A 55,624-nucleotide genomic window follows, 5' to 3' on the forward strand; every position below is an offset into this window, starting at 1 on the left:
AGGCGACGGTGTGGTACTACGTCCGCGCGCCGACCCGCGAGGAGGTCGAACGCAACACCGACTGGCTCCGCGACATCGCCGAGGCGGCCGCGAAGATGACGCAGACGACCGTCTCGGAACGGTTCCTCACCGGGTGCTACGACTACCGCGCCAACGACGTCGTCTCGAACGTCGTCTGGGAGAACGTGCGGGCGGTCGGTCCCATCGACTACGACGACGCCGACCGCGCGTTCGCCGCCGAGTTGCAGGCGACGGTGGCAGACGAGCGAATCGAGTCGCGCCTCTCGGACCTCCCGGACGAACTCGCCGACCGGGTTCGAGACGAACCCCTGTACGCCGACCCGGTCGAACCGTTCGACCACGACCAGCAGACGCACGGGTCGACCGAAGTCGGCGACGTCAGTTGGATAACGCCGACCGGCCAGTTCCGCGGTGCGACGTGGCCCGTCGGCGTCCCCGGCCACTCGTGGCAGGTGGTCGCGGCGAACGGCGACTTCGGACTGAAGGGCGTCGCCTTCGCGGCCAAAGTGCTCGCGGGCGCGACGTACGACCTGTTGGCCGACGAGGAACGACTGGCGGCCGCGCGCGAGGAGTTCGAGGCCGAAATCGGCTCGGACGCCTACGAGACGCCGCTTCCCGACGACGCGGAACCGCCGTTCGACGTGACCGCGATGGGCGGTGAGTGAGGGTTCGAACCGGTCGCGAGACTCCCGGTCCGACGGCACGGTCGTTCTCGATTCGTGGTTCTCGGGGGGCGGATAGATACGCTCGGCCGACGTAGTTCTCGGCATGAACACCTTCGCCCGAATCGCAATCGCTCTCGTCGTCGGGAGTCTCGGCTTCGCCGTCGTCGCCGTCGGCATCACCGCGGCCCTCGAACCCTGGGCCGCCTTCTCGCTGATAGTCGGTCTTCCAGTCGGACTGTCCGCCGGACTGACCGCGGCGTTCGCGACGTACGCCGGGTTGCGTTACCGCGACCAGGTGAGGCGCGGGTCGGTGTCCAACTCGGCGGTTCGGACGCTCTGGGCCGGTATCACGGCCGTCTTGGACTTCGTCACCGTCACCGCTCTCGGTCTGACCGTCTACTTCCTCGTGGACGGAAGCCTCGGCATCGGACTTCTGGTCGTCGGCCTACCGGTGACGCTGCTCCTCGCCGCGGTTGCCGGCTATCTGAGCGCCGATACCGCTCGTGAAGCCGACGATGGGTCTCGATTCTCCGCCCGGTGACGCCCAACCGCTCCGACTGTATTGCACGAACGCGGATTATAACCGAGTAATTATTAGTTCTCGGAAAACGGGTAGAAAATATATCGAAATGATAAAATAACCCGCAACGCGGGTTGATTTGACAAGGTACGACGGAGTATCTGCGTACCACTCGGTGGTGCATCGAACCGGAAATCAGCTCCAGCAACCCGATTACTCGTCAGCTTCTCGACCGAGCGTAATCGAGACCGAACGACTCGGTAGTGGGAGGATGTCGAAATATCGTCGAATCGGGGTACCGGTTCGAGAGCGGACGACGACCGACCGGTGACGACCGCCGGCCCGAACACGCGACGGTCCTCGAAGCGCTGGTGCGGGGGTTACTGCGACAGCGCGTGCGCGAGCAACTCGACGGGCGTCGGCGGTTCGTCGCGGTCCAGCGCCGTTCCCGCGATGGCGCTCGTCGCCGGCACCGGGTCGATTCGACCGTCGCCGAGTTGCGTCCGGCAGGACGCGCCCGGGGCGGTGACGACGTCCGCGGCGCTCTCCTCCACTTGGTCGAACAGGATGTCGCCGACGGCCTTCGACAGCGAGTAGTGTTCGGCCTCGTAGCCGAAGCTCCCGGCCATCCCGCAGCAGCCCGAATCCAGCGGGTCGACGTCGTACCCCGCCCGGCGGAGGACGCCGACGGCGTGGTGGTCCCGCTTCGTCGCCTTCTGGTGGCAGTGGCCGTGGTAGGTCAGCGACACGTCCGGGTCCGTCCACTCCACGTTCGCGTCGAGGCGGAACGCGTCGAGGTACTCGCAGGCGCCGTACGCGTTCGCGGCGACGGCTTCGACGTCCTCGCCGGACAGCAGGTCCAGCGCGTCCGACTGGAACATCACTGCGTCGGAGGGTTCCGCCAGGACGACGTCCCAGCCCTCGGCGACGCGCGGCGCGAGTTCGGCGACGTTCTTCTCCATCGCCTCCCGCGCCTTCCCGACGAATCCCTTCGACAGCGGGGGCCGACCGCTGTTCGTCCGCGTCGCCACGTCCACGTGGACGCCCGCGGCTTCGAGGACGCGCACGGCGGCTTTCCCGACCTCGGGGTGGCTGAAGTTCGTGTACGTGTCCGCGAAGAACACCGCCTTTCGTGTCGCGTCGTCCTCCGAGACGCGCGCGCCGCCCCGGCTCTCGAACCAGTCTCTGACCGTCTCGCGCCGGAACTCCGGCAGCGAGCGCTCGCGTGCGATACCGACGAACCGCTCTGTGAGCGTCCGCGCCCCCGGGAGCGACTGTGCGACGTTCGAGAGGGGAGCGAGCGCGCTCCCGACTTTCGAGAGCGTATCGACGTTCGCGAACAGTTTGTCACGGAGGCTCGACCCGTGCTCTCGGTGCCGCGCGTGCATGACTTCGGTCTTGAGTTTCGCCATGTCCACCTCGCTCGGGCAGTCGCGGGCACAGCCCTTGCAGCCGATACAGAGGTCGAGTACCTCCTCGGCGAACTCGTCGTCCGTCGGGTCGTCGGGCAAGTCGCCGCTCATCGCCTGTCGGAGCAGGTTCGCCCGGCCGCGCGTCGCGGTAATCTCCTCGTCGGCGGCGCGATAGGTGGGGCACATCACGCCCCCGGTGGTGTCCTGTCCGCTGCGGCAGCCACCGCATCCGTGGCAGAGTTCGACCATCCCCTGCATCCCGTTCTCGTTGTCCCAGTTCAGCGACGGCTCGAACCCCGCGTCGAAGTCGTACTCGTCGTCGTATCGGAGGTGTTCGGTCATGCCGTGGCGTTCGACCGCGCTCGTCCCCGTCGCGGACGCTCCCTCCTCCAGGCCGCAGACGTTCCCGGGGTTGAGGAGCCAGTCCGGGTCGAACGCGGTCTTCAGGTCGCGGAACGCCTCCCACAACCGGTCGCCGTACAGCTTGTGGTTCCACTGCGTGCGCGCGCGGCCGTCGCCGTGTTCGCCGGAGACGCTCCCGCCGAACTCGACGACCATGTCCGTCACTTCGTCGGCGATTTCGACCATGTCCGCGCGGTCCTCCGCCGCCTTCGTGTTGACGAGGGGGCGGACGTGCAGCACGCCCGGACCCGCGTGGGCGTAGAACGCGGCGTCGACGTCCCGGTCTTTCGCCGCGAGGAGCGACTGGAACCGCTCGACGAACTCCGGCAGGTGCTCCGGCGGGACGGCGCAGTCCTCCATGAAGCTGATGTGCTTCTCGTCGGAGGTGCGCGAGAGGAGGATTGGGAGCCCGGCCTTCCGGAGCGTCCAGAACTGCGTCCGGTCGGACTCGTCGTGGGCCTCCAACCCCTCGAACGCGAGCGTCGGCCCGGACGCGGCCCCCTCGGCCGCCGTCCCCGCCTCCGTCGCGTCGCTGTCGGCGTCCCGCACCCTGTCGGCCAACAGGTCGGCCGTCTGCGCCCGTCCCGCCTCGTCGTCGTCGGCGTAGAACTCGACCAGCAACGCGGCCCGCGCGTCCCCGGGGACGAGTGCGGCCACGTCCTCGAACTCGGCCGTGTTCCGCGCCAACCCGAGGAGGACGTCGTCGACGAGTTCGACGGCGGCCGGGTCGTGTTCGAGGACGTACTGCACGTCGGTCACCGCGTCGAGGACGCTCTCGTAGAACAGTAGCGACACCGCCTTCGTCTCGGGGACGGGTTCGAGCGACACCTCCGCTTCGGTGACGACTGCCAGCGTGCCCTCGCTCCCGGCGAGGAGTCGCGCGAGGTTGACGGTGCCCGTCTCCGCCTCCGCGACCAGCACGTCGAGATTGTAGCCCGAGACGTTGCGCTTCAGGTCCGGGAAACGCGCGTTGACCGCTTCGGCTTCCTCGTCGAGGATGCGGACGACTTCGGCGTACACCCGTTCGAGGAGGGTCCCGGTCGGGTCGGCCTCCGCCCGCAGGTCGGCGACGGCCGTCTCGCCCAGCGTGGTGACGGTGCCGTCGGCGAGGACGACTTCGCAGGACTCGACGTAGGCGTCGGTCTTGCCGTAGACGAGCGAGTGTGCGCCCGTGGAGTTGTTTCCGATGGCGCCGCCGACGGCGCTCCGGTTACCCGCGGCCGGGTCGGGCGCGAACTTCAGTTCGTGCGGGGCGAGCGCGTCGTTCAGGTCCGCGAGGACGACGCCCGACTGAACGCGGGCGACTCTGTCCTCCGGGGCGAGTTCCACCACGTCGTCCATGTGCCGGGTGAAGTCGAGGACGACGGCTTCGTTGACGGCCTGCCCGGCGAGACTCGTCCCCCCACCCCTCGGCAGGACCGGAATCTCGTTTTCGGCGCAGTGCGAGACGACGGCGGCCACGTCGTCGGTCGAATCGGGGTAGACGACACCGATTGGGGTACTCTCGTAGGCGCTCGCGTCGGTCGCGTACAACTGCCGCGTGTAGGTGTCGAACCGGACGTCGCCGTCGACTCGGCCTCGGAGCGCGTCGAGGAGGTCCGGCCGTTCGACGTCGTCGGAGACGTAGTCGTAGTCGGCGCGTCGGTCCGCGTCTGGTCCGGTCCGAATTGGTATCTGCGTGCGGTCAGACATCTGTGCGGGGCGAGAGAGTCTCGACTCCGTTCGACGGTGCTCCGCCGGCGCGACTCGTGACGGCTTCGCTCACGCGGATCCTCCGGTGAGTCTCCCGCGACGGAAACGCACACCTCGTCTGCTGACGATGGGTGACATGACTGGTCGTGCGTATCGCACACACGCCGATAAGTCTGACCGTCCGGTCCGTTCCCGGATGCGGACGCGCCGGTAAGTCGACGGGCGTCGGCGACGTGGACCGCTTTCCCGGAGGAATCCGGTACTACCGAACACGCGCCCTCGGGTCTCGTTGACGTATCGGAATCACGTGACACATCCGTGGACGCGAACACGTCACAGATACGACTAGGCGGCCGCATCGGACAATCGTTCCAAGAGAGCGTACGGCGTCCGACTCTCCCGAACTCTCTACGTAATCACAATCTGAACGTCGCGTTACACATCTGCTCTCTTCGCTCACGAATCGCTCACTACGTGGTGGATGGTGCCCCGACATTCGCCTTCAGGCACTCGGTTCTCGGTCGTTCCGCTACCCGGTAGGTCGTTCCGACCGTCTCCCTCCAGACTCCCTCTCTCCTCCGCCGTTGGGTACTATGCTTATCATGTTACGTCTCGTACAACAAATAATTATGTTAGCCGAGTTGCGGCGGGCGAACCGGGACACACGCGTCCAGTACGGTCTCATGCTCCTCTTCGGGACGCTGTGTATCGCCGCCGCGTTCGCACCGCTCGAAGCGTCGCTCCGAGCGACCGCCGTGGGAACGCTGTTCGGCTTCACCGCCGGTCTCTGGGTCTCACATCTCGTTCAGGTCCTCCGACGGGCCGCCGACGCGCGGCGAGACGACATCACCGGAGCGCCCTCCCGATGAGCGATCGCACGCCTCTGGTCGAACGACCGGACGCCTCCACCGACGTGGAAGCGGAGCCGACGTTCCTGAAGGCCATCGAGTTCGTCACCGGTGAGGACGCCAACCTGGGGTCGTTCCTCCTCGTCGTGGCCATCGTGACCGCCGTGTTCATCGCGCTGTTCCAGTTCACGCTGCCGGCCCCGGCCTCCAACCTCCTCACGGTCGGAGTGCTGTTCGTCACCGCTCTCAGCGCCGTCTTCGCGGCGCTCTTGGACCGCCTCGGCTACTTCGGGCGATCCGTCGCTCCGACGACCGACGAACCGGACGCCGAACCGGCGGCGACGCCGTGGGTTCCCGTCGGGAAGGCGTCCGCGCCGCTCCCCCCGTTGATAAACTTCGACGCCGAACTCAGGGCGTACGCCGAACTGTACGACGGCGAACTTCCGGCGGCGTTCGACGCGTTCGTCAGCGACTACGTGCGTCTGAAGACCAACACGCGGAACCGCCGCACCATCGCCAGCGACCTGCGCGCCGACCTCAACGCCGTCGGCGCGCTCTTCGAACGAGGGTCCGAGGGGGACAGACTCTACGAGGACATCTCCCGGCGACTGTTCCGGTACATCGGTAACAGGGACGGCCACGTCACCGTGGACCGCGTCGCGTTCTACGACGTGACCGGCACCCAGACGGACGTGGGTGCCGCCACGAACGAACTCGTTCGGGTCGAACTGACAGTCTCCAACGAGGGAGAGGCGGCCGACGTCTCGGTGGTCGTCGACCTGTACGACGCCGACGGCGTCCCGGTCGCACGCCGCGTCTGTCCCGCGGGCGTCGTCAGCCCCGGCGCCACGAAGACGCTCGAAACCGACGTCTACGTGCCGCCCGAGGTCGAACGAGCCGAAACGACCGTCCTGCTCTCGGACGCGCCCGCGCCCGTCGAACGAACCTGACGGCTCCGACGGTTCGGGAGTCAGTCACCTTGTCTCGTCTCCCCGGATGACGGCCGGACGGACTGTGCGTGATATTTTCACGCTTTGAGAACTGACGACGGAGGTTAACAGCTCTCCTCGTGTACGCGTACTCGCCATGACATTGGAAGACGTGGCGACCCCGGGAGTCGAGACTGCGGGACCGGACACGAGCGTCGAGGTACTCGCCGACACGATGGCAGAGCGCACCGTCGGGAGCGTGGTCATCACCGAGGACGGCGCGCCGGTCGGCATCGTCACCGACCGCGACCTCGCCCTCGCGACCTTCCGGGGCGACGCCGACCCCGCGACGATGACCGCGAACGACGTCATGACGCCCGACCCGCGGACGATGAACGTCAACGAGGGAATCCTCGAACTCACGAACGCGATGTGTCGAGACGAGGTGCGACGGATGCCCGTCGTCGACGCCGACGGGCACGTCGTCGGCATCGTGACGCTCGACGACCTCGTGAGACTCCTCGTCGCCGAACTCGGCAACCTCGCCGGCGTCATCGAGGCGGAGTCTCCCCCCTACTAGTCGGCGGCGGCCCACGTCGGTCGCCGTGTGCTAACTGCAACCTTTTGTTGGCGAACCGACTAGCGGGTGTATGAAGACACGTCACGCCGTTCTGTTGCTCGTCTCGGCCGTCACGGTCGTGATGGCCGTCCGAGCGGTCGTCGCCCTGCAGAACGGCGAGTTCGGAACCGTCGGTCGTCAGGTGGGCGTCGGCGCCGTCGTCCTCGTGTTCGGTGTCGCTCTGTACCGACGGTGGGAGACGCTCGGCTGACCGACCGCAGGGTCCGTGGCCGCGTCCCGCCGGTCGGTCGACCGTCTCGCCGGTGAACGCGCTGGTATCGGCCGCCTCGTTACTCCGGCGCGTGCCCGGCCGCCCGCATGTACGCGTCGAGTCGCTCTACCATCGCCTCCGCGAACGCGTCGTCGTTGATGGGAACGTCGAGTTCGAGCAGTTCCACGTCGTCGTCGAGATGTTCCCGTAGCGCGTCGAACAGGGCGGCGTCGGCGTCCGGGTCGTGGAAGTCCTCGCCCTCGACGTCGAGCATCGAAACGCCGCCGAGGGGCAGGGCGAGTGCGGTCGGACCGGTCGCGGCGTTGAGTTTCTCGGCGACGATGCGGCCGAGTTCCGCGTTCTCCTCCGGCGTCGTCCGCATCAGCGTCACCTGGGGGTTGTGGACGTGGAACCGTCGCCCCTCGAACTCGTCGGGGACGCTGTCGCGCGGCCCGAAGTTCACCATGTCGAGCGCGCCCGTCGAGACCACCTGCGGGATGCCCGCCTCGCCGGCGGCGTCGAGTCGCTCCGGGCCGGCGTTGAGGACGCCCCCCACGAGTTCGTCGGCCCACTCGGTCGTCGTCACGTCGAGGACGCCGTCGACGACGCCCTCGCGAATCAAGTCCTCCATCGCGCGTCCGCCGGTCCCCGTCGCGTGGAAGACGATGGTCTCGTACCCGCGGTCCTCGAGCATCTTCCGCGCCGTCTTCACGCACGGCGTCGTGACGCCGAACATCGTGATGCCGATGGTGGGCTTCTCTTCGACGTCGATGCCCGGGTCGTTGGCGACCATGCCCGCCACGGCGAGGGCGGCGTTCGCGATGACCGTCCGCGAGAGCTGATTCAGCCCCTCGATGTCGGCGACGGAGTACATCATCGTCACGTCCCGCGACCCGACGTACGGCTCCGTGTCGCCGGACGCCATCGTCGAGACCATGAGTTTGGGGACGCCGACGGGCAACGCCCGCATCGCCGTGGTCGCGATGGACGTGTTGCCAGACCCGCCCAGACCGAGGACGCCCTTCAGCGTCCCGTCCTCGTGGAGTCGCTCCGCGACGGCGGCCGCGCCCTCGCCCATCGCCTCCATCGCCGCGCCCCGGTCGGCGTCCGCGCGCAGGCGTTCGAGCGTCGTCCCCGCCGCCTCCGCGACGGCTTCGGCCGACGTGTCGGGCTCTATCGTCGGCTCCCCCATCACGCCGACGTCCACCACGTGTACGTCCAGTCCTTGCGACTCGACGACGTCTCGCGCGAATCTGATCTCTTCACCCTTCGTGTCTAACGTTCCGATGACGACGACGGCCATGTCAACTCACTATCACCGAGAATCGTGATAAACGTTGGCGAGAGACGGCCCGAGCGGGTCCGAGCGCGGACCGCGACCCGGTCGGTCGTCGGACGCGTCGCCGCCACGAGCGGCGGTAAATAGCACGAAAGAATATTATTATCCGGCGTCTATCGGGGTTCATGTCAGACGAGAAGCGATTCGTCTCGCCGGAGGACGTGGAGAGCCAGCGGTTCGGGTGGGGCGTGTTGAAGTGGATGTCGACGCCGGCGGAGACGGGGTCATCGCGGATGAGTTGCGGCGTCGTCCGACTGAACCCCGGAAAGGGACACGAGCGACACACCCACCCCGAGAGCGACGAGATGCTGTACGTCGTTCGTGGCGAAGGCGAACAGGAGATAGGCGAGGAGACGCGCGACATCGCCGCGGGCGACATGCTCCACGTTCCGGAGGGCGTCCCGCACGGCACGGTCAACACCGGGTGGGAACCGCTGATACTGCTGGCGGTGTACGCGCCGCCGGGGCCCGAGGAGGAACTCCGCGACCTACCCGACTGTGAGGTCATCCCACCGGGCGAACTCCCGGAGTGAGGGCCCGGCGGGCCGGCCGACGCGGCGTCAGAACTGAATCGACTTGAACTCCTTGGCCTGATTCTCGATGGCCTGTTCCGTCGGCAGTCGTTCGAGGCTGGACGCGCCGAAGAAGCCGACGACCCCCTCTGTCTCGTTGAGGACGTACTCGGCGTCGTCCGGCCACGCGATGGGGCCGCCGTGGCAGATGACCATCACGTCCTCGTTCACCGACTTCGCGGCGTCGTGGTGCGCCTGCACCCGTTCGGCGGCGGTTTCGAGGTCGAGTGCCGTCTCCGCGCCGATGTCACCGGACGTCGTCAGCCCCATGTGCGAGACGACCACGTCGGCGCCCGCTTCGGTCATCGCGCGGGCCTGTTCCTCGCTGAAGACGTACGGGCAGGTCAGCATCCCCTGCTCGGACGCCTCTCGAATCATCTCGACCTCCTTGTCGTACCCCATCCCGGTCTCTTCGAGGTTCTGCCGGAAGCCGCTGTCCTCGTCGATGAGGCCGACCGTCGGGAAGTTCTGCACGCCGGAGAACCCTCGCCGCTTCAGGTCCTCGACGAACACCTCCATCCGCCGGAACGGGTCGGTGCCGTTCACCCCCGCGAGGACGGGCGTGTCCTCGACGACCGGCAGGACCTCCCGCCCCATGTCGAGGACGATTTCGTTCGCGTCGCCGTACGGCAACAGGCCGGCGAGCGACCCGCGACCGTTCATCCGGTACCGGCCGGAGTTGTAGATGATGAGGAGGTCGACGCCGCCCCGTTCGGCGAACTTCGCGGAGATGCCCGTCCCCGCGCCCGCCCCGATGACCGGGTCGCCGTTCGCCACCGTCTCGCGGAGTCGCGAGAGCGACTCCTCTCGTGTGAACATCATGGCTCGTTCACACGTTCGTGAGACGGTCGCATCAACGTTGCCCCGCGTCGACCCCGTGGCGAACACTCAGGTCGGTGGCGGTCGAACGGCCGGTATGCCCTCGAAATCCGCTCGGTGGCTCTCCGCCGCCGCCCTCGGTGCCGTCGCCGCCGTCGCCCTGAGTCGAGTCCGCCTCAAACGCGCGACGGCGCGGCGCGTCCGCACCCTCCTCGCGGACGCCGATCCGCCTTCGAAACCGACGTACGGCCGCGACGAAGTGGCTGACCTCCCCGAACCGGTCCGGCGCTACTTCGAGACGGTCCTGCGGGACGGACAGCCTCGCGTTCGCTCGGCGCGACTGGAGCAACGCGGCGAGTTCCGCCTCGGCGACGACGAGGGCGACTGGAAGCCGCTGACGGCCACCCAGCACTACACGACGAACCCGCCGGGGTTCGTCTGGGACGCCGACATCCGGATGCTACCGTTCCTCCCGGTTCGCGTGGTCGACGCGTACGAACGCGGCCGCGGGTCGCTGCGCGCGATGGCCCTCTCGACGGTTCCGGTCGCGACGGCCGACCCCTCCCCGGAGATGGACGAGGGGGAACTGCTCCGCTACCTCGCGGAGGCGGTCTGGTTCCCGACCGCACTCCTCCCCGGCGAGGGCGTCGAGTGGGAGGCCAGAGACGACCGGTCGGCCCGGGCGACGCTCACGGACCGGGGAACCACCGCGTCGGTCGTCTTCCACTTCCGCGAGGACGGCCGCGTCGAACGAGTCTCCGCGGACGAACGCTATCGGCAGGCGGACGACGACTTCGAACGGTGGACCGGTCACTTCGACGACTACGAACGCCGCGAGGGGATGTCGGTGCCGACGACGGCGTCCGTCGAGTGGAACCTCCCCGACGGCGACGCGCCGTACTGGCGGGCGACCATCACGGGGTTCGACGTACGGACGCGGTGACTGTCAGGGCACGTCGCCTCTCCGTCGGGGCACCGGCGACCCTCCGAGTGTGGCATGTTTTAACAAGGCACGATCGAAATATCGTCGGAGGGGACTCGACATGACGTTAGCCACGGTTCCGCGGTACGACCCGAGGCGGACCGTCGAACGAGAGGGGAGTGCGGTCGTCGTGGGGGCGGGCATGGCCGGCCTGTTCGCCGCCCGCGTGTTGGCCGACGAGTTTCGGACGGTGACCGTCGTCGAACGGGACTCGCTCCCGGCGGACGCGACTGCTCGCGGCGGCGCCCCGCAGGGCCGACACGTTCACATCCTGCTGTCGGCCGGGCGTGCCACGCTGTCTGACCTCTTTCCGGGTTTCGGTGAGGACGTGGTCGCCGCGGGCGGACTGATAATCGACGGCGCGAGGGACCTGAAGCACTACGACGAAGGCGACTTCCTCGCCGACGGTACGGGTCGGATTCCGATATACACCGCCTCCCGACCCGTGTTCGAGCGAATCGTGCGCCGGCGAGTCGCCGACGTCGACGGGGTCGAACTCCGACCGAACTGCCGGTGGACGGACTACCTCACCGACGGCGACGGCGTCGCCGGAGTTGCGGTCGCGCCGGCCGACGGCGAGACGAGGACACTCGCGGCCGACCTGGTCGTGGACGCGACCGGCCGGACCTCCCGCACCCCGGCGTGGTTGGCGGACCACGGCTTCGAACGCCCCGAAACCGACGAGGTGCGCGTCGACATCGCGTACAGTACGGCCCGCCTCGAACGCGACGCCGGTGAACGTCGCATGCTGTTCGTCCCCCCGTCTCCGCCCCGCACCCGCGGCGGCGCGGCGTTCCCCATCGAGGACGACCGCTGGCAAGTCACTCTGTTCGGCCTGCACGGCGACCACCCGCCCGCCGACGTCGACGGCCTGACCGACTTCGCCGCGAGCCTCCCGATACCCCACCTCGAACGACTCCTCGATGCGCGACCCCTCGCGAGCGAGGACGTGGCTCACTACCCGTTTCCGACCAGCCTCAGGCGCCACTACGAGGACCTCGACGAGTTCCCGGACGGTCTGCTCGTCGTCGGCGACGCCGTCTCGAGCTTCAACCCCATCTACGGACAGGGGATGACGGTCGCCGCCCTCGAAGCGCTGACGCTGCACCACACGCTCGCCGGCGGCCGCGAGAACCTCGCCGCTCGCTTCTTCGAGGACGCGACGGCAGTCGTCGACACGGCGTGGACGCTCGCGGTCGGTGCGGACTTCGCGTTCGAGGAGACCGACGGGCCGAGACCCCGCGGGACCGGCCTGACGAACCGCTACCTCGCCCGACTGATTCGGGCGGCGCACACCGACAGCGCCCTCCGTGACGCGTTCAGCCGCGTGCTCATGATGGAACGGCCGCCGGAGACGCTGTTCCGTCCCGGCGTCCTCTGGCGCGTGTTCGGCCCGACCGGGTGAGTCGCCGACCGCGGGCCGTCCACTCGTCGCCGTCGTCGACCCTGTCCGCAGTCGGGGACCCCCCACCGCTTCGTCCCCGGCGACCGCCGATTCTCAGCGTCGGGGAAGCGCCCGCACTATCTAACTCGACAGCGGTCGTACGCTTGCACATGAGCACAGAAAACACACTCAAGAACGCGGTCATCGGCGCAGTCGTCACCGTCGCGCTCTCCTTTACGGCCGTCTCCCCGGTGCTCGGCGGAGGCGTCGCCGGCTACCTCCAGCGCGAGTCTCCCAAGCGCGGCGCGAGAATCGGCGCCATCTCCGGCGCAATCGCGAGTCTCCCGTTCTTCCTCGTCCTCGTCCTCGGTCTGGTCACGCTGTTCGGGACCGCGATGGGGGGGTTCGGCGTCCCCGGCGGGGTGGAACTGGTCATCATCTTCCTCGTCGTCCTCCCGCTCCTGTTCGCCTGGAACGTCGGACTGAGCGCCCTCGGCGGCTACCTCGGCGCGTATCTCCGCTCGGAACGGCAGTCGGCCAGCGGTGAGACGGTGCCGCCGGACTCCGGCTACTGAGCGGGCCCGCTGTCCCGCTTCGAACCGTCCGTCACCGCCTGAGCAATCGGCCGACTCGCCCGCTCACGTTCCAGGGCGGCGTCGACGGCGTCGAGGAGTCGGTCGCGACAGACCGGTTTTGTGAGGTAACACGAGACGTCTTCCGCTCCGAGGTCAGCGTCCGGTTCGTTCCCGCTCACGACGACGACCGCCCCGGCAAAGCCGTCTTTCGAGAGCGCGCGGACGACTTCGCCCCCCGAGACGAGGGGCATCTCGCGGTCCAGAACGACGGCGTCGGCGGCGGGCGTGACCAGTTCCAACGCCTCCCGCCCGTCGGCCGCCGCGCGAACGTCCCACGCCGACCGCGCCGACAACCACAGTTCGAACGTCTCGCGGAGGTCCTCGTCGTCGTCGGCGACCACGACGGTCGTCTCTCGGCCCGCGGGGGGGTTGCTCATCGTAACCGAACGTCCTCCGCCATCCGCATAGGGTGTTCTCTTGTCGAGACCGGCGCTTTATAAGTGATTTATCAGCGGCTTATGTGTGCAGTCCCGTCAGTTCGTCCCGCCTCTCGTCGACGCCGACAGGACGTTCTCCAGCACCTTCTGTTCGGCCCGACGCAGGCGGTCCGAGAACGCCTGCTGCGTGATGCCCAGTTCCTCGGCCATCTCCGACATGTCCGTCTCCTGCGGCGTGTCGAAGTACCCGCGCTTGAGTGCGATGACGAGTGCCTCTCGCTGTTTGGGCGTGAGTCCGAAGTTCCGCCCGCGGAGGCTCTCCTCGGTGAGCGTGTACGTGCGCTCGATGTGGATGGGGATGTCGCGTTCCGTACAGAAGTTGTAGAAGTCCGCGACGTGTTCGTGGTCGAGGAATCGCAGTTGGAAGTACCACTCCTCGGAGCCCTCTCCCTCCAGAATCGTCCCGCCCGTCGCGACGATGCCGTTGAGGAGGTCCTCGTACTCGCCGGTCCACTCGACTCGGTAGAGCGTGTGGTCGCCCATCTGGTCGACGACCGAGAGGTTCTGCACGTACTCGCTGGCGTCGACGTCGGCTTTCAACCGCTCCGGTTGCTCACCGACGACCCAGAAGAACGGAATCACGGTGTTCTCCATCGGGATGATTCGCTCGAGTTGGACCTGTCTGTCGGACGCACTGCTCAGTGCGCGACCGAGTGCGAACTCGTCCCACGCGAGCGTGAACTCCAGGATGACTGTCACAGTGGGTATAGGGCGGGCGAGGGGAGGACCCTTTTGTTCACAGTCAGCGACTGCGAATCGGCCGAAGATATCTCGAACTGCGAGATAGGGACCGACGCAGACCGCGTCAGTTCGATCCGTCTCCGTACGCGGCGAGTACGTCCCGCACTCGCCCGCCGTCTTCCCGGCGCCGAACCCGCGCCGTCGTCTGCGTGGTCTCGTACGTTATCAACCCGGATTCGTGCAGTTTCGGGAGGTCGACGTGGTGCAGACGCAGCCGAACCTGCTCGTTCGACCGTCCGTTCGCCTCGCGTTGCCGCTCCGAGAGGAAGTCCGTCAGTTCAGTTAGTGTCGCCGTCGTTCGGTCGTCCGCCTGGAAGTACTCGAGGACGCGCCGCCGACTCTCGCTGGCGAGTGCCGCGAACAGGTCGTCGACCGCTCCGGCGTCGCTCGAAGTCCGCTTCTGATTCTTCACGTTGTGTATTTCTCGTCTGCTCGGGGGTGTAGGTGAACTGGCTGTTGGAACAACCGTTTTATCCGATACGTCCGCGTCGCCGGTCAATCGCCCCCGGCAACTAAGACGTTCGGCGACGCACGTTCTCCGAGAGAGACCGTGCGATTCGTCGAGTTCCTCCGCGCGCGCCAATGGTCGACGGTGTTCGGCTACCTCCTGTTCGTCGCGCTCATGGTCGCCGGCTACTACTACAACATCACGTTCGTCCAACTCGGGCTCATCGACCTCGGCGTCCGACTGGTCGGGATGACGGAGACGGCCGTCTCCGCGTGGATGGCCGGACTGGCGCTGTGTACGCTGGTCGTCGCCGTCGCGACGGGCGTGACGATGGACCGACGCGGGTGGAGTACGGACCTGCGGACGAAGTTCAGACTGCTGTTCGGCGTCGTCGTCGTCCAGTTCGTACTGACGCTCGTCGCGCCGTCGATTCGGTCGGTCCCCGGCTTCGGCGCGTGGGTCGTCGCCGCCTCGGTCGGACTCGGCGTCGGGTTCCCCGTCTCGTTCTCGCTGGCCATCGACTTGATTCCGGTCGCGGACCGCGGCCACGTCGCCGCCGCCATCACGGCTATCGCGTACTTCGCCGCGAACGCCTATCCGCTCTCTTGGTCGGTCGACGTGTTCAGTCGGTTGCTGGTCGCCGCGATGCTGCCCGGCCTCCTCGTCCTCGGCGTCCTCGCCTCTGGCCGGGTCGCCGCCGTCGAGGCCGTCGTCTCGGAACTGGCCGACCAGCACCGCGCGTTCGGAACCGGGCGGTTCTGCCGCCCGACGCCCGTTCGACTGCGGAGTTTCGCCTTCGCCGTCCCCCTCGTGCTGATGTTCGGCGTGTTCTTCGTCGACAGTCTGGGGTTCCTCCGCATCATCGACACGCCGGCGCTCCTGCTCAGTTCGTGGCAGTCGCCCGCGCTCTCGACGCGACTGCTCATCGCCGCGGCGCACGTCGTCGGCGCCGCGATGGCCGGCGTCCTCTACGTCAACTTCGACCTCGAACGGGTCTTCCTGTGGACGTTCGCGCTGTTCGCCCTGACGCACGTCCTCTACACCTCGGACCTCCGACTCGCGTCGACGTTCCCCACGCTCGCCACCGCGGGGCCGTCGCCGCTGAATCCGATGTTCTACGCGGTGGCGGTGAGTTTCTACACCACGCTCAACTTCGCGCTGTGGCCGGACCTCTCGACGGCGGCCAGCGTCGGAACCCACTCGGCGGTCGGTATCGGCGTCGCCGGATGGCTCGCCACCTTCCTCAGCACCGCGCTCTCGCTGTATTTCGCGGCGGCCGACCTCACGCTCCTGTCGCACCTCAACGTCGTGCAGGCGCTCTCGCTCCTGCTCCTGTTCGGACTCGCCGTCGGGGTGTACGCGCGCCGCGTCCTCGGACTCGTCAGGGAGGGTGCCGCCGCGTGACGCCGACCGAGGTCATTCCGTTGCTGGTCCTCGTCCTCCTCCTCGTCTCCGCGGGCGGCGCGGACGTCGAGCAGATGTCGGTGACGTTCGAGGGTGACCGCGCCGTCGAGGCGGTGGACGACGTCCTCGTCGTCGCCGGCGGGAACACCACCGTCGCGGCCGACGCGTCCGTCGAGGGCGACGTCTACGTCGCCGGCGGGTCGGTCCGAGTCGACGGCCGCGTGGACGGCGACGTGACGGTGCTTGCGGGTCGACTCTCGGTCGCCGAGGGGGCGACGGTCACCGGAACCGTCCAGCGCATCGCCGGCGGGGCGGCGATTTCCGACGGTGCGAGGGTGGGCGAGGTGTCCGCGCTCGACCCGCCGACGCCGGCGAACTCGCCGACGAGAGCCGTCGTCACGTTCCTGTTGCAGTTCTCGGCGCTCGGCGCCGTCGGCTGGTGGGTCGCCCGCCGCCGCCCGGCGATGCTGGACACCGTCGGGCACTCGATAACCCGACACACGGTCGTCAGCGGCGTCGTCGGCGCACTGGCCGGCGCGACGCTCCTCGTCCTGTTCGTCTACATGGCGTTCACGCTGCTGTTGCTCCCGCTCAGCGTCGTCGGTCTCGGCGCGCAACTGCTCGTCGTCGCCTACGCGCAGGTCGCCTTCGGCTACCTCGTCGGAGAGCGACTGCCCATCGACCGCACCGACGTGGCCACCGTCGTCGGCGTCGGCGCGTTCCTCCTCGGACTGCGACTGCTCGGCGAACTCCCCGTAGTCGGCGGACTGGTCCAGTTCGCCCTCGTCGTCGTCGGGTTCGGTGCCGTGCTGAACACGTACTTCGGGCTCCAGCGGTTCGAACCGGCGACGATTCCCCGCGCCGACGACTGACCGCTCCGCGCCGCCGTCTGCGGGTACCGCCTCGACGGAACGCGGCGACGGCCGTCCGGCGTGCTGGCGAGCGACGTTCCGTGCGACCTCCGGCTCGAAAAACCGCGGCCAGCGCCGGGTCTAACAGACGAAACGAGGGGGGCCCTTCGGCCGGCGGGAGGGGAGGTGGCGGCCGTCCGCCGTCTCGGTCGTCCCGCCCGCCCGTCCGTCGGTCGGTGCCCCTGCGCTGCGTCCGTCAGTCGGACGCCGTCGCGGCTTCGGTCTCCGACTCGGAGTCGGACTCGCCCTCGAACAGGGGCGTGTCGAGCAAGTCAGTGTAGTCGACGTGGTCGGTCCGCGACTGGTACTCCTTCGCGAGTTCAACGAGTTTCAGGTCGGCGAACGCCCGCCCGGTGAATATCAGCGCCGTGGGCACGCCCTCGTCGTCGAAGCCGTTCGGAATCGAGATACCGGGGAGACCGGCGACGTTCGCCGCACCGCCGATGGACCGGTTCGGGAGGACCATCGCGTCGTACGGGGCGAGCGTCTCGTCCAGTCGCTTCTGCACGAGTCGGCGGACGCGGTTCGCCGTGACGTAGTCCTTCGCGAGGATGGTGTCGTAGGCGTAGCCGCCGATGCTACCCTGCGGCGACGTCAACTCCTGCACTCGACCGGACTCTATCAGGTCGTCGAACACCGACCCCGCCTCCGCGAACAGCACGGTGCTCGCCGTCTCCTCGTACGGGAGGTCCGGCAGTTCGACCGTCTCTATCTCCGCGAACTCCTCCAGCGTCTCCATCGACCGCTGGAACTGCTCGTCGTCCAGCGCGCTCTCCAGCGTCGCGAGTTTCGGCGTGTCGGGGAGGGCCGCGAGTTCGTGAATCGTCTCCATCTTATCGACCGAGGTGTGGTCCTTCGGGTCCGGGCCGGCGATGGTCTCGAAGACGAGCCGACAGCCCTCCGCGGACCGGCACATCGGCCCGAGTTTGTCCATCGTGTAGGACAGCGCCATCGCCCCGTATCGGCTGACGACGCCGTACGTCGGGCGGAGTCCCGACAGGCCGCAGTTGCCCGACGGGGAGAAAATCGAGCCCCACGTCTCCGACCCGATGGAGAAGCCGACCAGACCGGCGGCCGTCGCAGAGCCCGGACCGCTGGAGGAGCCACCGCTCCACACGTCCGTGTTCCACGGCGTGTAGCCCGTCCCGGTGAACGTCATCGCGTCGGGCGAGTAGCCCATCCCACCGGCGAGTTCGACCATCGCCAGTTTCGCGACCAGCACGGCGCCGGCCTCGTCGAACCGCTCGATTATCGTCGCGTCGTAGTCGAACTCCTGGTCGCGGTACGGCGCCGCCCCCCAGGTCGTCTCGTAGCCGTCGACGGCTATCAGGTCCTTGACGCCGTACGGGATGCCGTGGAGCGGCCCCCGGTCGGTGCCGTTTCGCAACTCCTCGTCCGCGCGCTTGGCCGCCTCCAGCGCGCGGTCGCGGGTCAGCGTCACGACAGCGTTCAGTTTCGGTCCGACGCGCTCCAGTCGGTCGAGGTACGCTCGGGTCAGTTCCTCCGAGGTGACCCGGCCGGCTCTGAGGTGGTCGCCCAGTTCGGGAACCGTGTCGAACAGCGTCTCCTCGGAGACCATCAGTACGACCCCCTGTAGGCCCGAAAGGTCAGCGCCATGTCGTCGCCGTTCTCCAGTTCGACCCCGTCGAGTGCCTGCGCGCGGCGGACGTTGCCGGCGACGTCGTCCGCCAGTTCGTCGAGGTCCGCGTCGGCGAGTTGGTCGCCGTACCGCGCCCCGAGGTAGTCGAGCAGTTCCCGCGTCCCGACCGGCCGGTCCGGCCGCTCCTCGTCGCCGTCCTCGTCCCCCTCCTCGGAGTCGGTCTCTTCGTCTTCGTCGGCGACCGCAGCGCCGGAGAACGCTCCCGCCCCCGCGACTGCGGTGAGCAGTTGCATGGCCGACCGACGACTGAGCAAGTGGTCCGTTCGGTGATTCTGGTCTGTCATCTCGATGACCGATTCGACACATTCGGCACGCACAGTTAGTTTTTCTGTGGAAATACTAGTGACATTCTTGTGAAATATTAGGAATAACTGTCTGATTCCGACACTTTCGGGCGTCGTATATTCACGGCTGTGAACGAACGCCGCGCGTCTCGAAGAGTCGGAGATACTGACACGACCGTCGTCGATTTCGCGTTCGAACTGTCCGAAGACGGGGCGCACGCTCATTAATTTGACAAACGTTTTTGTTTGGCCTACCTAAAAACACGTTCGTACGGTTTAGGCTACCCAAACAGCATACATTTATCACAATTGGCGATAGAAGACTACGTGTATGAGCGCTCAAAGCCTCGAACGACAGACGCGGAACTACCTGAGCAACAACGTCCCGCAGATTCAGGAGCACGGCGGGCACTTCGAGATAGAGGACGTGGACGAGGAGTCCGGCGAAGTGACGGTCGCCATCGGCGGCGCCTGCTCCGGGTGCGGCATCGCCCCGATGACGATGCGGGCCATCCGACACCGCCTCCCCGACGAGGTGGACGACGTCTCGAAGGTGACGGTCCGACGCGCCGGCGGGCCGCGGGCGGCCGTGATGCCGAACAAGACCGAAGAGATGGAGGAGATGGACGAGTACCAGGACTACTCGCCGCCGTTCTGATCCGTCGAGACCGACTCCCTCCGCTCTCGGGGGCCGGTGGCGTCGTCCGACGGCGTGACCGACTCTCGGACTCCGGCGACCGACTCGCCGTCGAACGGGAGCGTCGCCGCGAGACGGTCCGCCGTCTCGGCACTCACGACGCCCGCCATCTCCATCGCCTCCCGCTCGTAGTCGTCGAGTTCGAGGACGCTCCGAAAGAACCACGAGAGCGTCACGTACGTCTCGTGCAGGTCCTCGGCGACGTCCCGTCCGCGCTCCGTCAGCGCCGCGCCCTCGTACGGTTCGTACGTCACCAGTCCGTCGTCGTCGAACCGGTGGAACGCCTCGATGACCGTCGCTGGCGTCCGTCCGAATCGCTCGGCGACGGCTCCGGGCGGGACGGGCGGCGACTCCCGGTGCTCCGTGATGTAGAGCGCCAGCAGGTACTGCGGGCTCCCACTCATCGGTCGTCGGCCCGCGGCACGGACAGTCGCCGACCGCACTCGTTCTCGGGGGAGACCCCGACTCGACTCGCCGTGTGGGGGCCGGGGAACGTACCGCCGTCCGACATCGGTCACTCCTCCTCCGGCGGAGCGCGGTCCGTCCGCTCGGCGGGCGCCTCCGACGCCTCCGCCGTCTCTGCTGCCCCGTCCTCGTCGCCGCCGACGGTCGCCGTGTACACCCACGCCCAGAGGCGAGCGCGTTTTCGAGGGCTCACGCGCCGCACGGTCAGGCCCCCGCCGGTCGAATCGGCGCCCTCGCCAGGTCGCCGGGGTCCGGTTCGCGCGCGAGTACGAGTCGGACGCGCCAGTCCTCGTCGTCCGAGTCCGTCACCTCGACCGACGCGGGCGACCAGTCCCAGCCGCCGCGGTAGAGTTCGACCACGAGCGGGAGGGTCGGGAGTCGACCGTCTTGCGGCGACAGCGCGTACTCGTGCAGGCGCACGACGACAGACCGGGTACCCTGTCGCAGGTCGACGGACCACGGCGAGCGACTGACGCTCTCGACGACGCCCGCCGCTCGCAGATGCGCGAACGCGGCGTCGATTCGCGGCCCGCGCGCCGTCGTCCTCGAATCCAGCCGGGACGCGGCGTCCGACAGGACGGCCGCCTGCTCGGCGGGCGAGAGGCGCGCGTCGAGTTCCGCCGCGACGCTCTCGAGCAGGCACAGGCAGAGTTCGTCCGTGTCTTCGACGGACTCGGCGAGTTCGAAGTACGCGTCCATCACCGCGGTTTCGACGGCGTCGTAGCCCGTCTCGCTGAGCGTCTCGAACACGACGGCTGCGACTTCGTGACAGAACTCCGTCAGTCGCTGCCGGTCGTCCGCCGTCGCCGTTCCGCGGAGTACCGGTTCCGAGAGCGACCAGCGGTCCTCGCCGGCGTCTCGTGCCTCTCCTCCGGCGGCGGCCGACGTTCCGGTGTCGGCGTCCTGACAGACGACGAGGTCGCGGTAGGGTAACTGTTCGTCGTAGCGACGGAGGGATGTCCGATACTGTTCGGCCGCCCGTACGGCGCTTCTCGCGGTCGCTCTCCCCTCGAACCGGAGTCCCGTCGTGGGGATGGGTCGCTCTCCGGTGCGGGCGCAGACGAGGAAGTACGTCCCCCCGTCGCTGGCGAGACTCTCGACGCGTTCGCGGAGTTCGATGAGTGTCGTTCCGACCATTGTCTGTGTCTCCGTGTTCGCTCGTGTCGCCCGGTTCCTCCCTGCCGACGGCGGCCGTGACGGTTCGCTGGCGGTCTGGCGGCAGTCCGGTCACCGCCGACAGTCGCCATCGGGTGACTCTCTCTGCTTATTTAGGCCACCCTAAAACACTAAGCTGTTTCGATTGTTAGGCGAACCTAAACGACCGCGACGACGGTCCCCGACACCGTGATTCCACAACCTCGGACGATGATCTTGATGCGCGGCTCATCTGTGCTATGTTCTGTCCTGAACTAGCCGATCGGTACGCTTGCGAAGTCTGTGACCCATACCGGCCGTCCGAATCCCGTGGCCGAGTTAGAGGCCGTGACTGGACCTCGCGTCGGAACAAACGTTGGGGTGCGCTCGTTCTTCCAAGCGTCTCGAGACTCCACGTCTCACGTCTGTGTGAGCAGGTCTTCGAGTTGGATAGCCACCACTCACTACGACCTGTTCGCTTCTCGACCTCTCTCGACCAGGCAGTGCCGGTGTTTACAAGATGTGGGTGGAATTACACAATATTCGTTCCTCATCGATTATTTTTTGTAAATGTCGTGGTATTGACGAAGATTGTTTATACGAGTGTAAAGAACACTTGAACCGCATGGAGCAGTCTGAGAGCGGGGTCGTTGATTCAGCAGAAAGTGACCCGAAGAGGCGAACCCTTCAGGTCGTATTCGAGATCGAACTCTCTGAAAGTGGTTCGTGTCCGCTCTCGAACCCGGAGTCCTCGGTCGAAGCCGTTCACAACCAAATCGACGGAGAGGTTTGTCACGCAGACGTGACCGTCGCCGACGAGGGCGACAGCACGCAGATGCTGCATACGACAACTCAGGTCGGGGACTCGTGTCTCTGTCTCGCGTTCGGCGACGTCGGGTGCGTCCCCCGATTCCGACGTGTCGACGGCGGGACCATTCTCATCGAGACGTACGCTGGAGACCGGAACGACATCAGTGAACTCGTCGCCCGACTGAAATCCGTGACCGACCGTGTGAGTCTGCGTCGACTCACGACCCGACAACAGACTGACGGCGCGACGGTCGAGTCGACGACGGTCGACCTCTCGCGTCTCACCGCGAAACAGCGGGAGGCAGCGACGATTGCGGTGTCCGAGGGGTATTACCAGACTCCTCGTCAGACGAGTCTCGAGGAACTGTCGGAAGCGCTCGGTATCTCGAAATCCGCCCTCTCACAGCGACTGAGTGCGGTCGAATCGAAACTCGCGACGGCGGCGTTCGACCCGTAGCGTCGGTTGCACGTCCGTCCGTGCGAGCGGTGACTCTTCTCAGTCTCCTTCTTCGAGGAGTGACTCGACCGCGGGGAGGCCACGCCGTCGATACCCTCCCCCATATAAACCGCTTCAATATACAGCGTTCGTCCTACCGGACTCCGACAGCACGTACTAGATAGAGCCATGAACGACCCACAACAGCCGCGGTTGACGCCGATCGACGAGTGGGAAGAGGAAGCCGAAGCGATGCTGGACGGCGTCGAGTACGACACCGATCTGGGAGTACGAATGGCTCGCGACGCGATTCGTGTCTCAAACGGTGATATGACCGACGCCGAGTTCCACGAGAAGTACCACGACGAGGTGCTCGAGGAGTTCGGTGAAGACGAGCGTCCGACCAAACCAGAGGGATTCGACGATGACTGACGAGGGAGTCCACCGACGCGACGTGTTGAAGGCCGGCGGTGCTGCTGCCGCCCTCGGCCTCGGCGGTGGCGGGTTCGTCCAGACGCTGGCCGAGAGCGTCGACGACGAGCAATCGACGCGCGACCCCAGCGTCGAGAGTTTCGTCGGGCAGAACGAGGTTATCCAGACCGTCTGCTCGCCCAACTGTCGGGGGAAGTGTCCGATCGACGTCCACGTCCGTGACGGACAGGTCAAGAAGATCGAGCCCCACCCGCCCGAGGACGAACAGTACAAGCGCGCCTGTGTGCTCGGCCTCTCGCACACCCAGCGCGTCTACGACCCGACGCGGCTGAAGTATCCGATGAAGCGCGCCGACTGGTCACCCGACGCACCCAATCCGAAGGGTCGCGGCCCAGACGCCGAGTTCGAGCGTGTCTCCTGGGACGAGGCGCTCGACCTCGTCGCCGGGAAGATGCAGTCGCTGAAAGCCGACCACGGCGCGGAGAGCGTGCTCTTTCACGAGGGGTCGGGCAACTACGGACAGACGGGGAAGTCGTTCAACCGACTGGCTTCGCTGTTCGGTGCGACCCAGTCCGCGTGGGGTATCGACGCCAACGTCGGCCGCGGGTTCAACCGCGTCACTGGCGTCGGCTTCTTCCTCCCGCCGACGAACGAGGCGGAAGACTGGGAGAACGCCAACACCATCATCGTCTGGGGGTCGGACATCTTCTCCAGTCAGTTCCAGATGGACGCCTCGAAGATACTCGACGCCGTCGAGAACGGGGCGAAACTCGTCGTCGTCGACCCCGTGTACACGACGACGGCGTCGAAGGCCGACCTGTGGCTTCCGGTCAAGCCCGGCAAGGACGTGCACCTCGCGCTCGCGATGATGCACACCGTCTTCGAGGACGAGACGTACGACGAGGAGTTCCTCCGGAAGCGGACGACCGCGCCCGCGCTTATCCGCAAAGACACCGGCGAACTGCTCAGCGCGAGCGAGGTCTTCGACGACGGCGGCGAGAACCAGGTCGTCGCCTTCGAGCAGGGGACCGACAGCCCGGTCGAACTCGAACCCGAAACCGGCGGTCCGTACGCCCTCTTCGGGGAGTACACCGTCGACGGTATCGAGTGTGAGACGGCTCTCGAACGGCTTCGAGACCACGTGGCGGACTACGCGCCCGAGAACGTCGCCGAGAAGACGGGTGTCGACGCGGAGAACATCCGGACGGCCATCCGCTGGCTTGCGACGCGTGGTCCCGGCGGAATCGCCCCGAGTTACGCCATCGGGCGCTACAAACACGGGCATATCTTCGGGCAGGCGTACGCGATGCTGATGGGCCTGACCGGCGACTACGGTCGGCACGGCAACATCCACGCTCACCACTCGGGCGGGGCGACGCTCAGCGCGGGCGACTGGGCCGCACCCGAGGGGGCCGACCCCGGGCCGTCGATGTTCTTCCCCGACTACCCCGACGCGATGATAGACGGCGACCCGCACGAGGTTCGGGCCGTCTACTCCATCGAGTCGAACATGATGGGGAACCAGTTCCCCGACCGCAAGCGGTTCCAAGAGGCCATCGAGAGCCTCGACATGTACGTGGTCGCGGACATGCACCACACGGACACGGTCCAGCACGCGGACATCATCTTGCCCGTTCCGCACTGGTTCGAGCAAGAGGACATCAGCTCCGGGTGGGGCTCGCACCCGCACCTCGGCTATCGGCACAAGGTGCAGGAGCCGCTGTGGGAGACGAGAGACGACTACTACGCGATCCGTGGGCTCGCCGAGCGACTCGGCTTCGGTGACCGGTTCCCAGAGACGAAACGCGAGATGCTCCGAGAACTCGTGAGCCGAGACGACGACATCGACTTCGACACCCTGTTCGAGCAGGGAACCCAGAAGAAAGAGAGCGTCCCCATCGTCAAGTACACCGACGAGTTCCCCACGGAGACGGGTCGCATCAAGATGTACGACGACGACGCGCCGAGCGAAGAGGGCGTCACGTTCGACGTCCCGCGCCCCCTCGAAGACCGGACGGCCGACGACTACGAGAAGGCCGACGACTACCCGCTGATGTTCATGCAGAAGCACAGCCGGTTCCGCATCCACTCGCAGTACGAGATGCTGAACTGGGTGCGGGAGATCAACCCCGAGCCGCAGTTGGACATCCATCCGAAGGATGCGAAGGCTCGCGGTATCGAAGACGGCGACTACGTTCGGGTGCACAACGACCGCGGCGAGATGGTCGTGAAGGCGAAGTACAACGAGGCGTTCCAGCCCGGTCTGGTCAACACCGACCAGGGCTGGTGGTCGCGTGACTACGTCAAGGGCCACCACAACGACCTCACGCACAACGAGACCAGCGAAATCGGGAAGACAATGTCGTTCTACGACGTGCGTGTCGAAGTCGAGCCCGCACCCGACGACATCGAGACGGAACAGTACGAAGCGAACAACCCGCGCGGAGCCGGCGCCGAGGCGTCGCACGCAGGAGGTGACTGAAGATGACGAACTACGGTTTAGTAATCGACCAGGAGCGGTGTATCGGCTGCCAAGCGTGTGCAGTGTCGTGTAAGCAGGAGAACAACGTCCCGATGGGGCAGTTCTGGAACCGCGTCCTCACGGAGGGGGGCGACAAGATGGACACCCCGGCTGGCGGCTACCCCGAAGACGGGGGAAGCGGCTCGCTGGACATGCAGTACCAGCCGACCGCGTGTCAACACTGTGAGAACGCCCCCTGCGTGAAGGTCTGCCCCGTCAACGCGACGTACACCCGCGACGACGGCATCGTCGAGATCGACTACGACAAGTGTATCGGCTGTCGCTACTGCATGGCCGCCTGTCCGTACAACGCGCGGGTGTTCAACTGGGACGAACCCGAGCACATGCCCGAGGAGGGGACGGGAGACGTTCCCGCCCGGCCACAGGGTGTCGTCGAGAAATGTACGTTCTGTAGCCACCGCGTCGACGAGGGCCTCGACCCGGCCTGTGTCGTCAACTGTCCGGCCGACGCACGTATCTTCGGTGACCTCGACGACGAGGAGAGCACCGTCTCGAAGTACATCAACCAGTACGAGACGAACCAGTTACTCGAAGACCGCGGGACGAACCCGAAGACGCACTACATCAGCGGCGAGATGAGTCCCGGCCGCCCGCAGACGTCCGACAAACTGGAGAGCGAACTCGACGACGTCTCGCCGTGGTCGGACGGGGCCGACGACGTGCCGTCTGATCCGTCGGAAGGCGGCAGTAGCGACTCGGCTGGTGGCCACCACTCGGTCGACAACGGGGCCGTTCCGCACGTCCCTGCCGCGAAACCGGGAGGTGACGACTGATGACGACGAGCACTGACCGGTCACGCATCGCGATTCCGCAGTTCGGCACGAAGGGGAAACTGTGGCTCGGTCTGCTCGCCGCGGTTATGCTCGGCGGACTGGCAGCCTGGGGCTATCAGCTCACGACGGGTCTGGTCGTCACGGGAATGCGCAACGTGTTCTCGTGGGGGCTGTACATCATGATGTTCGTCCTGTTCGTCGGGCTGTCGGCGGGTGGGCTCATCATCTCGAGTGCGCCGAAGTTCTTCCACTCGCACCGCTACGAGGGGTTCGCTCGGCTCGGCGTGCTGGTCAGCCTCGCGTGTATCACCGTCGCGGGACTGCTCATCCTCCCCGACATCGGCCGTCCGGAACGGCTGTACCAGTTCTTCACCTCACCGGACTTCCGGTCACCGATGGTCTGGGACTTCGGTATCGTCCTCCTCTACGGCCTCTTGAACGTCTGGTATCTGTGGCTGCTGACCAGACGTGACCTCGCTGCTCGGGGGTCGCCGCTGGCCCTCGGTGTCGAAGACACCGAAGTCGGCCGTGAGCGCGACCGCACGCTCATGTTCTGGACGGCCGCAGTCGCGCTGCCGACTGCCGTCGCACTCCACTCGGTGACGGGGTGGATCTTCGCGACGCAGATCGGTCGCGGTGACTGGTTCAGCCCGCTCGTCGCCCCGGTGTTCATCGCCAAGGCGCTCGTCTCCGGGCTCGGGCTGTTGTTGGTCGTGTCGGTCCTCGCCGACCGGCTGACGAACTTCGAGGTCGACCGCGAGGAGCTCACGAGTCTCGGCAAGATACTCGGTATCTTCCTCGCGTTCCACGTGGTCTACCTGCTCGCAGCCGAGCGACTCCCACACGCCTGGGCCGACCACTTCGAGTTCTGGGCCATCACGAGCAGTTTCCTCATCGGTGAGTCGGCGTACTTCTGGCTGTGGACGGTCGTCGGCGGGGCAGTTCCCCTCGCGATGCTGGCGATTCCACGGCTTCGCAAGCGTGTGGCAGTCATCTTCACGGCGAGCGCTCTCGCCGTCTTCGGCACGATGTTCGAGGGCGTTCGACTGGTGTTCACGGGCTACGACGTTGCCAACATCGACCTCCCGCCGGGCATCTCGCTCGGTGGCGCGTATTCGGGCATCACGACCGACGTCTGGGCGACTGCAGGAGCTTACACCCCGACGCTGGTCGAGGTGGCTGTCACCCTCGGCATCGTCGCCTTCGGCGCACTCATCGTCACCCTCGGTCTGAAATACGTCCCGATCCAGCGAGCTGACGAACAGGCATCGTACGTGACTGACGGCGGCAGCGAGGAAGGCCGATGACCGAACAGACGAACGCACCCCGCGAGCGGGACCGACCAGCCGCACTCGACACCGAGAGCGACGAGCTCCAGTCGGCGGTCGCGGCGACGTACGCCGTTCTCGCCGAGTGCTGGCGGGAGCCGACCGAGCAACTGGTCGAGGTCGCCCACGCTGGTGAACTGGCCCCCGTCGTCGGCGACGTCGGGTCGGTGGACCTTCGAGACCTCCGAACCGAATACACCCGGCTGTTCATCGGCCCGGCGGGACCACCGTGTCCGCCCTACGAGAGCGTCTACCGCGACGGTGAAGCCCCGGACGAACTCGGGCCGGTCAAGGGACCAGCCACGATGGCGGTCACGCGCTGGTACCGGGAGTTCGGCGTCCAGCCCGCACCGGACCACCCGGACCTCCCGGACCACCTCGCGACGGAACTGGAGTTCACCGCCTACCTCGCAGAGCAGGGGTTCGACGACCGACTCGACCAGTTCCTCGACGAGCACCTCAGACAGTGGGCCGACGAGTTCCTGACGCGGGTGGAACGAGAGACGCGTGAACCGTTCTACACGGCGCTCGCAGAAACGACCCGAGAGGTGGTCCATCAGTAGACGGCCTCCGGGTTGCTCGCCGGAACCCCCCGAGACAACCCAGGTGTATGTCCCATGACCACTCACGAACGATACGTGTACGAAGTCACGTACGATGTCGTCGACCCCCACCGTGAGGAGTACGAGACGTGGCTTCCGGAGACGACAGAACAGTGGATACTAACCCCGACCGTCGCCGGCTTCAGCAGCGAACAGAGCGTGACGGACGAGAGCCCAGAGATGCGTCTCCGGCTCGAATTCGAGACGCTCGCCGACTGGCTGGTGTTCGTCGAATCAGATCCGTTCACGCACCGCCTCGAACAGCTCCAAGATATGACAGATACACTGACGACGCACCTCTGGAAACCGACCGCAATCTCACTGAACCCGACAGCCGACGGCGGCGTCTCGATGGCTGCACACACCTCGGGAGTCCACGATGACTGACGTCGCCCCTCGCGAGGTCTTACAGACCGTAGACGACCCGCAACTCGGCACGGACATCCTCTCGCAGGGGCTCGTGACCGACGTCACGGTCGAAGACGGCGTCGTGTCGGTTTCGGTGGCACTCGGCGCACCGCACGCCCCAGTGGCGAACGAGATCAGCCGTCGTATCGAGGGGGCATTCGAGGAGCGAGGCGTCGAGGCAGTGGTCTCGACGGAGCCCGAAACGGCAGGGCACGAAGACGGCGGTCCGCTCTCCGGCGTGAAGAACGTCATCGCAGTCGCGTCTGGCAAAGGTGGGGTGGGGAAGAGCACCGTTGCGGTGAACCTCGCTGCCAGCATGGTCCGTCGTGGCGCACGCGTCGGCATCCTCGACGCCGACGTGTACGGCCCGAACATCCCCCGGATGCTGGACGCCCGTGAGCGACCGGACGTGACCGAGGACAAGCACCTCGTCCCAGTCGAACGCCACGGGCTTTCGGTCATGAGCATGGAGTTCATCACCGAGGGGGAAGGGCCCGTCATCTGGCGCGGTCCGATGGTCGACAAAGTCATCACCCAACTGCTCGACGACGTCGCGTGGGGAACACTCGACTATCTCGTCGTCGACCTTCCCCCGGGAACGGGCGACACACAACTGACGCTCCTCCAGCGTGTGCCCGTGACCGGCGCGGTGGTCGTCACGACGCCGCAAGCGGTCGCTGTGGACGACGCGGATAGGGGCATGCAGATGTTCAGCGAGTACGACACCCCCGTCCTCGGCGTCGTCGAGAACATGAGTGGGTTCGTCTGCCCAGACTGCGGGTCAGAACACGACATCTTCAACAGCGGTGGCGGACAGGCGTTGGCCGAGAGCTTCGACTTGCCGTTCCTCGGGAGCGTACCCCTCGACCCCGAGATACGGACGCGCGGAGACGACGGACGGCCGGTCGCGTTAGACGAGACGACAGAGACGGGCCGGGCGTTTCACGAACTCACGGCCGCCGTCATGGACAATACCAGTCTGGTGCACCGACGAGAACGGTCTGACGAGTGAGCCAGTCGCTCGTCGCACCGGCCGTTCGCACGGGTAGGTGACGTGCCTCCGATCGAATCGAAACCATCTCCCGCCACGGTCATTTAAACCGCTTAATTATTCGGGGTTACACACAGCGTCGCTGGGCACCAACGTTTCGCCAGTGAGCACCAATGAACTCACCAGACGCTCATCCCCAAGAGATTCCCTCACTATCCACCCCGATTACCGTCTCGGGCGACCGACGTCTGTCGCTGTCCGGTGACGCGCTGTCGGCGCACCCTATCGAGACACGGACGGTCACGGTCAGGTGCGCGTCGGGGACGCGCCACACAGCGACGTGGGCGGGCGTTCCGGTACTCGAACTGCTCTCTGCCGCCGCCGTCCCAGGTGAGACGACCCACGTGGTCGTCGAAAGCGACGGCGGCTATCGTATCTGCGTCGATATGTACGCGGCGCTCGACGGCTTGCTCGCGTTCTTCCGGGACGGAACGCCGATTTCGGAGCACCAGCCGTACGAGACGCGGTTCATCGCACCCAGTATCGACGGCGCTCGAACGGTGAAAGCCGTCACCCTGCTGGAAGCACGGTCCTTCTCTGCGGGCGCTGACCCGGAATCGGTCGAACGGATGTCTCGGGAGGAAGAGTACTCCGCATGAGGAGCGAATCACCCGACGTGACTGGCGTGGTTCTCGCAGGCGGGGACAGCCGCCGATTCGACGCCGGAGACAAAGCACTCGCCACGCTCGACGGCGAGACGTTCATCGAACGAGTGCTCGGTGAACTCCGCGCCTCGACGGCACAGCCCCCGATTGTCGCGGTCCGAACCGAGACACAGCGGAAGCAACTTCACAGGACAATCTCGCCGTCGTGGGACGGGCGCTTCGTGCTGGACGACGGCAGTCTCACGGGACCGCTCGCTGGACTACTGTCGGCGTGCGAGACGGCGTCGACACCGTGGATATTCGCAGTCGGGTGCGACATGCCGCTCCTCGATTCGAGAGCAATCGATGAAGTATGCGTCCGAGTTCCACGAGACGCCGAGCGAGCGCCCGAAGCAGTCGTTCCAGTCTCACAGCACGGACGACGCGAACCACTGCACGCGGTATACCGGCGCTCTGCAATCGTCAACTGCCGAAGGCACCTGTCGAACGGGGATAGCTTCAACGCGCTCCTCACCGCGCTTGACGACGTCGATTACGCCGTTCTCGACGAACTACCGCAACTGGTCCGGCTATCGGTGACGAACGTGAACACGCTCTCGGAACTCGAACGCGTCGCAACGAGCGTCGAGGGGGAACGAAGTGACTGATTCGCACTCCAAGGGTACTCGTCGGGCCTTCCTCACGACGACGGCTGGGCTCGCGACGATGGGTGGTTGCCTCGGGTGTTCCGGCTCGGCGTCGACCGTCTCGGTCCTCGCGGCCGGGAGCCTTCAGAACGCGCTCACGTCCGACTTCCGGTCGCAGACCGACGCTCACGTCGAAGTCGAAGCCCACGGGTCTGCACGTGCCGCCCGCATGGTTGCCGAGGGCCAGCGCGACCCGGACATCGTCGCGCTCGCCGACCCGGTGTTGTTCTCGTCCCCCCTCGACGCGGAGTGGTATGCGACCTTCGCGAACAACGCGATCGTCCTCGCCTACAACTCCCAGACGCCGAGCGGAAAACAGATACAGAGCGCCGAGACGTGGTTCGCCCCGCTTCTTCGCGAGGACGTGCGCCTCGGTCGCACCGACCCGGACCTCGATCCGCTCGGATACCGAACGCTGTTCACACTCGCTCTCGCGGTTGACCACTACGATAGGCCCGCGTTGGCCGACGAGCTCCTCTCTCGGACCCAGATCTATCCCGAGACGCAACTGCTCGCACAGTTCGACTCCGGGAGCGTCGACGCAGCGTTCGTCTACCGGAGCATGGCGGTCGAACGAGAGTATCCCTACGTCGAACTCCCCGCGGCCATAGACATGAGCGACTCCGACCACGCGGCATCGTACGCGTCGATGTCGTATTCGTTACCCGGCGGCACTGTCGTCCGGGGAGCACCGATTCAGTACGCCGCGACCCGCCGGACGCAGACAGAGGCTGCGACCGACTCGTTCGATGCACTCGTCGAATCGTCAGCTCGGTATCTCGAATCGCACGGCTTCACCGTCACCGACGCACATCCGGAGTACGTGGGCGATGTCCCGACGTCACAGTAGCCGTCGCTGGCACCGCTCCAGCGACGCGGCCGTCACTACCGGATTGCGAGGAATCACGCTCGTTCTCGCCTGTGTGCTCCTGCTGTACTATCTCGTACCACTCGTCACGCTCTGGGTTTCACAGTCGCCAGGTGAGCTACTCGGAAACCTCACCCGCGACTACGTCGTGACAGCGGCGACCAACTCGGTCCTCGCCGCGTCGGTGAGTACGATGGCCGCAGTCGTGTTCGGCCTCCCACTCGCGTACTGGCTCTCTCGCACGGATTTCCGCGGCCAAAACGTGGTTCTCACCGTGGTGATTCTCCCGCTCGTCTTGCCGCCCGTCGTGAGCGGGATGCTCCTCCTTCGAGTCGTTGGACCCGCAGGGATCGGAACTCTCGTCACAATCCCGTTCACCCGCTCGTTGCTCGGCGTTGTCATCGCTCAACTCTACGTCGCGTCCCCCTTTCTCGTAGTCACCGCGAAGACGGCGTTCGACGGCGTCGACAGGCAACTCGAGGCGGCGTCGCAGTCTCTCGGCAGAGGAAAGCTGTCGACGTTTCGACGCGTGACACTCCCGCTCGCTAAGCCTGGAATCATCGCCGGCGTGACACTCACTTTCGCCCGTGCAATCGGCGAATTCGGCGCGACCCTCATGATGGCGTACTATCCGCGGACGCTCCCCGTCCAGATTTGGGTCTCGTACCTGTCGACGGGTCTCGACGCGGCACTTCCGGTCGCGCTCGTCCTCCTGACGATTGCCGTTGGGACAGTCCTGTTGATTTACACCGTTGGAACGAATCCGTGGCAGTGATTCTACCGTGTGACACCCAGTGAACCCGCTCGAAGTCACTCGAGGTGCACCTTCACTGTCCCCACGATTCGTAGCGGACGGACACCGCCGAAATGGTTATTCTCTCGCTGCTACAACAACATTCATGGCCGATACAGCCGAAAAACCGGAAGAGCTCCCGTCGATTGCGGGGAAACTGGCTGAACAGCATCCCGAGGTCTGGGAAGAGTACGCCGACCTCGGGAAGGCCTGCTCTGAGGCCGGGCCGCTCGACGATGACGCGAAGCGGCTCGTTAAACTCGGGCTGGCTGTCGGGGTGCAGTCGGAGGGTGCCGTCCACTCGCACGTCCGTCGCGCACTCGACGAAGGAATCGATCCCGAGGAGTTGCGCCACGTCGCGATTCTGTCGATTCCCACGATCGGATTCCCGAAGGCGATGGCCGCGCTGACGTGGATTGAAGACTTAACGGAGTAATATCTCGAAACCATTCATACCCTGAGACCTTGACGGAGACGACTCCTGTCTTCGACACTGGTTACTTATTTCCCATTGGCTCCGGCTCGTAACTTGCGGACCGACGGTATAGTATTGCGATATGTAGTTTATCCCTCGGCGTAGGAACTGTCGTCCCCCGCGCACCTCGGTCACCGTGGCGACTCGCGTTCGAACGCCCTCTCAACGCTCGCCGAACGCGTGACGGCGGTCGCCCCCGGGCGAACGGGAGCGGAGAAACGGGATTCAGGGCGGCGCGAACGATGGGGTGCCTTGCGGGACGGGACACTCGGTGTTCGGGTGCCACACGACCCACTCGGAGTGAGTTACTACACTGTTGTTACTCTTTCGCAGGGGAGTCACGTTCTCCGACGGGTGACTACTGCTGGGCCGGAATGGACGCCGACAGCAGGTGGTCGAACACTTTCCGTTCCGCCTTTCGGAGGTGCTGGTGGAACGTCGGCGGCGCGACGTTCAGCGACGCCGCGACTTCCTCGCCGGTGCTCTCTCGCGGCCACTCGAAGAAACCGGAGTGGAACGCGGCCTCCAGCGCCTGATGTTGGCGCTCGGTGAGTTCGGCGGTCATCACACGCTGCACCCGAGTCGGTGGATGTTTCAGCCGCGTAATCTGTCGCTGCTTGAGTAGCCGAGCCGTCGGATACACTTCCCGGACGCGGTCGATTATCCGACGGACCTCTCCCGTCGGGGGCGCGTGGATGGTCATGCTGAAACCGCCGTCCTCGATGACCGCCCGTTCGACGGACCCCCCGACGGACGCCACGGCCGACAGGACGGGGGGGTCGGACAGACGCGCCTCGAACCCGCCATCGTGGAACGTCACCGTCTCCCAGTGCGGGCGGTGCTCCAGCACGCTGCGGACGACGTCCGCGCCGTCACCCGTCGTCGTCCCGAACAGGAGGTACGACCCGCTCTCGACGGGAATCGCGTGGTCGAAGGTGACGCGCCCGTCCGTCGCGTCGACGACGTTCAGCGTCGTGAAGAGGTCCGGAACCTCGAAGGCGAGTTCGACCACGTCGTCGCTCATCAGCGCTCGCTTCCGTTCGGCCGCGGCGATGGCGTGACCGACGACTTCGCCGAGTTGCCGCATCACCGACCGCTCTTCGCCCTCGAACGCTCCCGGTCGCTCGCTGTAGACGTTCAGTACGCCGTAGGTCGCGTCCTCGTGGACGACGGGGATGGCCGCCGACGAGCGGAAGTCGTACCGTTCGACGTGGTCGCGCCACGGGTCGTGGCGGGCGTCGGCCGCGACGTTCTGCGTGGTCTGCACCTCGCCCGTCCGTATGGCCCGTCCCGTCGGTCCCTCGCTTCGCTCGTCGTCCGGGTCGACCGAAATCGTCACCCCGTCCAGATAGCCCTCGACGCCCGCCTCGGTCCGGAGGTCCACCGTCTTCGTGGCCGCGTCGACGTCGCCGACCCACGCGAACGAGTAGGACTCCGACTCGGCGAGGCGCGTGCAGACCGTCTCCTCTATCTCCCCGCGCGTCGACTGTCCGATGACCGCGTCGGTCGTCTCGCGGACCACTTCGTGGAGGCTGTTGAGTGCCGCGAGTCGCTCTCTGCGGCGTTCGAGTTCGCGCTCCCGGTCGTGACGCGCGATGGCGGACGCGAGGATGTTGGCGACGCTCTGGACGAAGTTGACGTCGTACGTGGTGAACTCCGTCGACGACCGATTGTGCGTGCCGAGGATTCCCCACGGGTCGTCGCGGGGGCCGATGACCGTGCTGACGCCGCTCCGAACGCCGTGGTCCGTGAGCAACGACGGTCCGCCGAATCGCCGTTCGGTCGCGAGGTCGGTCACGACGACGGGGCCGTCGGCTCGGAGCGTGTGGGCCGCCTGCGAGTCGTCTCCGTCCGCCGAGACGCGCGCCGTCCCGACCAGTCCGTCGTCCCATCCCACGCCGCTCCGAAGCAGCAGTTCGTCGCCCGACTCGTCGAGGTCGAGCACTTTACACAGGTCGCTGTCGAGGGTCTCGGCCACCAGTTCCGCCGCCTCGGCCAGCAACGCGTCGATGTTGCGGTCCTCGAGTGCGCGCCGACCCAGGTTCGTAACGACCGACTGCTGGTGGACCCGTCGCTGGAGTTCGTCCTCGCGTTCGAGGCGGTCGGACACGTCGCGGACCACCCCGCACCGGCCGTACCCGTCCTCGACCGAGTACGCCGCGAGTCGCGTCTCACACGGTACCCGTCTGCCCGCCTTCGTCTCCACGTCGAGGTCGATTCGCGTCGATTCGCGTTCGCCGGCGACTATCGCTCCGACCTTCGACTCGGCCTCCGGCGTTATCTCGTCGTCGTGAACCATCGTCGCGTGCGCTCCCAGCAGTTCCTCGCGGTCGTACCCGGTCAACTCGCAGAACCCGTGGTTGACCGCGACGAACCGGGCGTCCTCGTTCACCGCGTAGATGCCGTCTTCGACCGTCTCCACTATCGTCTCGTACTGCGCGCGGTGTTCCCGGAGTTCCCGCTCCCGCCGCTTCCGCTCGGTCACGTCGCGGTACACGGCCGCGCGGCCGCCGGCGAACGTCCCCGCCGTCACGCGCTCGCTTCTGCGTTCGAGCCACCGTTCGGTTCGCTCTCCGCTCGGAGTCACGCGGCACTCGACCCGGTCGCTGCTCTCGGCACCGCCCGCCGCCAGAACCCGGTCGACGAACGCCTCGGCGTCGTCGAGGGTCGGTGCAACCTCGTCCACGACGAAATCTCGTTTCTCCCGCCCGACGACTCCCGTTCGGTCGACGCCGAAGTACCGCTCGACGGCCGCGTTGGCCCACGCGACGGTGGACTCCGAATCGAAGACGACCACGGCGGCGCCGACGTCGACGCCGTCGAGAACGCCGCCCGCCACGGTCCCGGCGTTCGCCGCCGCGTCGTCGCCGACGTGCGTCGCCGCCGACTGCGTGGGTCGCCACCAGACCCGGGCGTTCGCCCCCACCTTCTTGGTGGCCAGGCGGTCGCGTTCGGCCAGTCGGTCCAGTCGGTCGTACGCGCTTCGGCGCCCGACCTCCAGTCGGTCGGCCACCTCCGTCGTCGTCACCGGGTCTCCCGTCTCCTCGAACAGCGCGAGCGTCTCTCGGAGCGCGCCGGTCAGCGAACTGTCGGTCACGAGGCGGGGTACGATGGCGACTCACTTCATGCCTCCGACGACGGAGCCTTTCCGTTCGTGACCCGCGCGATACGACCGCTCACCGTGATATATGACCGACAGAATCGACTTCCCGCGGAGAACGCTCCCGCTACCCGACCGTCGAAACCTAATATGTTATAGATAGCTCTTAACCGGTCGTGATGATTCTGCAGTGATACACGTCGGAGCGACTCCGACTACATTCCCATCATGGCCTCGTCCCCGAACGAACCAACGGCTCTCGCAGCGGTTACGAGCGAACTCTCGGCGAACGAACGACACCGACTGTTGTCGGCCGAACGACGGCGACTGACGCTCGACGTCGTCACGAACCGCTCCACGTCCGTCAGTCTCGACGCCGTCGCACGCGTGGTTGCGGACCGCGAAACCGACGCCGACGTCCCGGACGACGAAACCGTCGAACGGGTGGCGATTTCACTCCACCACGTCCACCTCCCGAAGTTACACGACGCCGGCGTGGTCGAGTACGACACCGAAACGAACCAGATAGCCTGACTCGGTCGCGAGACCCGCGACCGGAGTCGGGAGTCCCCGCTGACCGCCCTCTTCTCGAACGAAATACCCGGTTTCGACGGACCGAGCGAACGTCCTCACGAATCGACGTTCTCAGTCGAACGTCATCCCGTAGCCCCACTCCTCGAGGTGTTCCTCGGCTTCGTCGAGGTGGTCGAGGCCCACCATCACCAGCGCCTCCCGGAGGTCCGTCAGCGAGACGTCGCCGTCGAAACGGTCCTCCAACTCGCGGAGGGCGTCTCGCTCCGCGGTCTTCGTCTCGGACTGGAGAAACAGGGGGACGCGACTCCGGCCGTCTTGAACCCCATCGCGGCGGAACTTGTACGGAATCTGTATCGACTGCCTTCGTTCGTCGGCCGTCGTCTCCGTCTGGTCTGCCGTCCCGGCATCGTCCGTCGTCTCTGTCGACGTCGAACCGCTCTCCGTCTCGTCGTCCGCGTCGTCCGTGACCGGGTCGTCGTCGGCGAACGGGTCCTCGCCGGCGCCTTTCTTCATCCCGGTCATACGGTCATCACCTCGTGGTCCACGTCGCCCGGTTCCGGCGGGTCGGGTGCTTCGAGGCCGACTTCGGACTCGAGGTGTCGCGCGAGGCGGTCGAACTGCGCGAGCGTCTCGACCTCGTAGTCGCGGCGACGCTCCCGGTGTTCGCGGACGTACTCGAACGCCGAACACTGCTGCATCCAGCAGCCTTCCATCATCGACGCCCGTTCGCCGACGATTTCGGGGATGGGGTAGTCGATTTCGTCGAGGATGGAGCGCTGGTCGCGCGTGTTCTTGAAGCCCATCGGAATCGCGGCGAGGACGCCGACTTCGACCGCCAACTGCTCTTCGAGGCCGACGACGAGCGACTCCAACCCCTCGACGGCGGCGCGCCCCTTCGCGCTCGGTTCGACCGGGATGACGAGCGACCGCGTCGCGTTGATGGCGTTGTAGAGGTGCGGTCCTTCGGTCGCGGGTGGGTCGCAGATGAGCACGTCGTACGTGTCGGGGACGCCCGCCTCGCGGAGGACGCGCAGCAGTTGCGCGTGCATCCCGAACGCCTCGCCCATCGCCTCCGACTGCTCTTTCTCTCGCTGGAGGTACTCCGCGAGGTCCGACAGCATGTTGTGTTCCGGGACGATGTCGACGCCTTCGACCGTCCGCACCAGGTCGTCGAACTCTCCCTTCGGTCGCCGAATCATGTGCCGGACGACGTTGTCGACCGACTCAGTTCGTCGACCGTCGACGCCGAACAGGCGCGAGAGGTCGCCGTCCTGTGGGTCGAGCGGTACGACGAGCGGTTTCAGGCCCGCGCGAGCGTGCGCCACGGCGAGGTTCGCCGCGGTCGTCGTCTTCCCCACGCCCCCGGCCTCGCTGTACGTCGAATATGCCAGCATCGTCGTGTACATTACGACAACTCGTCTTTAATGTTCGTCAGACAAACTCGTGAACACTCTTGATGAATGTATGTAGTGGATGAATGCGGTGAACACAACTAGTGAATATCACCGAGGCCGCTCTCCTACCCTATTCGGCGAGGCACGCCGGTGATTCCGCGAGAACGCCGTCGAACGCCGTTCAGAGTCGGTATCGGGGAACGCCGAGACCACCGCACACGGATTCACGGGAGTCACGTCGGTACCGGAGTCCTGCGATGAACGAATACGGTGAACATCCTCGCTGAACACGTCCGACGAACGAACTGTCCCGGTGATCCGCTACAGGTGGAATACGTCGTGAACGACGTTCGAGAATCTCACCACCGAACCACTGTCGCGAACACGTCCGCTGAATCATGTGAATGAATACACTTGATGAATACAAACGGTGAACACAAACAATGAACACAAGTAACGAATACAACTGATGGACGAAACACGTGGACGCGGAGCACGAACACACGGCGCGAGCATCTCGTCGAGGAGTCCCGCCGGTGCCGTCGTCACCGCCGCGAACGACACGGCGACGGGAGAAGAGTCAGCGGGGGTCGCGAGTGGCCATCGAACGCTCGCTACGACTCGATTCGACGGGAGTCCGGGTCGTACTCGACGACGCCGGCGTCGTGCAACTTCGGGAGGTGGACGTGGTGGAGCGAACTCGCCACGCGCGTCAGGACGGCGTCGTCCGCGGCGTCGAGTTCGTCGTCTCGCGTCGCGATTTCCGCCGCGAGTGAATCGAGTGCGAGGGGACCGCTCCGGTCGTCGAACACGTCGAGCAACTCCCGGCGTCGTTCGGCCGAGAGCAGTCGGTACCAGTCTCTCTCCGTCACGTGGTCGGGCCGTTCGTACTCCGTCGCGAGTTTCGGTACTGTGTGGCTCATGGGAGGCGCTTCGTCGCTACTGTCATCCAGTCTCCGGGGCCTCCTAAGGAACGTCCCTAACGAGTTAGGTACCTGTCGTCGCCGAGGACGAAATATTTCGTCGCCAAGGAGTAAACGTCGTGTCACGACGGCCCCTGTCGGTTGGGGGTTCCGGTCACCTCGTCTCTCGGTCCGGTTCCGTTTCCATCGACGGAACTTTAATATACCGAGGCAGTGCACCTTCAGGAAATGGAATCCCGACCGCTGACGGACCCGCTCAGACAGACCCTCGACGCGTTCGGGGCGGTCGGTGAACCGGTGACGACGCCCGAAGTGGCCGAGCGTCTCGACATCGGCCGCCGAACCGCGTACGCTCGGCTCGAACGACTCGTCGAGGACGGACGGGTCGAGACGAAGAAGGTGGGAGCGAACGCCCGGGTCTGGTGGCGACCGGTGGGCGACGCCCCGACGGCGACGCTCGGCCCGTCGACCGCGGCCGATTCGCTCGTCGGCGAGGTGCTCGACGACGTCGAAGTCGGGATCTTCGTCCTCGACGAGTCCTTCGACGTCGTCTGGGTCAACGGCGCGACCGAACGCTACTTCGGTCTCGACCGGACGGCGGTTCTGGGGGCGAACAAGCGTCGACTCGTCACCGACCGCATCGCTGCGACCGTCGAGGACTCGGCGTCGTTCGCGGACACCGTGCTGGCGACGTACGACGACAACAGTTCTCCCCAGGAGTTCGAGTGTCACGTGACGGCCGCCGACGAACGCGAGGAGCGGTGGCTCGAACACCGCAGCGAACCCATCGAATCGGGCACGTACGCGGGCGGTCGGGTCGAACTCTACTACGACGTCACCGAACGGAAGCGGTCGGAACGCTCCCGTCGAGAGGACCGCGAGGTGTTCGAGTCGTTCGTCGAACGCGTCGACGAGTACGCCATCTTCACGCTCGACACCGAGGGTCGCGTCCAGACGTGGAACCGGGGGGCCGAGCGAATCAAGGGCTACGCGCAGGAGGACATCGTGGGCGAGCACGTCTCGACGTTCTACACGGCGGAAGACTGCGCCGCCGGCGTCCCGGAGGAGAACCTCGCGGCGGCGGCAGAGCGAGGTTCGGTCGAGTTCGAGGGCTGGCGCGTGGACGCGGACGGCGACCGGTTCTGGGCGAACGTGGCGATGTGGGCGATACGCGACGCGAACGGGGAACTGGAGGGCTACGCGAAGGTGACCCGGGACCTGACGGAGCGACGGGACCGCGAACGGCAACTGCGCCGCGAACGTGACCTCACGGACCGGTTGCTGGAGACGGCACCCGTCAGGCTCGCCATCTTCCGACCCGACGGGACGGTGGAGCGAACGAACGCCGTCGCCGGCAGGGAACTGGGCCTCGACGACGCCGAGCTAGAGACGCTGCGAGTCGAGGACCTCGACCTCTACGACCCCGACGGCGAGCCGATTCCGACGGCCGAACACCCGGTTTCTCGCGTCGTCGAGACCGGAGAGCCGGTCTCCGACAGGTTGGTCCAACACGACGGCTCCGACGGCACCCGGCGGTGGGTGTCGCTGACCGCGACGCCCCTGTTCGACGACGGGACCCTCGAACGCGTCGTCGTCGCCGGGAAGGACGTGACGGAACTGAAGCGGAAGGAACGGCGACTCGAACGCCAGCGGGACGAGTTGGACGCCGAACTCGACGAGGTGTTCGCGCGCATCGACGACGCCTTCTTCGCCCTCGACGAGGAGTTGCGGTTCGTCTACCTCAACGAGCAGGCGGTGACGCTCATGGACCTGTCGGGGGCCGGTCCGGTGGGCGAGCACGTCGGGAACGTCATCCCCACCGATACCGAGGTGGTGGCGGCGTTCGAGGAGGCGTTCGAGACGCAGGAGTCCGTCTCGGTCGAAGAGTACCACGCCTCGTTGGGCCGGTGGTTCGAGACGCACGTCTACCCGTCGGAGACGGGTCTGTCGGTCTACTTCCGGGACGTCTCCCGGCGGAAAGCCCACGAACGCGAACTCGAACGGTACGAGACCATCGTCGAAACGGTCCCCGACGGCGTCTACGCCCTCGACGACGAGGGTCGGTACGCTCTGGTCAACGACGCGTTCTGCGAGTTGACGGGGTACGACAGCGAGGACCTGCTCGGCCGCCGGCCGACGCTCGTCGAGGGCCGAGAAGTCCACGAACGGGCGAACGAACTCGGACGGGAGATACTTGCCGGTGACCGGGACGACGGGACGCTCCAGTACAGTCTCCAGACCGCCGAGGGCGGTGAAGTCGCCGTCGAGGGGAACTTCACCACCTACCGATACGGGGACGACGCGGCCGGTCGGGCCGGCGTCGTCCGCGACGTGACGGCACGGGTCGAACGCGAACGCGAACTCGAACGCCGGCGTGAGCGACTCCGAGCGCTCAACAGTCTCAACGAGGTGGTGCGGGGCATCGCCGAGGCCGTCATCGAGCAGTCGACGCGCGAGGAGATAGAGGAGACGGTCTGCGACCGACTCGCCGCGGCGGAGCCGTATCTGTTCGCGTGGGTCGGCGACGTCGACCCGGCCTCGCAGACGGTGTCGCTGCGGTCCGAAGCGGGCGTCGAGGGCTATCTGGACGGCGTGACGATTTCGGTCGACTCGGACGACGAACGCAGCGAGGGGCCGACGGGACGGGCCATACGGACGGGGGAAGTGCAGACCACGCGGGACACCGTGGCGGACGTCCGCCACGACCCGTGGCGCGACCACATCGAGCAGTACGACTTCCGGTCGTCCGCCGCGATACCGATAACTCACGAGGACACGCCCTACGGCGTGCTGAACGTCTACAGCGACCGCCCGGGCGCGTTCGAGGGCGAGGAGTACGAGATGGTCGGACAACTCGGCGAAATCGTCGGTCACGCCATCGCGGCCGTGGAACGCAAGCACGCACTGATGAGCGACGACGTGGTCGAACTCGTCTTCCAGATCGAGAACGTCTTCGAGTCGCTCGGCGTGGACGACGCCACGGACGCCCCGATTCGCCTCGAACACATCGTCCGGGTCGGCGACGACAAGTTCGTCTTCTTCGGACGGACGACTCCCGAGGGCGTCGGCACCGTCGAGGCGATGGTCGAGTCGGTGCCGTTCTACGAGTCCGTCACCGTCCACGACGGCGGCGACGAACGGCGGTTCGAACTCCGAGTGTCGGAGCCACCGGTACTCGCCGCCATCAGTACGCTGGGCGGCGGCGTCGCCGAGGCGGTCATCGAGGGCGGCGACTATCGGCTCTCCGTCCACCTCCCGCCGAGCGCCGACGTCCGCCGGGTGGTCGAGACGATGACGGACGCCTACCCGACCACGAAACTGCTGAAGCGCCGGCAACTGACCAAACACAGCCGCGCCGAGGAACGGCAGGTGAGCACGCTCACGTCCGACCTGACGGACAGGCAGCGCACCGCGCTGGAAACCGCCTACTACGCGGGATTCTTCGAGTGGCCGCGGGCGGTGACGGGCGAAGACGTCGCCGAGTCTCTGGGCGTGAGTCCGCCGACGTTCCACCAGCACCTCCGCAAGGCCGAGCGGAAGATGTTCGACGCGGTGTTCGGTTCGGGGATGCGCGAGTCGACGTGAGTGGCGACTGAACGGATGTCAGCCGCTCTCGCCGGGGCCGAGGCCACGGATTCGTCCCGACTCCCGGAGTAAATCTCATGTCGCTATACGCTCGCTCCTCGCAGTGGGAGTTGAGACTCTCGGGTTGAGCGGGGCTGTGATGCGTGGTCTTGGACGAATCGGCGAGCGGAACCTGACTTAGAACACTCTCGAAACGCGTCGAACTGGAAACTAATTCGGAGTGTTTCCGACACCTCGGACAGTGTAGCCACTTCGACGCCGCGCTAATACGGGTCGAGCTCCTTCACTATCCGAGTCCCGTTTCTTGTTTTAAATCGGCAGTGTATTGTCGGCCGTTACGGTCGCCGAACGGTCGTACTCACCGGTCAACTCGACCTGTACGAACAATCCTCCGCTCGCCAGACCGAGTACAGCAGGCAGGCGAATTCGAAGTAGAAGAACCGTCGTCCGAAGTCCTTCGATGCCGTCGCCGTCACGAACCGCTTAATGCACTTGTAGCCACTCTCGATTTCCAACGGTGTCCGTACTCCGCGAGGTGTCCGCTCCCTCGATTCGTCATGAACACCGAACACTGTCGCTGGTCGTCGTACTCTGAGTCCTCTTTCTGTCGGTCGGTCAGCGTCGTCTCGTCCCATTCGTTCTGCCCGAGATGGTGCTTGCGGTCGGCCTCGTCCCGGTCTTGGCGCCGTCAGGGAACTCCGCTCGTACAGTGGGGTGAGTCGTATGCTGGCAAGTCGACGTGTGGACGCTGAGCGATTTGTCGAAAAGTTCGTTCGCGTCCAATCGTCGAACCGAATCGCAATCTCTGGTCTGTGAGCCCTGGATGAGACCGCTCCATATGGAGTCGATTCGATAGCTGTACGAAGATTCGAGGATTGGACGCGAACGGCTTACTAAGAGTGTCTTAACCCTCTATTCGCAATGGCAGAACGCAACGACCGCCACGTCGAAGAGAGCGATTCGAAACCGAGGGGAAGCTAATCATGCGGGTTCCCGTCCCGAAAAACAAACTCGTCGCTTTCACACTCGTAGGTGCGCTCCTCACAGCAGGCGTCACCGGGGCCCTTGCGCTGCCCGGTGGCGGCCTCGCGCAGGTTGGCGAGCAACCTGACGCATCAGGTACGACCGCGTCGGACGCATCACAACAGACCGCTGCTACTCCAACGCCGAATCAGGACTTCACCCCAGCAGTCCAGACACAGTCCGGATACGAGGACGAGGAACACGAGGAGTACGAAGAAGACGACGAACACGAAGAAGAATACGAAGAGGGACACGGAGACGACGAATACGAAGAGGGACACGGAGACGACGAACACGACGAGGACGAGTGACCGAGATGATAGGCTCACTCGCATCGGTCTACGAACGGTTCGGGGACGCCCACCGCGAGTTCGACTGTTGTGACACGACGTTTCGAATCCAGACGACAGGCATTCGGGCCGACGCTGCGGTGACTGCGGCTCGAGAAACGGCGGCGTCACTTGAAGCACAGCTGAACGCCTTCGATGAGACAAGTGCTGTCAGCCAGCTCAACCGCGAAGGCGAGGTCGCGAACGAACACGTCGCCCGTATCGTCCGCCGTGGGCTCGAATACCACGACCGGACCGACGGGGTGTTCGATGTACACCAGGGTCGCGTCGAACACGACCTTAAAGCGTTCCTGCGTGGCGATAGCGACTCACTGCCGGCGACCTTCGACACCGGAACAGTCCACGTCGACGGCGCCACCGTCACCACCGACGTCGAACTCGACCTGAACGGGCTTGCCAAGGGATACATCGTCGACCGAACCGCCGAGACACTCGCGGGACTCGGCCGACGCGGGTTCGTCAGCGGTGGCGGGGATATGTCCCCACCGACGGGACCGGTCGCCATCGAGAGCCCGTACGGCGACGATACACCGCTGAAGATACTGGACACGGACTGGCCTGTCGCGACGTCCGGGGGATATCGACGCTCGCGAAGCGGCACGGACCACGTCTACGACCCGACCACCGAGACGGCCGGCTCTCGTCACGAGTCCGTCACCGTCGTGGCGCGCCGAGACTGCATGGAAGCCGACGCCGTAGCGACGGCTCTTGCAGTACTCCCCCTCGCCGAAGCACGCGAGTTAGCGGTGGAGTGGGAGGGACTGGAGGCACTCATCATCCACGACGGCGTCTTTCGTACGACTGAGGGGTTCGACACACATGTCATGGACGCATGAACAGCGGGTCACCGTCGTCGCGATCGTCGTCCTGGTCGTGGCGGTACCAGTCCTCTGGCAGATCGGTGACGTCCGTGCTACTCAGGCGACCGAAGAGAAACAGAGTGACCTGGTCAGTCAGACAGTCTCGTCGAGACAGGCACCAGCCGATTACGATGGCGATGGCATCGACGATTCCGCCGATCGGTGTCCGACGCGACCGGAGACGACGAACGGGTTCCAAGACTCGGACGGCTGTCCCGATGTCGTGGCGACGACGGGGGCGTCGTGATGTCGGCGATCGTCTGGTATCTCGATCGGGGTGCCGCGCTCGTCACGTATCCGACGTTGTATCTGGCGGTCCTCACGGGTATCATCTACAACATCGAATCGTTCGGTGTGCTCCACGAGGCGGCCCGGCGCGTCCATATCGAACTGTCCGTGTTCGCGATGCTCGTCACGTTGCTACACTCGGGTCTCGGCGTCATAGACGCGTGGTTCGTCGTCACCGGCCGGGTTCCAGCGCCGGCGTGCTCGATGCCGTACTTCCTCGGCGGCGTCGCCGTGGGCGCGGGGGCGCTGCTGATGCTCGTCGTCGCGGTGCTGGGCTTCACCGACGCGAAACGCTTCCAGCGACCGTGGGGGCCACGCGTCGTCCACTCGTTCGCGTACGCCGGATTTGCCTTCGGAACGATTCACGCGGCAGCGATCGGGACTGACTTGACGGGACTCGTCCGTCCCCTGCTGGGCCCCTCGGTGGCGTTTCTCGTGTACGTGCTCTTGTTGCGCCTGCTGGTGATTCGAAGGCTGCCGTCGGACACAACTCCGGGTTAGTAGTTGTCCCAGAGGCCCAGAATACGGTCGACGACTTTGTCAGTGAACGAGCGCCGGTGGACCGTGTAGAGGTAGTTAACCCGATCAGGATCGCTGACTTCGTAGACGACGCTCCGGCCGTCGCGCTCTTTCGTGACGAGGTCGGCCTCGGCGAGCCTCGAAAGATGCCACGAGACGGTCGACTGGGCTTTGTCGAGGCGGTCGCTCAGGTCAGTCGTCGAGAGCGGGCCGTCAGTGAGAAGATGTGCGAGAATGCGACGGCTGTACTCCCGACGAAGGGCGTTCATCACGACCTGATCGGCTTCGTCGAACTCGGCAGCCGGATAGTACCGCGTGTACTTGCCGTCGTCCGAGACATCGATCAGGCCCTCGTCGACGAGCCACCGGAGCTGATACTGGAGCGTCCCCTGCGCGTACTCGAGGTCGTCGAGAAGCGCGCGAAAGTGAACCCCCGGCGTGTCGGCTATCCGCTGGTAGATTGTCCGCCGAGAGGCCAGTTCGAGATCCGGATTCGACATTGCTCACTCCCGCGTCAAAGCGATGAAGAACGCCAGGAGGCCACCGAGAATCAGGACCGCACTCCCGTGTTCGAGCAATTCGAGCGTTGCGTACGGGAAATACGGGAGCAACGGATACTCGAGAAACACGATGAGTCCGTAGACGGCGAACATCGCGTAGCCGAGCGTGACGATTCGCATACGTCCATCGCGTTCCCGTCGCCATGCGAGGAAGCTGAGGACGCTGAGCCCTGCAGCGAGGACGAAGATACCGAGACTGACGTACTGTTCGAGGAGTTGAGCGAGTGGCATACGGTGCTATCTGTGCATACGGCCGGCGCGGCGTGCTCGGCGTTCGGAACAACTCAACCGACGGGGGTGGCAGGGAAAACGATTGGCGTTCAACCGTCGAATCTAAGCGGTCAGAAGCCACCGACACTTCGGGAGGTGCTTCAGACGATACCGCCGAGACGGTTTCCAACGGTGTCGGTGACGACCGCGGGGGCCAATTAAACACGAACAGTTCTGTCCCATTTATGAACCGCCGCCGAATCATCACGAGATCTCGACGGAACCCCCACAGAGAGCATACGAGCCCGCTGATGGCAGCCAAGAGACGACGGTCTATCCGGTCAATCGTCGAACCGCAACAGCCGTAACCCGTTCAGACTGACGAGGACAGTCGAGCCCTCGTGTCCGACGACTGCGAGGGGGAGCGGAATCCCCGTGGTGAGTATTGCGGTCAGCATGACAGCGATTGCACCGAAGGCGATCGCGAAGTTGACGTGCAGCGTGCGGCGGGCCTTCCGACTGAGCGCGAACGCGTAGGGAAGCCGACTGAGCTTGTCGGACATGAGTACGATATCGGCCGTCTCAAGTGCCACGTCGGTGCCCGCGCCGCCCATGCCGATACTGATGTCCGCCGTGGCGAGCGCCGGGGCGTCGTTCACCCCGTCTCCGACCATCGCCACGGTCTCGTGGCGTTCCCGTAGCGCCTCGATATGGTCGATCTTTTCCTCGGGGAGCAACTCGGCATACGCCTCGTCGATACCGAGTTCCTCCGCGGTATGTCGGGCGACGCGTTCGTTGTCGCCCGTGAGCATGACGATCTGTTCGACGCCTCGTTGCCGGAGTCGTTCGATGGTCTCTCTCGCATCGGACCGGATCGTGTCGGTGAACGCAAGCCAGCCCAGCACACTCAGTCGGCCGTCCTCCTCCCCGATCACGAGAACGCTCGTCTCACCGTTCTGTTCGCGGTCACGGACGGCTGCAAGACCGGTCTCGAGGCCGTCGATCGAGCGGCCGTCCAGTACAGTCTCGACGTAGCGTGGGTTCCCGATGTGGACCGTCTGACTCCCCACGGTCGCCCGGACCCCTTTACCGACGACAGCCTCGAAGTCACTAGCATCGGGGATCTCGATTGAACGGCCATTGGCGGCCTCGACAGTCGCCTCCGCGAGGTGGTGCTCCGAGCGAGACTGGACTGCTGCTGCGAGGGTCAACAGCCGATCCTCAGTCAGCGATTCAGTGGACCGAGTGCTGTTCCCGATCACGTCGCTTTCGACACCCCCGTCAGTCGACACGAGAGCTCCGTCACGCGCGTGCAGCTCGGTCAAGCGCGTGTTGCCTTCGGTGAGTGTTCCCGTCTTGTCGAAGGCGACGGCGTCGGTGTTGCCTGCGGTCTCGATGTGCTCGCCGCCCTTGAACAGGACGCCCTGTCGCCCGCCCGCGGAGATTGCAGAGAGTACCGCTGCTGGCGTCGAGATGATGATCGCACACGGCGACGCCGCGACCATGAGCGTCATCGCGCGGTAGAACGTCGGCTCGAAGGGGCGATTCATGAGCACCATCGGGACCGTGATCGCGAGCGCGGTCATCGCGAACACACCCAGCACGTAGGGCTGCTCTAAGCGGTCGAGGAGTTGTTGGGTCGGGGCTCGCTTCTCTTGGGCCTCCTCGACCATGCGGATGAGTCGGGAGAGCGCGGACTCGTCGGGTTCCCGCGTCACGCGCACTTCGAGGCTCCCCGTCTCGTTGATCGTGCCGCTGAAGATCTCGTCACCGGGTTCTTTCGGAACGGGGACCGACTCCCCGGTGAGCGACGATTGATCGACAGTACTCTCGCCGGATTCGACAACTCCGTCGAGCGGGATTCGGTCTCCGGGCCGCACGACGAACACGTCGCCGACCTCGACGTCGTCTATGTGTGTCTCCGTTTCCTCACCGTCGTCGAGAACCTGTGCGGACTCCGGCCGCATCTCGACGAGAGACTTGATCGCCGATCGCGAGCGTCCGATCGCGTACTCTTCAAGCACGCCCGACAACGAGAACAGGAACAACAGCATCGCGCCCTCGAACGGCGCACCGATGTAGAGCGCCCCGAGCGCAGCGATGATCATCAGGAAGTCGATCTCTATCGCAGGCTCCCGAAACGCCTCGATGCTCTCTTTGGCCCCGTACCAGCCACCGAACACGTAGGCGGCGCCGTAACAGCCCCAGACGACCCACGACGGTGCACCGACCCAGTTGCCCACCAGTCCGCCGACCATCCCGAGAAGCGTAATCGCGACGAACACGACCTGCCGGAGGATCTCTGGCCGCTCTGTCAACGCTGCGAGACGGTCCAGCGTGTCCGGCTTCGAACTCGAAGAGACGTCCATATCAGACATTACTTCCCAGAGAGGAAATAAGAGTTTCTAATCTACATATCCTTTTTTGGATTACCTAAATTCAGTTTGCCAAAACGTTAGGATAGCCTAAAGCCCGCGGCGTCCTCCCAAAATGTACGTAATGTGTAGTATTCGCTGACTCACCGCGACAGGGGGTTTCGGTAGGTTGTGAACAGCGCTGCCGATAGTGGTTCATTGGCTAGTAGATATTTTGCATCACGTCTTGAGAGACCGGCTCACCGACATGTAGGAGAGTTGTCACTCGACTACTGAGTTGTCTACGGGGTCTCGGTCGATAGTTCCGTTGAGAACCACTCACTAGACGTGTTGTTCGAGAACCGCATGGATTGAGACATCTAGTCTCGATACTGTCCCCGGCGGGGGCCGTCACTTCTGCTGTCTGCACCGTCGGCTCGGCCCTATTCCGCGGCGACGACGTGTGGGGACTCGGCGTCGGCTGTAACGGCGTCATCGACATCCTGCTGGAACCGCTGGACGAGACGTATCGCCCGGCCGTCGAGGCGTTCGAGGCGGGGCGAGGCGTGGGCGTCCTCACCGTCGTCGAGGCGACGGACGCCGACCGGGTCGCCGCCCGCGCGTACTACGACCCGGACGCCGACGAGTTCTCACTCGGCGAGTCGTTCCCGGCAGACGTCGCGGAACGCGTCCGCGAGGCGACCGCCGAACTCACGGCGCAGGGGCGCGCGGACACGTTCGAACATGGACGAGGCGTCGGTGTTCGTTGACGGTCTGGCCGCCCCGTCGGACCTCGTCGTCGTCGGCACGGGCCACGACGTCGGCCCCATCGTCGAGTTCGGCAAGCAGGCCGACTTCCGGGGTGACCGTCGTCGGCTTCCGCGGCGCGAACGCCCGCGCGGGCCGGTTTCCGGCGGCTGACGCCGTCGTCTCGACGTCGCCGGCGGGGATTCGCGACGCCGTCGACTTCGACGCGGAGACGTACGTCGTGGTGGCCGCGCACGACTTCGTGGACGACCGCCTCACCGCCGAGCAACTGTTCGAGACGGACGTGCCGTACGTCGGACTGACGGGGCTACGCGACCGGTTCGAGGAGATACTGGACGACTTCGACTCGGAGGGGCGGACGTTCTCCGCCGCCGACCCCGACCGACTCTACACGCCGGTCGGACTGGACCTCGGCGGCGGGTCGACGCAGCAGGTCGCCCTGAGCGTCGTCTCGGGGGTGCCGGCCGTCGAGAACGAGCGAACGCCACAGCACCTCCGGAGTCGCGCGGGCACGATTCGCGACCGAGTCGAAGTCCGGAGCGACGGCGGCCGCTAGCGAGCGACTGTCGGGTTCGGTCGGGAGCCCACCGAACGGGGGCGCGGACGCCGAGCCGGCGACTCACGGTCCGGCCCTGCGCCGCGGCGGACGGACCCGACGTCTCGGACTCGACGTGCGGCCGTTCCCGCGTCTACCGCTCGCCGAGTTCGTCGACGGTCGAGTTCTCCCACTCGCGCCGCCGTTTGAGAGCCTCGTAGCCCTGTTCGGAGAGCGCGTAGTAGTTCGTCCGGCGGTCTATCTCGCCTTTCTCGACGTACCCCTCCTCGACGACGGCGTCGAGGTTCGGGTAGAGTCGACCGTGGTTGATGTCGCCGATATCTTTCTGGAGTTCCTCTTTGACGTCCTGTCCGGAGGGTCTGTCCAGACCAGCGATGACGGTCAGGATGTCCCGTTGAAATCCCGTTAGCTCGAACAGTTGGCCTGTCATACAGGTTCGTGGACGGTAACAGTCAAAAATCATATGCCCATAACTCCTGAAATACGGGAGTTAGAGACTGTCTACTCGACTGACTACAGCGACGGATACTGAAATGGCCGCGACCCGGACGGACACCGACGGCCGCGAACGTCCGAATCGTTCTCGCACGAAAATATATCTGCACTGAGGTGACTGTTCGAGCGGACGTCCCGGTCTTCACCGACGGAACCACACCTGCGAACGCGCCGACGACCGGGCCTTCGGGCGAGTCAGCGACACGGGCGGCGTCGACGGGGAGCGACTCCACACTCCCGGCTTCGAGACGTTACAGCGCGGACGAACCGCGGTCACGCCGGTCACGGCGGCTTCCTGCGGCCGTCGCGTCGGAGAACGAGGGTGGAACCGAGGGGTCGACTCAGTCAGACGAGGAGCCGAACACCGTCGGCATCCGCGTGTCGGCGTGTTGGGAGAAGTAGTACGCGGCGACGACCAGTCCGACGACGCCGACGGGAAGGAGCGCCAGCGCACCGACGCCGTAACCGCTCGCGAGGAACAGTCCCGTCGCGACGGCCCCGCAGAGCACCGCGTACGGAATCTGCGTGTTCACGTGGTCGACGTGGTCCGCGCCGGCGAACATCGACGAGAGGACCGTCGTGTCGCTGATGGGTGAACAGTGGTCACCGAACAGCGAGCCGGTGAGGATGGCGCCGATGGCGCCCGGCAACGGCGCGCCGAGTTGGTAGGCCAGCGGAACCGCGACGGGGAACATGATGCCCATCGTCCCCCACGAGGTGCCGATGGAGAATGAGATGACGGCCGCCGAGATGAACACCACGGCCGGCAGTAGCGCCGGCGTGATGACGCCCTCGGCGATGCTGACGACGTACGGGCCGACGCCGAGCGACTCGCTGACGCCGCCGATGGTCCACGCGAGCGAGAGGATGGCGACGGGGAACATCACCATCTTGAACCCCTCGAAGATGGAGTCGCTGACCGCCTCGAGTTCGACGCGGGCGTGTCCGACGAGGATGGCCAACAGGAGCGCGCAGGCCGAGAAGACGCCCCAGAGGATGGCGTCGGCGGTGGCCGCCCCCTTCAGCGCTTCGACGGGGGCCTTCGAGGGCCACCCGCCGGAGTAGAGCAATCCGAACCCGGTGACGGCGACGAGGACGACGATGGGTGCCGCGAAGTACCACCAGCGAGCGTCCACGTGGTCGGGGGTAACGATGTCCTCTTCACGCGTCTCGATGAGGGGGTCGGCGTCGTCGGCGAGCACCTTCCCCTCCTCCTTCGCGCGTCGTTCGGCCCGCTTCATCGGACCGAAGTTCCACCCCATGAAGACGAGGATGAAGACGAGGGCGACGGCGAGGATGCTGTAGAAGCGGAACGGGATGCTCTGGAGGAACACCACGAACGCGCTCTGGTCGATGCCGAGTTGCGTGAACTGGTCGCGGATGAGGCCCACCTCGAATCCGACCCACGTCGAGACGACGGCGATGCTCACGACGGGGGAGGTGGTGGAGTCGAGGAGGTAGGCGAGTTTCTCTCGACTGATGTCGAACTGGTCGGTGATGGGCCGCATCACCGACCCCGTGATCATCGTACTCGCGTAGGAGTCGACGAAGATGAGCATCCCGAGGACGCTCGTTCCCAACTCCGCCTGTCTGCGAGTCTGGACGCGGGAGATGATGCGCTGTGCGAGCGCGTTCATCCCGCCCGAGAGGAATATCATCCCGAGCATCGCACCCGAGAGGAACGTGAACAACAGCAGTTTGCTGTTGAACGACGCAGTGACGCTGTTGATGACCAACTGGAGGGAGTGAGCCACGCCGCCGATCGGATTCCATCCCACCAGGATGGTCGCACCTATCCAGATTCCGGTGAACAACGAGAGCAATACCTGCCTGCTCACCAGCGTCAGCACGATGGCGAAGAGTGCCGGGAGCAGACTGATTATGCCATACGTTTCAGCGGGCATGACAAACCGTGGGAAACACTCCTCCGTGTTAAGGGTTTTAGCTTCGAGGCGGAATAATTGGATTATTGTAACTTACATTTATAAATCCTTGTGTATCGTTTTCATCCCACACTGTCGCCAGCGTCGCTGTCCTCGCGTCCGCGTCGGGTCCGACGGGCCCTACCGGGCCGGCGTGGTCACTCTGAGAACGGCGCAGACTCCCGTTCGGACTCGGCGGTCGCCGGAGCGTCGGACGAGACGACGCCCCTCACTGGGATATCGGCTGGACGGTTTCGGAGAAGTCGTAGCAGTCGTGGTCGGCGTGCAGACGGCGGCGAATCGCGTCGGCGTCACCGACCGGAACCGGTTCGAAGAACCGCCGGGTCTGTTGTAACTTCTCCCGGCAGGTCGGCGAGTGGGGGTCGCGTTCGGTTTCGACGCTGTGTGTCGTGTCTATCGTCGTGTCCGGACCGAAGCAGTGTTCGAAGGCACACTTCGCCCGCGGCGCGTGAAAGTCGTCCGTCACGAGGTGGACGCGACTCGGGTCGAGTCCGACGTCGTCCAACAACACCCGGGAGAAGTACGCGTTGCCGATAGTGTCGTAGGCGAACGGGTCCAGCACGATTCGGTCCGGGTCGACTCCGCGTCGGACCGCGTACTCGCCCATCACGCCGCACTCAGTTCGGTCCACCTCGGGGTTCGATTGTCCGCCGGTGCAGAGGAGGTACGACTCGTCCTCGGCGTCGAGCGCTCTCATCCCGCCGACGACTCGCGCCCGGAGTCGCGTGTGTATCTGCGGGGATTCGAGGCGGTGTCCGAGCACGACGACGACCATACGACGTTCTACATTCCCTGATATATAATATTTCTGTATATTCACGATTCAGTAACGCTCGCTCGAAGCGGAGTCCGTCCCCATCCGCCGGTGCCACGGCGGTAGCGCGGCCGCCGACGCACTCGTCGCCGCGTCAGTCGTTCGGTTCGAAGACCCGACGGGCGAAGCGGCGGACGGCGTCCGTGAAGAACGCGGGGTTGTCGACGTTCGAGGCGTGGCCGGCGGCGGGGACGACTCGCACGTCCACGTCGGCGTTCGTCAGTCGGGCGGCGAGTCGTTCGTGCATCTCGACGAGCACGTCGGGGTTGTGTTCGCCGTACAGGACGAGGGTCGGCGCGGTGATTCCGGCCACGTCGAAGTCGCTGTCCGGGAACGCCGCCACCGAGTCGGCAATCTTGACGAACTCCGCGTGGGGAATCCGCGGACCCGTCTCCATCACCCGCTGGATTGCGGTGCCGTCGCCGGCGACGCCCGGGGCGAGGCGGTTTCCGACCCAGGTCTGGAGTCGATTGAGGGTCGTGTAGCGAACGACGCCGTCCAGTCGTCCCAACAGACGGAGGTTCGCGAAGACGAGACGGGCACCGAAAGACAGTTCGTCCGCGGAGAACGTGTCAGCCAACACCAGGCCGGTGACGTTCTCCGGCTGTCTCGCCGCGTACACCTGTGCGATACAGCCCCCCATCGAGAGGCCGCAGAGGAGCGGTCGCTCCACGTCGAGCGCCGTGAGGAGGGCGTCGAGGTCGGACGCGTACAGTTCGACGTCGTACGATTTGCGGTCCGATCCGCCGGTCCGGCCGTGCCCGCGGACGTCGTACGCGATGGTCGTGTACTCCGAGAGCGCGTCCATCTGCGCGTCCCACTGGGCGGTGCTCGTGGCCATCCCGTGGACGAAGACGACGGGCGGGCCGTCGCCGCGCCGTACGTAGTAGGTGTCTACGTCGTTCGTTCGGACCCGTCCCGTCTCGGTTCGTGTGCCGTTCGCCGGCGTCGACCGCTCGACTTCCATCCGTCTACCTACGCGGTCCGAGAACGAGAATCAGTCGCTTCTGTGGGTGGCTGTCGTCCACCGACGACGCGACGAGCGCACGCGGCCGGTCGGTATTCGGCGGTGGCTGAAACGGGCCTTTGTCTCAACGGGAGGTACTTTATCTCGCGGTGTCACGAAACGGCATGGTCGACTTCGACTCCGACACGCTGTTCAACGGCGCCGCGGCCATCGTCGCGACCATCGCCGTCGTCGTCTTCGTCGTCGACGTGGAGTTCGGCTACTCGCCCGTCTCGAAGTTCGCTCTGGTCGTCCTGTTCCTCGCCGGTGTCTTCGCGCTCACGCAACGGACGAGCGACCACCAGTTGACCCTGCTCGGTTACGGCGTGGTCGTCGTCTCGGCCGTCGCGCTCTTCGTCGAGACGGTGAACACGTTCGACGTCGGGAACGCACTCACCGTCGCCGGTCTGCTGGCCGTGGCGGCCGTACTCTTCTGGGTGCGGACGCGGGTAGACGAGAACGACCGCTTCACCACGGGCCGTCGGGCCACACTCGCGCTGGTCGTGGTCGCCGCTCTCGTCGCCGGCGTCCTCGTCGTGGACGTCGCCTCCGGCGGCCCCGCGTACGAACTCCGATCGCAAAGCGAGGTCACGGTGCCGGACTCCGACCGCAATCAGTTGCGCGTCGCCTCCGTGGTCGTGACGAATCCGACGCCGCTTCCCGAACGCGTCGACGCGCCGAACTACGCCGTGTGTCCGGCGGGAGACTGGAGCGCGCACCGGCGGTCGACGGACTCGGGTGAACGCCAACGTCCCGTCCACGCGCATCTGAACGTCCGAGACGGATACAACGAGCACGTGCTGAGTTTCTCCGAGAAGACGTACCCGGTGGGGCTGTACCTCGACGGCGCCAACCTCTCCGGGGAGACGTTCCCGATCCAGCGAACCGACGCCTGCCCGGAGTCGGAGACCGGTGCACCGTTCCTCGCCGTCTACGAGGCTCCCGACGACCGGCCGTCCGCTCGCCCGGTGTGACGGCTCCGTGCGACGATGCCGACCCGGGCGGCGGTCGATGAACACGCTGAACACACGTACTGAACATTTATGGTGAACACGAATGGGTAGACAAACGACGTTGGGCCCGCGGACGCCGTCGGTGGCCGTTGCGCGTCTGACGACCGAACCGACAGCTTCGTTCGCCGGATACGTCGATAGATACCGGGAGATAGAGGTCGAACGGCGATTTCGAGAACACAGCGACGCTACTAAGCGTACTCTTTCCGATACTAATAGCATCTAATGTATTACTGTGTTCATACCTCCCGATTCTATCTGCAGATTCGTCTATTCGGACACGAACGAC

General features: G+C 65.7%; 57 protein-coding genes and 1 pseudogene (1 of these 58 only partly in view). 35 read left to right on the top strand and 23 right to left on the bottom strand.

Annotation, left to right across the window (positions count from 1 at the left end):
* Both BM310_RS16175 and BM310_RS16180 read left to right on the top strand, forming a co-directional pair.
* Window positions 1-686: the 3' portion of an amidohydrolase gene (locus BM310_RS16175; RefSeq protein ID WP_089809650.1), read on the top strand. It extends 742 nt beyond the left edge of the window; the window shows 686 of its 1,428 coding nt (coding positions 743-1,428); the start codon falls outside the window, past its left edge; it ends in the stop codon at window positions 684-686.
* 103 nt (window positions 687-789) lie between these two features.
* Window positions 790-1,227: a hypothetical protein gene (locus BM310_RS16180; protein WP_089809652.1), complete on the top strand. Its 438-nt coding sequence runs from the start codon at window positions 790-792 to the stop codon at window positions 1,225-1,227.
* A 359-nt stretch (window positions 1,228-1,586) separates the two neighbouring features.
* Here BM310_RS16180 and BM310_RS16185 read toward each other — a convergent pair whose 3' ends face one another.
* Window positions 1,587-4,712, bottom strand: coding sequence for an FAD-binding and (Fe-S)-binding domain-containing protein (locus tag BM310_RS16185; protein WP_089809654.1), 3,126 nt, complete (start codon window positions 4,710-4,712; stop codon window positions 1,587-1,589).
* Between the two features lie 629 nt (window positions 4,713-5,341).
* Here BM310_RS16185 and BM310_RS16190 point away from each other — a divergent pair.
* The 4 genes from BM310_RS16190 (at window position 5,342) to BM310_RS16205 (ending at window position 7,319) form a co-directional block, all read left to right on the top strand.
* Window positions 5,342-5,581, top strand: a complete 240-nt coding sequence (locus BM310_RS16190; protein ID WP_089809656.1) for a hypothetical protein — start codon at window positions 5,342-5,344, stop codon at window positions 5,579-5,581.
* A complete protein-coding gene (locus BM310_RS21650; RefSeq protein WP_218156463.1) occupies window positions 5,578-6,510 on the top strand; it encodes a hypothetical protein in 933 nt (310 codons plus the stop codon). The genes BM310_RS16190 and BM310_RS21650 overlap by 4 nt, the downstream gene beginning before the upstream one ends.
* A gap of 136 nt (window positions 6,511-6,646) precedes the next feature.
* Window positions 6,647-7,069: a CBS domain-containing protein gene (locus BM310_RS16200; protein WP_089809659.1), complete on the top strand. Its 423-nt coding sequence runs from the start codon at window positions 6,647-6,649 to the stop codon at window positions 7,067-7,069.
* Between the two features lie 70 nt (window positions 7,070-7,139).
* The gene (locus BM310_RS16205; RefSeq protein WP_089809661.1) at window positions 7,140-7,319 is read left to right on the top strand and encodes a hypothetical protein; all 180 of its coding nucleotides are present in this window, start codon (window positions 7,140-7,142) and stop codon (window positions 7,317-7,319) included.
* Window positions 7,320-7,398: 79 nt separating this feature from the next.
* Here the strand turns inward: BM310_RS16205 and BM310_RS16210 are convergent, their stop codons facing one another.
* On the bottom strand, window positions 7,399-8,622 hold the full coding sequence (locus tag BM310_RS16210) for a Tm-1-like ATP-binding domain-containing protein (protein ID WP_089809663.1): 1,224 nt from the start codon (window positions 8,620-8,622) through the stop codon (window positions 7,399-7,401).
* Window positions 8,623-8,783: 161 nt separating this feature from the next.
* Here BM310_RS16210 and BM310_RS16215 point away from each other — a divergent pair, with 161 nt between their 5' ends.
* Entirely contained in the window at window positions 8,784-9,191 is a 408-nt protein-coding gene (locus BM310_RS16215) for a cupin domain-containing protein (protein WP_089809665.1), read from the top strand.
* A 27-nt stretch (window positions 9,192-9,218) separates the two neighbouring features.
* On the opposite strand, the gene BM310_RS16220 is transcribed toward BM310_RS16215, so the two are convergent.
* On the bottom strand, window positions 9,219-10,052 hold the full coding sequence (locus BM310_RS16220; protein WP_089809666.1) for a phosphoenolpyruvate hydrolase family protein: 834 nt from the start codon (window positions 10,050-10,052) through the stop codon (window positions 9,219-9,221).
* A gap of 94 nt (window positions 10,053-10,146) precedes the next feature.
* On the opposite strand from BM310_RS16220, the gene BM310_RS16225 reads away from it, so the two are divergent.
* The 3 genes from BM310_RS16225 to BM310_RS16235 all read left to right on the top strand — a co-directional run bounded on the left by BM310_RS16225 (window position 10,147) and on the right by BM310_RS16235 (window position 12,990).
* A complete protein-coding gene (locus tag BM310_RS16225) occupies window positions 10,147-10,992 on the top strand; it encodes a DUF6544 family protein (protein WP_089809668.1) in 846 nt (281 codons plus the stop codon).
* A gap of 100 nt (window positions 10,993-11,092) precedes the next feature.
* Window positions 11,093-12,436, top strand: a complete 1,344-nt coding sequence (locus tag BM310_RS16230; RefSeq protein WP_089809670.1) for an NAD(P)/FAD-dependent oxidoreductase — start codon at window positions 11,093-11,095, stop codon at window positions 12,434-12,436.
* A 149-nt stretch (window positions 12,437-12,585) separates the two neighbouring features.
* Complete coding sequence (locus tag BM310_RS16235) at window positions 12,586-12,990, top strand: DUF5518 domain-containing protein (RefSeq protein WP_089809672.1); 405 nt, start codon at window positions 12,586-12,588, stop codon at window positions 12,988-12,990.
* Here BM310_RS16235 and BM310_RS16240 read toward each other — a convergent pair.
* The 3 genes from BM310_RS16240 to BM310_RS16250 form a co-directional block, all read right to left on the bottom strand.
* Complete coding sequence (locus tag BM310_RS16240; RefSeq protein WP_089809674.1) at window positions 12,984-13,427, bottom strand: response regulator transcription factor; 444 nt, start codon at window positions 13,425-13,427, stop codon at window positions 12,984-12,986. The two genes, BM310_RS16235 and BM310_RS16240, sit on opposite strands and share 7 nt — an antisense overlap.
* Window positions 13,428-13,523: 96 nt before the next feature.
* Window positions 13,524-14,186 carry a helix-turn-helix domain-containing protein gene (locus BM310_RS16245; RefSeq protein WP_089809676.1) on the bottom strand — a complete coding sequence of 221 codons (663 nt, stop codon included), beginning with the start codon at window positions 14,184-14,186 and terminating at the stop codon, window positions 13,524-13,526.
* 106 nt (window positions 14,187-14,292) lie between these two features.
* Window positions 14,293-14,640 carry a DUF7344 domain-containing protein gene (locus tag BM310_RS16250; RefSeq protein WP_089809679.1) on the bottom strand — a complete coding sequence of 116 codons (348 nt, stop codon included), beginning with the start codon at window positions 14,638-14,640 and terminating at the stop codon, window positions 14,293-14,295.
* Between the two features lie 138 nt (window positions 14,641-14,778).
* Here BM310_RS16250 and BM310_RS16255 point away from each other — a divergent pair, with 138 nt between their 5' ends.
* Window positions 14,779-16,080, top strand: a complete 1,302-nt coding sequence (locus BM310_RS16255; RefSeq protein WP_089809681.1) for an MFS transporter — start codon at window positions 14,779-14,781, stop codon at window positions 16,078-16,080.
* The gene (locus tag BM310_RS16260) at window positions 16,077-16,952 is read left to right on the top strand and encodes a bactofilin family protein (RefSeq protein WP_089809683.1); all 876 of its coding nucleotides are present in this window, start codon (window positions 16,077-16,079) and stop codon (window positions 16,950-16,952) included. The genes BM310_RS16255 and BM310_RS16260 overlap by 4 nt, the downstream gene beginning before the upstream one ends.
* A gap of 235 nt (window positions 16,953-17,187) precedes the next feature.
* Here the strand turns inward: BM310_RS16260 and BM310_RS16265 are convergent, their stop codons facing one another.
* Together BM310_RS16265 and BM310_RS16270 are read right to left on the bottom strand one after the other, a co-directional pair.
* Window positions 17,188-18,570, bottom strand: a complete 1,383-nt coding sequence (locus BM310_RS16265) for an amidase (RefSeq protein WP_089809685.1) — start codon at window positions 18,568-18,570, stop codon at window positions 17,188-17,190.
* Entirely contained in the window at window positions 18,570-18,935 is a 366-nt protein-coding gene (locus tag BM310_RS16270; RefSeq protein WP_177232673.1) for a hypothetical protein, read from the bottom strand. The genes BM310_RS16265 and BM310_RS16270 overlap by 1 nt, the downstream gene beginning before the upstream one ends.
* Window positions 18,936-19,266: 331 nt before the next feature.
* Between BM310_RS16270 and BM310_RS16275 the strand changes: the two genes are divergently transcribed.
* A complete protein-coding gene (locus BM310_RS16275; protein WP_089809688.1) occupies window positions 19,267-19,593 on the top strand; it encodes a NifU family protein in 327 nt (108 codons plus the stop codon).
* On the opposite strand, the gene BM310_RS16280 is transcribed toward BM310_RS16275, so the two are convergent.
* The 3 genes from BM310_RS16280 to BM310_RS16285 form a co-directional block, all read right to left on the bottom strand.
* The gene (locus BM310_RS16280) at window positions 19,575-20,036 is read right to left on the bottom strand and encodes a metal-dependent transcriptional regulator (RefSeq protein WP_089809690.1); all 462 of its coding nucleotides are present in this window, start codon (window positions 20,034-20,036) and stop codon (window positions 19,575-19,577) included. The two genes, BM310_RS16275 and BM310_RS16280, sit on opposite strands and share 19 nt — an antisense overlap.
* 110 nt (window positions 20,037-20,146) lie before the next feature.
* Window positions 20,147-20,290, bottom strand: coding sequence for a hypothetical protein (locus BM310_RS21515; RefSeq protein ID WP_177232674.1), 144 nt, complete (start codon window positions 20,288-20,290; stop codon window positions 20,147-20,149).
* Between the two features lie 11 nt (window positions 20,291-20,301).
* A complete protein-coding gene (locus BM310_RS16285; RefSeq protein WP_089809692.1) occupies window positions 20,302-21,234 on the bottom strand; it encodes a DUF7551 domain-containing protein in 933 nt (310 codons plus the stop codon).
* Between the two features lie 622 nt (window positions 21,235-21,856).
* On the opposite strand from BM310_RS16285, the gene BM310_RS16290 reads away from it, so the two are divergent.
* From BM310_RS16290 to BM310_RS16350, 13 genes are all read left to right on the top strand, one after another.
* The gene (locus BM310_RS16290; protein WP_089809694.1) at window positions 21,857-22,498 is read left to right on the top strand and encodes a helix-turn-helix domain-containing protein; all 642 of its coding nucleotides are present in this window, start codon (window positions 21,857-21,859) and stop codon (window positions 22,496-22,498) included.
* 168 nt (window positions 22,499-22,666) lie between these two features.
* Window positions 22,667-22,909: a 4Fe-4S ferredoxin N-terminal domain-containing protein gene (locus BM310_RS16295; RefSeq protein ID WP_089809696.1), complete on the top strand. Its 243-nt coding sequence runs from the start codon at window positions 22,667-22,669 to the stop codon at window positions 22,907-22,909.
* Window positions 22,902-25,391 carry a molybdopterin-dependent oxidoreductase gene (locus BM310_RS16300; protein ID WP_089809698.1) on the top strand — a complete coding sequence of 830 codons (2,490 nt, stop codon included), beginning with the start codon at window positions 22,902-22,904 and terminating at the stop codon, window positions 25,389-25,391. Before BM310_RS16295 ends, BM310_RS16300 begins: the two co-directional genes overlap by 8 nt.
* 2 nt (window positions 25,392-25,393) lie before the next feature.
* The gene (gene dsrO / locus BM310_RS16305) at window positions 25,394-26,224 is read left to right on the top strand and encodes a sulfate reduction electron transfer complex DsrMKJOP subunit DsrO (protein WP_089809700.1); all 831 of its coding nucleotides are present in this window, start codon (window positions 25,394-25,396) and stop codon (window positions 26,222-26,224) included.
* A complete protein-coding gene (nrfD, locus tag BM310_RS16310; protein WP_089809702.1) occupies window positions 26,224-27,531 on the top strand; it encodes an NrfD/PsrC family molybdoenzyme membrane anchor subunit in 1,308 nt (435 codons plus the stop codon). The genes dsrO and nrfD overlap by 1 nt, the downstream gene beginning before the upstream one ends.
* Window positions 27,528-28,115 (top strand): TorD/DmsD family molecular chaperone, encoded by a 588-nt coding sequence (locus BM310_RS16315; protein WP_089809704.1) that lies wholly within the window; start codon window positions 27,528-27,530, stop codon window positions 28,113-28,115. Before nrfD ends, BM310_RS16315 begins: the two co-directional genes overlap by 4 nt.
* 75 nt (window positions 28,116-28,190) lie before the next feature.
* Window positions 28,191-28,541, top strand: coding sequence for a hypothetical protein (locus BM310_RS16320; RefSeq protein ID WP_245778524.1), 351 nt, complete (start codon window positions 28,191-28,193; stop codon window positions 28,539-28,541).
* Window positions 28,534-29,574, top strand: a complete 1,041-nt coding sequence (locus tag BM310_RS16325; protein WP_089809708.1) for an Mrp/NBP35 family ATP-binding protein — start codon at window positions 28,534-28,536, stop codon at window positions 29,572-29,574. The genes BM310_RS16320 and BM310_RS16325 overlap by 8 nt, the downstream gene beginning before the upstream one ends.
* A 152-nt stretch (window positions 29,575-29,726) precedes the next feature.
* Window positions 29,727-30,212: a molybdopterin-dependent oxidoreductase gene (locus BM310_RS16330; RefSeq protein ID WP_089809710.1), complete on the top strand. Its 486-nt coding sequence runs from the start codon at window positions 29,727-29,729 to the stop codon at window positions 30,210-30,212.
* Window positions 30,209-30,865 carry a molybdenum cofactor guanylyltransferase gene (mobA, locus tag BM310_RS16335; protein WP_089809712.1) on the top strand — a complete coding sequence of 219 codons (657 nt, stop codon included), beginning with the start codon at window positions 30,209-30,211 and terminating at the stop codon, window positions 30,863-30,865. Before BM310_RS16330 ends, mobA begins: the two co-directional genes overlap by 4 nt.
* Window positions 30,866-30,923: 58 nt before the next feature.
* A complete protein-coding gene (locus BM310_RS16340) occupies window positions 30,924-31,754 on the top strand; it encodes an extracellular solute-binding protein (protein WP_089809714.1) in 831 nt (276 codons plus the stop codon).
* Entirely contained in the window at window positions 31,735-32,547 is an 813-nt protein-coding gene (locus BM310_RS16345; protein WP_089809716.1) for a molybdate ABC transporter permease subunit, read from the top strand. The genes BM310_RS16340 and BM310_RS16345 overlap by 20 nt, the downstream gene beginning before the upstream one ends.
* A 124-nt stretch (window positions 32,548-32,671) precedes the next feature.
* Complete coding sequence (locus BM310_RS16350) at window positions 32,672-33,001, top strand: carboxymuconolactone decarboxylase family protein (RefSeq protein ID WP_089809717.1); 330 nt, start codon at window positions 32,672-32,674, stop codon at window positions 32,999-33,001.
* A 397-nt stretch (window positions 33,002-33,398) separates the two neighbouring features.
* On the opposite strand, the gene BM310_RS16355 is transcribed toward BM310_RS16350, so the two are convergent.
* The gene (locus BM310_RS16355; RefSeq protein WP_089809719.1) at window positions 33,399-36,137 is read right to left on the bottom strand and encodes a bacterio-opsin activator domain-containing protein; all 2,739 of its coding nucleotides are present in this window, start codon (window positions 36,135-36,137) and stop codon (window positions 33,399-33,401) included.
* 231 nt (window positions 36,138-36,368) lie between these two features.
* Here BM310_RS16355 and BM310_RS16360 point away from each other — a divergent pair, with 231 nt between their 5' ends.
* A complete protein-coding gene (locus BM310_RS16360; protein ID WP_089809721.1) occupies window positions 36,369-36,674 on the top strand; it encodes a DUF7344 domain-containing protein in 306 nt (101 codons plus the stop codon).
* Between the two features lie 111 nt (window positions 36,675-36,785).
* Here the strand turns inward: BM310_RS16360 and BM310_RS16365 are convergent, their stop codons facing one another.
* The 3 genes from BM310_RS16365 to BM310_RS16375 all read right to left on the bottom strand — a co-directional run bounded on the left by BM310_RS16365 (window position 36,786) and on the right by BM310_RS16375 (window position 38,991).
* Window positions 36,786-37,196 (bottom strand): hypothetical protein, encoded by a 411-nt coding sequence (locus BM310_RS16365; RefSeq protein ID WP_089809723.1) that lies wholly within the window; start codon window positions 37,194-37,196, stop codon window positions 36,786-36,788.
* Window positions 37,193-38,068 carry a ParA family protein gene (locus tag BM310_RS16370; protein WP_089809935.1) on the bottom strand — a complete coding sequence of 292 codons (876 nt, stop codon included), beginning with the start codon at window positions 38,066-38,068 and terminating at the stop codon, window positions 37,193-37,195. Before BM310_RS16370 ends, BM310_RS16365 begins: the two co-directional genes overlap by 4 nt.
* A 614-nt stretch (window positions 38,069-38,682) precedes the next feature.
* Window positions 38,683-38,991 carry a DUF7344 domain-containing protein gene (locus tag BM310_RS16375; protein ID WP_089809725.1) on the bottom strand — a complete coding sequence of 103 codons (309 nt, stop codon included), beginning with the start codon at window positions 38,989-38,991 and terminating at the stop codon, window positions 38,683-38,685.
* 228 nt (window positions 38,992-39,219) lie between these two features.
* On the opposite strand from BM310_RS16375, the gene BM310_RS16380 reads away from it, so the two are divergent.
* Window positions 39,220-42,576 carry a PAS domain S-box protein gene (locus tag BM310_RS16380; RefSeq protein ID WP_089809728.1) on the top strand — a complete coding sequence of 1,119 codons (3,357 nt, stop codon included), beginning with the start codon at window positions 39,220-39,222 and terminating at the stop codon, window positions 42,574-42,576.
* A gap of 286 nt (window positions 42,577-42,862) precedes the next feature.
* Here BM310_RS16380 and BM310_RS21780 read toward each other — a convergent pair.
* A pseudogene (locus BM310_RS21780) lies at window positions 42,863-43,264 on the bottom strand (transposase); the annotation flags it as partial.
* Between the two features lie 295 nt (window positions 43,265-43,559).
* Here BM310_RS21780 and BM310_RS16390 point away from each other — a divergent pair.
* The 3 genes from BM310_RS16390 (at window position 43,560) to BM310_RS16405 (ending at window position 45,598) form a co-directional block, all read left to right on the top strand.
* On the top strand, window positions 43,560-43,910 hold the full coding sequence (locus BM310_RS16390) for a hypothetical protein (protein WP_089809729.1): 351 nt from the start codon (window positions 43,560-43,562) through the stop codon (window positions 43,908-43,910).
* A gap of 5 nt (window positions 43,911-43,915) precedes the next feature.
* A complete protein-coding gene (locus BM310_RS16395; RefSeq protein WP_089809732.1) occupies window positions 43,916-44,785 on the top strand; it encodes an FAD:protein FMN transferase in 870 nt (289 codons plus the stop codon).
* 270 nt (window positions 44,786-45,055) lie between these two features.
* Complete coding sequence (locus tag BM310_RS16405; RefSeq protein ID WP_089809736.1) at window positions 45,056-45,598, top strand: hypothetical protein; 543 nt, start codon at window positions 45,056-45,058, stop codon at window positions 45,596-45,598.
* On the opposite strand, the gene BM310_RS16410 is transcribed toward BM310_RS16405, so the two are convergent.
* The 3 genes from BM310_RS16410 to BM310_RS16420 form a co-directional block, all read right to left on the bottom strand.
* Window positions 45,595-46,116 carry a winged helix-turn-helix transcriptional regulator gene (locus tag BM310_RS16410; protein WP_089809738.1) on the bottom strand — a complete coding sequence of 174 codons (522 nt, stop codon included), beginning with the start codon at window positions 46,114-46,116 and terminating at the stop codon, window positions 45,595-45,597. The two genes, BM310_RS16405 and BM310_RS16410, sit on opposite strands and share 4 nt — an antisense overlap.
* Before the next feature lie 3 nt (window positions 46,117-46,119).
* A complete protein-coding gene (locus BM310_RS16415; protein WP_089809739.1) occupies window positions 46,120-46,407 on the bottom strand; it encodes a hypothetical protein in 288 nt (95 codons plus the stop codon).
* Between the two features lie 320 nt (window positions 46,408-46,727).
* Window positions 46,728-48,755, bottom strand: a complete 2,028-nt coding sequence (locus BM310_RS16420) for a heavy metal translocating P-type ATPase (protein ID WP_089809741.1) — start codon at window positions 48,753-48,755, stop codon at window positions 46,728-46,730.
* Window positions 48,756-49,111: 356 nt separating this feature from the next.
* Here BM310_RS16420 and BM310_RS16425 point away from each other — a divergent pair, with 356 nt between their 5' ends.
* Genes BM310_RS16425 through BM310_RS16430 form a run of 3 tightly spaced genes read left to right on the top strand, consistent with a single transcriptional unit; the run spans window position 49,112 to window position 50,064 of the window.
* On the top strand, window positions 49,112-49,510 hold the full coding sequence (locus tag BM310_RS16425; RefSeq protein ID WP_143105178.1) for a hypothetical protein: 399 nt from the start codon (window positions 49,112-49,114) through the stop codon (window positions 49,508-49,510).
* Entirely contained in the window at window positions 49,485-49,661 is a 177-nt protein-coding gene (locus BM310_RS21520) for a hypothetical protein (RefSeq protein WP_177232675.1), read from the top strand. Before BM310_RS16425 ends, BM310_RS21520 begins: the two co-directional genes overlap by 26 nt.
* Window positions 49,603-50,064 (top strand): XdhC family protein, encoded by a 462-nt coding sequence (locus tag BM310_RS16430; protein WP_177232676.1) that lies wholly within the window; start codon window positions 49,603-49,605, stop codon window positions 50,062-50,064. The genes BM310_RS21520 and BM310_RS16430 overlap by 59 nt, the downstream gene beginning before the upstream one ends.
* Window positions 50,065-50,197: 133 nt before the next feature.
* Here the strand turns inward: BM310_RS16430 and BM310_RS16435 are convergent, their stop codons facing one another.
* The 4 genes from BM310_RS16435 to BM310_RS16450 all read right to left on the bottom strand — a co-directional run bounded on the left by BM310_RS16435 (window position 50,198) and on the right by BM310_RS16450 (window position 54,283).
* Window positions 50,198-50,482: a PadR family transcriptional regulator gene (locus tag BM310_RS16435; protein ID WP_089809937.1), complete on the bottom strand. Its 285-nt coding sequence runs from the start codon at window positions 50,480-50,482 to the stop codon at window positions 50,198-50,200.
* Window positions 50,483-50,900: 418 nt separating this feature from the next.
* Entirely contained in the window at window positions 50,901-52,463 is a 1,563-nt protein-coding gene (locus BM310_RS16440) for a Na+/H+ antiporter NhaC family protein (protein ID WP_089809748.1), read from the bottom strand.
* Between the two features lie 247 nt (window positions 52,464-52,710).
* Complete coding sequence (locus BM310_RS16445; protein WP_089809750.1) at window positions 52,711-53,277, bottom strand: YdcF family protein; 567 nt, start codon at window positions 53,275-53,277, stop codon at window positions 52,711-52,713.
* 133 nt (window positions 53,278-53,410) lie between these two features.
* A complete protein-coding gene (locus tag BM310_RS16450) occupies window positions 53,411-54,283 on the bottom strand; it encodes an alpha/beta fold hydrolase (protein WP_089809752.1) in 873 nt (290 codons plus the stop codon).
* A gap of 164 nt (window positions 54,284-54,447) precedes the next feature.
* Between BM310_RS16450 and BM310_RS16455 the strand changes: the two genes are divergently transcribed.
* Window positions 54,448-55,296 carry a hypothetical protein gene (locus BM310_RS16455; RefSeq protein ID WP_089809755.1) on the top strand — a complete coding sequence of 283 codons (849 nt, stop codon included), beginning with the start codon at window positions 54,448-54,450 and terminating at the stop codon, window positions 55,294-55,296.
* Window positions 55,297-55,624 lie beyond the last annotated feature (328 nt).

The organism is Halogeometricum rufum (genome assembly GCF_900112175.1).
Taxonomy (GTDB): Archaea; Halobacteriota; Halobacteria; order Halobacteriales; family Haloferacaceae; genus Halogeometricum; species Halogeometricum rufum.

What these genes read in the sequence shown, in the direction of transcription:
- BM310_RS16180 (WP_089809652.1), top strand. Translation starts at nt 790, where the DNA reads ATGAACACCTTCGCCCGAATCGCAATCGCTCTCGTCGTCGGGAGTCTC.
- BM310_RS16185 (WP_089809654.1), bottom strand. Translation starts at nt 4,712, where the DNA reads ATGTCTGACCGCACGCAGATACCAATTCGGACCGGACCAGACGCGGAC.
- BM310_RS16190 (WP_089809656.1), top strand. Translation starts at nt 5,342, where the DNA reads ATGTTAGCCGAGTTGCGGCGGGCGAACCGGGACACACGCGTCCAGTAC.
- BM310_RS21650 (WP_218156463.1), top strand. Translation starts at nt 5,578, where the DNA reads ATGAGCGATCGCACGCCTCTGGTCGAACGACCGGACGCCTCCACCGAC.
- BM310_RS16200 (WP_089809659.1), top strand. Translation starts at nt 6,647, where the DNA reads ATGACATTGGAAGACGTGGCGACCCCGGGAGTCGAGACTGCGGGACCG.
- BM310_RS16205 (WP_089809661.1), top strand. Translation starts at nt 7,140, where the DNA reads ATGAAGACACGTCACGCCGTTCTGTTGCTCGTCTCGGCCGTCACGGTC.
- BM310_RS16210 (WP_089809663.1), bottom strand. Translation starts at nt 8,622, where the DNA reads ATGGCCGTCGTCGTCATCGGAACGTTAGACACGAAGGGTGAAGAGATC.
- BM310_RS16215 (WP_089809665.1), top strand. Translation starts at nt 8,784, where the DNA reads ATGTCAGACGAGAAGCGATTCGTCTCGCCGGAGGACGTGGAGAGCCAG.
- BM310_RS16220 (WP_089809666.1), bottom strand. Translation starts at nt 10,052, where the DNA reads ATGATGTTCACACGAGAGGAGTCGCTCTCGCGACTCCGCGAGACGGTG.
- BM310_RS16225 (WP_089809668.1), top strand. Translation starts at nt 10,147, where the DNA reads ATGCCCTCGAAATCCGCTCGGTGGCTCTCCGCCGCCGCCCTCGGTGCC.
- BM310_RS16230 (WP_089809670.1), top strand. Translation starts at nt 11,093, where the DNA reads ATGACGTTAGCCACGGTTCCGCGGTACGACCCGAGGCGGACCGTCGAA.
- BM310_RS16235 (WP_089809672.1), top strand. Translation starts at nt 12,586, where the DNA reads ATGAGCACAGAAAACACACTCAAGAACGCGGTCATCGGCGCAGTCGTC.
- BM310_RS16240 (WP_089809674.1), bottom strand. Translation starts at nt 13,427, where the DNA reads ATGAGCAACCCCCCCGCGGGCCGAGAGACGACCGTCGTGGTCGCCGAC.
- BM310_RS16265 (WP_089809685.1), bottom strand. Translation starts at nt 18,570, where the DNA reads ATGGTCTCCGAGGAGACGCTGTTCGACACGGTTCCCGAACTGGGCGAC.
- BM310_RS16270 (WP_177232673.1), bottom strand. Translation starts at nt 18,935, where the DNA reads ATGACAGACCAGAATCACCGAACGGACCACTTGCTCAGTCGTCGGTCG.
- BM310_RS16275 (WP_089809688.1), top strand. Translation starts at nt 19,267, where the DNA reads ATGAGCGCTCAAAGCCTCGAACGACAGACGCGGAACTACCTGAGCAAC.
- BM310_RS16280 (WP_089809690.1), bottom strand. Translation starts at nt 20,036, where the DNA reads ATGAGTGGGAGCCCGCAGTACCTGCTGGCGCTCTACATCACGGAGCAC.
- BM310_RS16285 (WP_089809692.1), bottom strand. Translation starts at nt 21,234, where the DNA reads ATGGTCGGAACGACACTCATCGAACTCCGCGAACGCGTCGAGAGTCTC.
- BM310_RS16290 (WP_089809694.1), top strand. Translation starts at nt 21,857, where the DNA reads ATGGAGCAGTCTGAGAGCGGGGTCGTTGATTCAGCAGAAAGTGACCCG.
- BM310_RS16295 (WP_089809696.1), top strand. Translation starts at nt 22,667, where the DNA reads ATGAACGACCCACAACAGCCGCGGTTGACGCCGATCGACGAGTGGGAA.
- BM310_RS16300 (WP_089809698.1), top strand. Translation starts at nt 22,902, where the DNA reads ATGACTGACGAGGGAGTCCACCGACGCGACGTGTTGAAGGCCGGCGGT.
- dsrO (WP_089809700.1), top strand. Translation starts at nt 25,394, where the DNA reads ATGACGAACTACGGTTTAGTAATCGACCAGGAGCGGTGTATCGGCTGC.
- nrfD (WP_089809702.1), top strand. Translation starts at nt 26,224, where the DNA reads ATGACGACGAGCACTGACCGGTCACGCATCGCGATTCCGCAGTTCGGC.
- BM310_RS16315 (WP_089809704.1), top strand. Translation starts at nt 27,528, where the DNA reads ATGACCGAACAGACGAACGCACCCCGCGAGCGGGACCGACCAGCCGCA.
- BM310_RS16325 (WP_089809708.1), top strand. Translation starts at nt 28,534, where the DNA reads ATGACTGACGTCGCCCCTCGCGAGGTCTTACAGACCGTAGACGACCCG.
- BM310_RS16330 (WP_089809710.1), top strand. Translation starts at nt 29,727, where the DNA reads ATGAACTCACCAGACGCTCATCCCCAAGAGATTCCCTCACTATCCACC.
- mobA (WP_089809712.1), top strand. Translation starts at nt 30,209, where the DNA reads ATGAGGAGCGAATCACCCGACGTGACTGGCGTGGTTCTCGCAGGCGGG.
- BM310_RS16340 (WP_089809714.1), top strand. Translation starts at nt 30,924, where the DNA reads ATGGGTGGTTGCCTCGGGTGTTCCGGCTCGGCGTCGACCGTCTCGGTC.
- BM310_RS16345 (WP_089809716.1), top strand. Translation starts at nt 31,735, where the DNA reads ATGTCCCGACGTCACAGTAGCCGTCGCTGGCACCGCTCCAGCGACGCG.
- BM310_RS16350 (WP_089809717.1), top strand. Translation starts at nt 32,672, where the DNA reads ATGGCCGATACAGCCGAAAAACCGGAAGAGCTCCCGTCGATTGCGGGG.
- BM310_RS16360 (WP_089809721.1), top strand. Translation starts at nt 36,369, where the DNA reads ATGGCCTCGTCCCCGAACGAACCAACGGCTCTCGCAGCGGTTACGAGC.
- BM310_RS16365 (WP_089809723.1), bottom strand. Translation starts at nt 37,196, where the DNA reads ATGACCGGGATGAAGAAAGGCGCCGGCGAGGACCCGTTCGCCGACGAC.
- BM310_RS16370 (WP_089809935.1), bottom strand. Translation starts at nt 38,068, where the DNA reads ATGCTGGCATATTCGACGTACAGCGAGGCCGGGGGCGTGGGGAAGACG.
- BM310_RS16375 (WP_089809725.1), bottom strand. Translation starts at nt 38,991, where the DNA reads ATGAGCCACACAGTACCGAAACTCGCGACGGAGTACGAACGGCCCGAC.
- BM310_RS16380 (WP_089809728.1), top strand. Translation starts at nt 39,220, where the DNA reads ATGGAATCCCGACCGCTGACGGACCCGCTCAGACAGACCCTCGACGCG.
- BM310_RS16390 (WP_089809729.1), top strand. Translation starts at nt 43,560, where the DNA reads ATGCGGGTTCCCGTCCCGAAAAACAAACTCGTCGCTTTCACACTCGTA.
- BM310_RS16395 (WP_089809732.1), top strand. Translation starts at nt 43,916, where the DNA reads ATGATAGGCTCACTCGCATCGGTCTACGAACGGTTCGGGGACGCCCAC.
- BM310_RS16405 (WP_089809736.1), top strand. Translation starts at nt 45,056, where the DNA reads ATGTCGGCGATCGTCTGGTATCTCGATCGGGGTGCCGCGCTCGTCACG.
- BM310_RS16410 (WP_089809738.1), bottom strand. Translation starts at nt 46,116, where the DNA reads ATGTCGAATCCGGATCTCGAACTGGCCTCTCGGCGGACAATCTACCAG.
- BM310_RS16415 (WP_089809739.1), bottom strand. Translation starts at nt 46,407, where the DNA reads ATGCCACTCGCTCAACTCCTCGAACAGTACGTCAGTCTCGGTATCTTC.
- BM310_RS16420 (WP_089809741.1), bottom strand. Translation starts at nt 48,755, where the DNA reads ATGGACGTCTCTTCGAGTTCGAAGCCGGACACGCTGGACCGTCTCGCA.
- BM310_RS21520 (WP_177232675.1), top strand. Translation starts at nt 49,485, where the DNA reads ATGGACGAGGCGTCGGTGTTCGTTGACGGTCTGGCCGCCCCGTCGGAC.
- BM310_RS16440 (WP_089809748.1), bottom strand. Translation starts at nt 52,463, where the DNA reads ATGCCCGCTGAAACGTATGGCATAATCAGTCTGCTCCCGGCACTCTTC.
- BM310_RS16445 (WP_089809750.1), bottom strand. Translation starts at nt 53,277, where the DNA reads ATGGTCGTCGTCGTGCTCGGACACCGCCTCGAATCCCCGCAGATACAC.
- BM310_RS16450 (WP_089809752.1), bottom strand. Translation starts at nt 54,283, where the DNA reads ATGGAAGTCGAGCGGTCGACGCCGGCGAACGGCACACGAACCGAGACG.
- BM310_RS16455 (WP_089809755.1), top strand. Translation starts at nt 54,448, where the DNA reads ATGGTCGACTTCGACTCCGACACGCTGTTCAACGGCGCCGCGGCCATC.